Origin of the sequence: Clostridiisalibacter paucivorans DSM 22131, assembly GCF_000620125.1 — a bacterium.
GTDB lineage: Bacteria > Bacillota > Clostridia > Tissierellales > Clostridiisalibacteraceae > Clostridiisalibacter > Clostridiisalibacter paucivorans.
Map to the genome: position 1 here is coordinate 57672 of NZ_JHVL01000006.1, position 46714 is coordinate 104385.

The 46714-nt window shown below is 30.1% G+C and carries 57 protein-coding genes and 1 pseudogene (1 of these 58 running past the window's edge); 53 read left to right on the forward strand and 5 right to left on the reverse strand.

Annotated elements, in window-relative coordinates:
• From Q326_RS0104110 to Q326_RS0104175, 15 genes are all read left to right on the forward strand, one after another.
• Nucleotides 1-245: the 3' portion of a hypothetical protein gene (locus tag Q326_RS0104110; RefSeq protein WP_026894222.1), read on the forward strand. 100 nt of this gene lie to the left of the window's left edge; 245 of the gene's 345 nt are visible here — the last part of the coding sequence; its start codon lies beyond the left edge, outside the window; the stop codon is at nucleotides 243-245.
• Nucleotides 246-386: 141 nt separating this feature from the next.
• Entirely contained in the window at nucleotides 387-875 is a 489-nt protein-coding gene (locus Q326_RS0104115) for a PIN domain-containing protein (RefSeq protein WP_026894223.1), read from the forward strand.
• An 844-nt stretch (nucleotides 876-1719) separates the two neighbouring features.
• A complete protein-coding gene (locus Q326_RS0104120) occupies nucleotides 1720-2172 on the forward strand; it encodes a MarR family winged helix-turn-helix transcriptional regulator (RefSeq protein WP_026894224.1) in 453 nt (150 codons plus the stop codon).
• A 25-nt stretch (nucleotides 2173-2197) separates the two neighbouring features.
• On the forward strand, nucleotides 2198-2716 hold the full coding sequence (gene paiA, locus Q326_RS0104125; RefSeq protein WP_026894225.1) for a spermidine/spermine N(1)-acetyltransferase: 519 nt from the start codon (nucleotides 2198-2200) through the stop codon (nucleotides 2714-2716).
• A 40-nt stretch (nucleotides 2717-2756) separates the two neighbouring features.
• Complete coding sequence (locus Q326_RS0104130; RefSeq protein ID WP_026894226.1) at nucleotides 2757-3464, forward strand: B3/B4 domain-containing protein; 708 nt, start codon at nucleotides 2757-2759, stop codon at nucleotides 3462-3464.
• A gap of 143 nt (nucleotides 3465-3607) precedes the next feature.
• Entirely contained in the window at nucleotides 3608-4093 is a 486-nt protein-coding gene (locus tag Q326_RS0104135; protein ID WP_026894227.1) for a pyridoxamine 5'-phosphate oxidase family protein, read from the forward strand.
• 214 nt (nucleotides 4094-4307) lie between these two features.
• On the forward strand, nucleotides 4308-4997 hold the full coding sequence (locus Q326_RS0104140; protein ID WP_026894228.1) for a hypothetical protein: 690 nt from the start codon (nucleotides 4308-4310) through the stop codon (nucleotides 4995-4997).
• Nucleotides 4998-5012: 15 nt separating this feature from the next.
• The gene (locus Q326_RS16600) at nucleotides 5013-5597 is read left to right on the forward strand and encodes an antirestriction protein ArdA (RefSeq protein ID WP_245592055.1); all 585 of its coding nucleotides are present in this window, start codon (nucleotides 5013-5015) and stop codon (nucleotides 5595-5597) included.
• 113 nt (nucleotides 5598-5710) lie between these two features.
• Nucleotides 5711-7348 (forward strand): SWIM zinc finger family protein, encoded by a 1638-nt coding sequence (locus Q326_RS0104150; RefSeq protein WP_026894229.1) that lies wholly within the window; start codon nucleotides 5711-5713, stop codon nucleotides 7346-7348.
• Between the two features lie 104 nt (nucleotides 7349-7452).
• Nucleotides 7453-7929: a PIN domain-containing protein gene (locus tag Q326_RS0104155; protein ID WP_026894230.1), complete on the forward strand. Its 477-nt coding sequence runs from the start codon at nucleotides 7453-7455 to the stop codon at nucleotides 7927-7929.
• Nucleotides 7916-8137 carry a hypothetical protein gene (locus Q326_RS0104160; RefSeq protein ID WP_026894231.1) on the forward strand — a complete coding sequence of 74 codons (222 nt, stop codon included), beginning with the start codon at nucleotides 7916-7918 and terminating at the stop codon, nucleotides 8135-8137. The genes Q326_RS0104155 and Q326_RS0104160 overlap by 14 nt, the downstream gene beginning before the upstream one ends.
• A gap of 781 nt (nucleotides 8138-8918) precedes the next feature.
• Nucleotides 8919-10670 carry a ribosomal protection-like ABC-F family protein gene (abc-f, locus tag Q326_RS0104165; RefSeq protein ID WP_026894232.1) on the forward strand — a complete coding sequence of 584 codons (1752 nt, stop codon included), beginning with the start codon at nucleotides 8919-8921 and terminating at the stop codon, nucleotides 10668-10670.
• Between the two features lie 96 nt (nucleotides 10671-10766).
• On the forward strand, nucleotides 10767-10928 hold the full coding sequence (locus Q326_RS19175) for a nucleotidyltransferase domain-containing protein (protein ID WP_431188261.1): 162 nt from the start codon (nucleotides 10767-10769) through the stop codon (nucleotides 10926-10928).
• Entirely contained in the window at nucleotides 10906-11601 is a 696-nt protein-coding gene (locus tag Q326_RS16605; RefSeq protein ID WP_431188262.1) for a hypothetical protein, read from the forward strand. The genes Q326_RS19175 and Q326_RS16605 overlap by 23 nt, the downstream gene beginning before the upstream one ends.
• 157 nt (nucleotides 11602-11758) lie before the next feature.
• Entirely contained in the window at nucleotides 11759-12634 is an 876-nt protein-coding gene (locus Q326_RS0104175; RefSeq protein WP_026894233.1) for an AraC family transcriptional regulator, read from the forward strand.
• Nucleotides 12635-12943: 309 nt separating this feature from the next.
• On the opposite strand, the gene Q326_RS0104180 is transcribed toward Q326_RS0104175, so the two are convergent.
• Nucleotides 12944-13486, reverse strand: coding sequence for a hypothetical protein (locus tag Q326_RS0104180; protein WP_026894234.1), 543 nt, complete (start codon nucleotides 13484-13486; stop codon nucleotides 12944-12946).
• Complete coding sequence (locus tag Q326_RS0104185; protein ID WP_026894235.1) at nucleotides 13483-13698, reverse strand: helix-turn-helix domain-containing protein; 216 nt, start codon at nucleotides 13696-13698, stop codon at nucleotides 13483-13485. Before Q326_RS0104185 ends, Q326_RS0104180 begins: the two co-directional genes overlap by 4 nt.
• A gap of 158 nt (nucleotides 13699-13856) precedes the next feature.
• Here Q326_RS0104185 and Q326_RS0104190 point away from each other — a divergent pair, with 158 nt between their 5' ends.
• Both Q326_RS0104190 and Q326_RS16610 read left to right on the forward strand, forming a co-directional pair.
• A complete protein-coding gene (locus Q326_RS0104190) occupies nucleotides 13857-14645 on the forward strand; it encodes a ParA family protein (RefSeq protein ID WP_026894236.1) in 789 nt (262 codons plus the stop codon).
• A complete protein-coding gene (locus Q326_RS16610) occupies nucleotides 14632-15228 on the forward strand; it encodes a ParB N-terminal domain-containing protein (RefSeq protein ID WP_051531118.1) in 597 nt (198 codons plus the stop codon). The genes Q326_RS0104190 and Q326_RS16610 overlap by 14 nt, the downstream gene beginning before the upstream one ends.
• A 277-nt stretch (nucleotides 15229-15505) precedes the next feature.
• Here Q326_RS16610 and Q326_RS0104200 read toward each other — a convergent pair whose 3' ends face one another.
• Nucleotides 15506-15799, reverse strand: a complete 294-nt coding sequence (locus Q326_RS0104200; protein ID WP_026894237.1) for a hypothetical protein — start codon at nucleotides 15797-15799, stop codon at nucleotides 15506-15508.
• A 122-nt stretch (nucleotides 15800-15921) separates the two neighbouring features.
• Between Q326_RS0104200 and Q326_RS0104205 the strand changes: the two genes are divergently transcribed.
• The 11 genes from Q326_RS0104205 (at nucleotide 15922) to Q326_RS0104255 (ending at nucleotide 24331) form a co-directional block, all read left to right on the forward strand.
• Nucleotides 15922-16515, forward strand: a complete 594-nt coding sequence (locus tag Q326_RS0104205; RefSeq protein ID WP_026894238.1) for a hypothetical protein — start codon at nucleotides 15922-15924, stop codon at nucleotides 16513-16515.
• Between the two features lie 545 nt (nucleotides 16516-17060).
• On the forward strand, nucleotides 17061-17228 hold the full coding sequence (locus Q326_RS18450; protein WP_156936240.1) for a hypothetical protein: 168 nt from the start codon (nucleotides 17061-17063) through the stop codon (nucleotides 17226-17228).
• A 15-nt stretch (nucleotides 17229-17243) separates the two neighbouring features.
• A complete protein-coding gene (locus Q326_RS16615) occupies nucleotides 17244-18206 on the forward strand; it encodes a DUF3991 and toprim domain-containing protein (protein ID WP_051531119.1) in 963 nt (320 codons plus the stop codon).
• Nucleotides 18207-18278: 72 nt separating this feature from the next.
• On the forward strand, nucleotides 18279-18923 hold the full coding sequence (locus Q326_RS0104220; RefSeq protein WP_034601044.1) for a hypothetical protein: 645 nt from the start codon (nucleotides 18279-18281) through the stop codon (nucleotides 18921-18923).
• Nucleotides 18924-19108: 185 nt separating this feature from the next.
• Entirely contained in the window at nucleotides 19109-20038 is a 930-nt protein-coding gene (locus Q326_RS0104225; protein ID WP_026894240.1) for a hypothetical protein, read from the forward strand.
• 59 nt (nucleotides 20039-20097) lie between these two features.
• Nucleotides 20098-20442, forward strand: a complete 345-nt coding sequence (locus Q326_RS0104230) for a MobC family plasmid mobilization relaxosome protein (protein WP_245592056.1) — start codon at nucleotides 20098-20100, stop codon at nucleotides 20440-20442.
• Nucleotides 20391-21347 (forward strand): relaxase/mobilization nuclease domain-containing protein, encoded by a 957-nt coding sequence (locus Q326_RS0104235; protein ID WP_026894242.1) that lies wholly within the window; start codon nucleotides 20391-20393, stop codon nucleotides 21345-21347. Before Q326_RS0104230 ends, Q326_RS0104235 begins: the two co-directional genes overlap by 52 nt.
• A 19-nt stretch (nucleotides 21348-21366) precedes the next feature.
• Nucleotides 21367-21567: a hypothetical protein gene (locus tag Q326_RS0104240; RefSeq protein WP_026894243.1), complete on the forward strand. Its 201-nt coding sequence runs from the start codon at nucleotides 21367-21369 to the stop codon at nucleotides 21565-21567.
• An 8-nt stretch (nucleotides 21568-21575) separates the two neighbouring features.
• A complete protein-coding gene (locus tag Q326_RS0104245; RefSeq protein WP_026894244.1) occupies nucleotides 21576-23714 on the forward strand; it encodes a VirD4-like conjugal transfer protein, CD1115 family in 2139 nt (712 codons plus the stop codon).
• A 1-nt stretch (nucleotide 23715) separates the two neighbouring features.
• Nucleotides 23716-24066, forward strand: coding sequence for an Mbov_0395 family pilin-like conjugal transfer protein (locus Q326_RS0104250; protein WP_026894245.1), 351 nt, complete (start codon nucleotides 23716-23718; stop codon nucleotides 24064-24066).
• Nucleotides 24067-24100: 34 nt separating this feature from the next.
• Complete coding sequence (locus tag Q326_RS0104255; protein WP_026894246.1) at nucleotides 24101-24331, forward strand: DUF6133 family protein; 231 nt, start codon at nucleotides 24101-24103, stop codon at nucleotides 24329-24331.
• A gap of 6 nt (nucleotides 24332-24337) precedes the next feature.
• Here the strand turns inward: Q326_RS0104255 and Q326_RS0104260 are convergent, their stop codons facing one another.
• Nucleotides 24338-24574 carry a helix-turn-helix domain-containing protein gene (locus Q326_RS0104260; protein WP_026894247.1) on the reverse strand — a complete coding sequence of 79 codons (237 nt, stop codon included), beginning with the start codon at nucleotides 24572-24574 and terminating at the stop codon, nucleotides 24338-24340.
• 118 nt (nucleotides 24575-24692) lie between these two features.
• On the opposite strand from Q326_RS0104260, the gene Q326_RS0104265 reads away from it, so the two are divergent.
• The 25 genes from Q326_RS0104265 to Q326_RS16645 all read left to right on the forward strand — a co-directional run bounded on the left by Q326_RS0104265 (nucleotide 24693) and on the right by Q326_RS16645 (nucleotide 46424).
• A complete protein-coding gene (locus tag Q326_RS0104265; protein WP_026894248.1) occupies nucleotides 24693-25175 on the forward strand; it encodes a hypothetical protein in 483 nt (160 codons plus the stop codon).
• A 43-nt stretch (nucleotides 25176-25218) separates the two neighbouring features.
• Entirely contained in the window at nucleotides 25219-26064 is an 846-nt protein-coding gene (locus tag Q326_RS0104270) for a conjugal transfer protein TrbL family protein (RefSeq protein ID WP_250160301.1), read from the forward strand.
• Nucleotides 26065-26078: 14 nt separating this feature from the next.
• Entirely contained in the window at nucleotides 26079-26288 is a 210-nt protein-coding gene (locus tag Q326_RS0104275) for a hypothetical protein (protein ID WP_026894250.1), read from the forward strand.
• 318 nt (nucleotides 26289-26606) lie between these two features.
• The gene (locus Q326_RS0104280; RefSeq protein WP_026894251.1) at nucleotides 26607-26795 is read left to right on the forward strand and encodes a hypothetical protein; all 189 of its coding nucleotides are present in this window, start codon (nucleotides 26607-26609) and stop codon (nucleotides 26793-26795) included.
• Nucleotides 26796-26883: 88 nt separating this feature from the next.
• Nucleotides 26884-27207 carry a hypothetical protein gene (locus tag Q326_RS0104285; protein WP_026894252.1) on the forward strand — a complete coding sequence of 108 codons (324 nt, stop codon included), beginning with the start codon at nucleotides 26884-26886 and terminating at the stop codon, nucleotides 27205-27207.
• Between the two features lie 4 nt (nucleotides 27208-27211).
• Entirely contained in the window at nucleotides 27212-27640 is a 429-nt protein-coding gene (locus Q326_RS0104290; protein ID WP_026894253.1) for a prepilin peptidase, read from the forward strand.
• Between the two features lie 118 nt (nucleotides 27641-27758).
• A complete protein-coding gene (locus Q326_RS17855) occupies nucleotides 27759-27959 on the forward strand; it encodes a hypothetical protein (protein WP_026894254.1) in 201 nt (66 codons plus the stop codon).
• On the forward strand, nucleotides 27956-29509 hold the full coding sequence (locus Q326_RS0104300) for a hypothetical protein (RefSeq protein WP_156936241.1): 1554 nt from the start codon (nucleotides 27956-27958) through the stop codon (nucleotides 29507-29509). Before Q326_RS17855 ends, Q326_RS0104300 begins: the two co-directional genes overlap by 4 nt.
• 161 nt (nucleotides 29510-29670) lie before the next feature.
• Entirely contained in the window at nucleotides 29671-30510 is an 840-nt protein-coding gene (gene cpaB / locus Q326_RS0104305) for a Flp pilus assembly protein CpaB (protein WP_026894256.1), read from the forward strand.
• Complete coding sequence (locus Q326_RS16620) at nucleotides 30497-31321, forward strand: AAA family ATPase (protein ID WP_051531120.1); 825 nt, start codon at nucleotides 30497-30499, stop codon at nucleotides 31319-31321. Before cpaB ends, Q326_RS16620 begins: the two co-directional genes overlap by 14 nt.
• Entirely contained in the window at nucleotides 31318-32706 is a 1389-nt protein-coding gene (locus Q326_RS16625; protein ID WP_051531122.1) for a CpaF/VirB11 family protein, read from the forward strand. The genes Q326_RS16620 and Q326_RS16625 overlap by 4 nt, the downstream gene beginning before the upstream one ends.
• Nucleotides 32699-33628 carry a type II secretion system F family protein gene (locus tag Q326_RS0104320; RefSeq protein WP_026894257.1) on the forward strand — a complete coding sequence of 310 codons (930 nt, stop codon included), beginning with the start codon at nucleotides 32699-32701 and terminating at the stop codon, nucleotides 33626-33628. The genes Q326_RS16625 and Q326_RS0104320 overlap by 8 nt, the downstream gene beginning before the upstream one ends.
• Before the next feature lie 15 nt (nucleotides 33629-33643).
• Nucleotides 33644-34516 (forward strand): hypothetical protein, encoded by an 873-nt coding sequence (locus Q326_RS0104325; protein ID WP_026894258.1) that lies wholly within the window; start codon nucleotides 33644-33646, stop codon nucleotides 34514-34516.
• Nucleotides 34517-34529: 13 nt separating this feature from the next.
• Nucleotides 34530-34922, forward strand: coding sequence for a DUF4320 family protein (locus tag Q326_RS0104330; protein WP_026894259.1), 393 nt, complete (start codon nucleotides 34530-34532; stop codon nucleotides 34920-34922).
• Nucleotides 34919-35440, forward strand: a complete 522-nt coding sequence (locus Q326_RS0104335; protein ID WP_034601054.1) for a hypothetical protein — start codon at nucleotides 34919-34921, stop codon at nucleotides 35438-35440. The genes Q326_RS0104330 and Q326_RS0104335 overlap by 4 nt, the downstream gene beginning before the upstream one ends.
• A gap of 136 nt (nucleotides 35441-35576) precedes the next feature.
• Entirely contained in the window at nucleotides 35577-36158 is a 582-nt protein-coding gene (locus Q326_RS0104340) for a DUF6550 family protein (protein ID WP_026894261.1), read from the forward strand.
• A 99-nt stretch (nucleotides 36159-36257) separates the two neighbouring features.
• A complete protein-coding gene (locus Q326_RS18975; protein ID WP_250160302.1) occupies nucleotides 36258-36431 on the forward strand; it encodes a GNAT family protein in 174 nt (57 codons plus the stop codon).
• A 17-nt stretch (nucleotides 36432-36448) separates the two neighbouring features.
• Nucleotides 36449-36691 carry a GNAT family N-acetyltransferase gene (locus tag Q326_RS18980; RefSeq protein ID WP_250160304.1) on the forward strand — a complete coding sequence of 81 codons (243 nt, stop codon included), beginning with the start codon at nucleotides 36449-36451 and terminating at the stop codon, nucleotides 36689-36691.
• Between the two features lie 84 nt (nucleotides 36692-36775).
• Nucleotides 36776-38791, forward strand: a complete 2016-nt coding sequence (locus tag Q326_RS16635; RefSeq protein ID WP_051531123.1) for a DUF8195 domain-containing protein — start codon at nucleotides 36776-36778, stop codon at nucleotides 38789-38791.
• A gap of 11 nt (nucleotides 38792-38802) precedes the next feature.
• Complete coding sequence (locus tag Q326_RS0104355; RefSeq protein WP_026894262.1) at nucleotides 38803-40038, forward strand: C40 family peptidase; 1236 nt, start codon at nucleotides 38803-38805, stop codon at nucleotides 40036-40038.
• Between the two features lie 21 nt (nucleotides 40039-40059).
• A complete protein-coding gene (locus Q326_RS0104360) occupies nucleotides 40060-40743 on the forward strand; it encodes a TraC-like domain-containing protein (protein ID WP_026894263.1) in 684 nt (227 codons plus the stop codon).
• Between the two features lie 152 nt (nucleotides 40744-40895).
• Entirely contained in the window at nucleotides 40896-42227 is a 1332-nt protein-coding gene (locus tag Q326_RS18160) for an ABC-three component system protein (protein ID WP_084489529.1), read from the forward strand.
• The gene (locus tag Q326_RS0104370) at nucleotides 42202-42681 is read left to right on the forward strand and encodes a hypothetical protein (RefSeq protein ID WP_169733573.1); all 480 of its coding nucleotides are present in this window, start codon (nucleotides 42202-42204) and stop codon (nucleotides 42679-42681) included. Before Q326_RS18160 ends, Q326_RS0104370 begins: the two co-directional genes overlap by 26 nt.
• Nucleotides 42671-44578 (forward strand): hypothetical protein, encoded by a 1908-nt coding sequence (locus Q326_RS0104375; protein WP_026894265.1) that lies wholly within the window; start codon nucleotides 42671-42673, stop codon nucleotides 44576-44578. Before Q326_RS0104370 ends, Q326_RS0104375 begins: the two co-directional genes overlap by 11 nt.
• A 115-nt stretch (nucleotides 44579-44693) precedes the next feature.
• Nucleotides 44694-46424, forward strand: a complete 1731-nt coding sequence (locus Q326_RS16645; RefSeq protein WP_245592057.1) for a VirB4 family type IV secretion system protein — start codon at nucleotides 44694-44696, stop codon at nucleotides 46422-46424.
• Nucleotides 46425-46428: 4 nt separating this feature from the next.
• Here the strand turns inward: Q326_RS16645 and Q326_RS16650 are convergent.
• Nucleotides 46429-46714, reverse strand: a pseudogene (locus Q326_RS16650) (hypothetical protein); the annotation flags it as partial.

The window sequence follows — 46714 nt, forward strand, 5'->3', positions numbered from 1 at the left end:
CCTTCGCAGACAAGGGATATATTATCTACAACGGTTACAATCAAAAGTTATCAAACAAACTATCAGAAAATCTTGGTATGGAGATGCCTGAAATAAAAGAGCAAAAGATAATTAAACTATATATGCCCTTAACTGTTACAATCTATGATATTGAAAATGATTATGGCTATAGAGAAACCTTAAATGAAACTTTGGAATTAGGAAACTATGCAATAGTTGATTATATTCACGAGGTCTTGGTCTAATATCTGAATAAAATAATTTAAAGAATTTTTTATTGTTAGAAACATTAAGGTTTAATAGGGTATAATAATGTTATAGGCAAAGAATGGAGGGATTGTTATGGAACATGTTCAGAATGCACATTTAGAAAGTGAAGATTCAGAATGATTGTCATTTCAGATACTACCCCATTAATTTATTTAATGAAAATTGAATCCTTAAATATATTAGAGAAAATGTACAAGGAAATTATTATCCCAAAGGCAGTTGATGATGAATTAATTATTAATATGGACTATCAAAGTGAGATAGATATTATTCAAAACTGCAGATTTCTTCAAACAAAAATAGTAAAAGAAGATTTATCGGTGGCTCTTTTGCAAAAACAATTGAAATTAGATCTAGGTGAAAGCGAAGCAATAGTTTTAGCAAATAATATTGATGCAGACTTGATTATTATAGATGAGAGAAAAGCAAGAAGAATAGCAAAAGATATAGGTCTAAATGTAACTGGTAATTTAGGAATATTAGTTGAAGCAAAGCAGCGTGGATTAGTCAAGGAATTAAAACCTTTATTAGATAAACTTATAAAAAATGATATTAGAATTGGTAAAAAGTTATACCAGGATATTCTAGAGCTAGTAAATGAATAGTCTCCATTATTTTACAAGAAAAATAATTGAATAAATTGTAATAAACAAAGTCTTCAAGATATTAATTTATTTTGAAGGTTTTGTTGTTTGTAATTTGGTAATATAACTTGCCACCAAGGGGATAGCAGATATTTACAATATCTTTATTGACCTCTCAAGGCACGTTGAGAGTATAATTCTGATGACGTATTGTGGTTCAGAAGAGAAATGATAGAGATTGACCACAACATATAGTGGGTTGAGGGTGAAAATTGGGTCAAAAATCGGTGGAAAAACACCGTTTTTTGACCCTTTAAAATAGGCCATTTGACAGATGACATTGAGGAATTAGAGAATTGATAAGATAAAAGCGACAAATAGGGTTGTAAAGGGTAATTTAATAACCCAATTTATAAAGAATGTATATTATTTAATTGTGATGTATAGCACCAATGTCTATTCACAATGAGGCTAACTAAAAGTAAAGTGACCTAAGAATGAAGTTAAGTTTAAAAAAATATATACATTAATATGTAATTTTTAATAGATGAATATGTTGGCTTACCTTATTGAATTATAATCTAAGTCTGTAAAATATAACAAGAGACTCTATGTAAGATGTAACTATGTTATTTTGATAATTTTTTCTTCAAACATTTTCATAATCTAGTTATATAATTTATGAAAAACACTCCATAAGTGCTATAATACTACCTTATATTTTCTATAATTTTTAGAATATATAATATTTATTCTATTTCTTCTAACAGCTTAAATTTTGTTGCAAGTGCAACAAGGTTGTGGTAAAATTTATTTATAAATTTTTATTGTATTTGCAACAAAATATATTTTAAAGGGGTTTATTATGACAGAAATTCTTCGTGAGATAGGAATGATAGCAAGGGCATTAGATTCTATAAGTAATATAGAATTTAAAGAATATGACCTTACAAAAGGGCAGTATTTGTACCTTGTGAGAATATATGAAAATCCAGGAATAATTCAAGAAAAATTATCTGATATGATAAAAGTAGATAGAACAACAGTATCCCGTGCCTTAAAGAAATTGGAGGTTAATGGATTTATTGAAAAGAAGGCAGATAAGACTAATAAAAAAATCAATAAACTTTTTCCAACAGAGAAGGGTGAAAATACTTATCATTTTATTAAAAGAGAACATGACTATTCCAATACTGTAGCATTAGAAGGATTTTCAGAAGAGGAAATGGAAATAATCTCTAACCTTCTTCAAAGAGTAAGAAAAAACATAGAAAAAGATTGGGATTTTGTGAAAAAAGGAAACAAAAGAAATTATTGATTATACAAAGGGGTGATTTAATTAAATGACTATAAATATAAAAAAGTGTAATGTTGAAGATTTGCCTAAACTTCTAGAAATTAGTTATGAAACATTTAATGAGACATTTAAGAAGCAGAATTCTCCAGAAAATATAAAAGCTTATCTAGAAAGGGCATTTAACTTGAAACAATTAGAAAAAGAATTATCCAATATTTCTTCACAATTCTTTTTCGTATATTTAAATAATGAAGTCGCTGGATATTTAAAAATCAATATAAATGATGCTCAATCTGAAGAAATGTCTGATGAATCTCTTGAAATTGAAAGAATCTATATAAAAAGAAAATTTCAAAAACACGGTTTAGGCATGTATTTATTAAATAAAGCTATAGAAATTGCGATGGAATTTAACAAAAAGAAAATCTGGTTAGGTGTGTGGGAAAAAAATGAAAATGCTATTGCTTTTTATGAAAAAATGGGCTTTGTCCAAACTGGATCCCACTCTTTTTATATGGGCAATGAAGAACAGGTAGACTTTATAATGACTAAGATACTCATATAATTTAATGGAGTTACTATTTACTTTAAGGAGGTATATTTAAATGACTAAATTTGTTGTTGAAGAGGACTTTTGGGGTTTATTTCCTAATGCAAGAATTGGTGTTGTTGTTTGCCATAACATAAATAACTTTATAATAGATGAGGATAAATATAAGGAAATGATACTTATCTCAGAAAAACAGGCCTTAAAATATTTAAATAATGAAATATTCAGCAGTAATGAGGTTATAAAGGTATGGAGAGAGGCCTTTCAAAAATTTAAGACAAAGAAAGGAGCACGATCATCAATTGAAGCACTGTTAAAGCGAGTGCATAAGGGGAACCATTTAGGGACTATTAATCCCCTAGTTGATATTTACAACTCTATTTCATTAAAATATGGATTGCCTTGTGGTGGGGAAGATATTGATACATTTGTTGGAAATATAAGATTAACTAAGGCAGTTGGAAATGAAAGTTTTGTTACATTAGGAGCAGAGGAAAATTCACCACCCTATGAAGGGGAAGTAATATATAAGGATGATGAAGGTGCAATTTGTAGATGCTGGAATTGGAGAGAAGCAGTGAGGACAATGCTTACTGAAAATACAAGAAATGCTTTTCTGTGCATTGAATTGGTTGATGAAAGTAGATTAGCAGAGTTTGAGAGTGCTTTAAAGGAATTGTCGGAGGCAGTACAAGATAATTTGGGTGGGATATGCGAAATTTCAATTTTAGATATTAACAATAAAGAAGTTTTAATAAGATAATTTTGAAAAAGAATTTTATTTAAGATTTTTATATCTATATATTAGCTTTTATTATAATACTAAATTATATTTACCAGAAATCTAAAAGGATTAGATTCGCCTTGTTTTAGGAAGGGACTATATTATAAAAAGGAGGAGGAACTATGTTTAGAAAAATGAGAAGGAATAAACAGTTATTATCTATAGATGATATTGTAGCCGTAATGGAGAGATGTACCAACGGTGTATTAGCATGTATGGGTGATAATGATTATCCTTATGCAGTTCCGCTTAGTTATGTTTACTTTGACAACAAGATTTACTTTCATTCAGCAAAAGTTGGTCATAAAGTAGATGCTATTATAAAAAATCCGAAGGTGTCTTTTTCAGTAATTGATGAAGATACAATCGTAAGTGGAGAGTACACGACCTATTTTCGTAGTGTCATTGCATTTGGAAAAGCAAGAGTTGTTGAGGGCGATGAATGGGTCAAGGGTTTTGAAGCTTTGGTTGAAAAATATTCAGGAGATCAGCCCAAAAAAGCAAAACAAAAAGAAATAAGTGGATGTACACAGTCTCATGTTATTGCAATTGATATTGAACATATAACTGGGAAGGAAGCTATTGAATACATCAGAGCAAAGCAGTAGAAAAATATATATAATGGAAACCATATCAACAGATTAGATATTATATTATCTTTATAGATAAAGAACCATGTTCAACATAAAAATTTTAGTTTATTTATTTTATATAACTCCAAAACTTAATGTAGAAAATAAGAGATGCGAAGTCTTTGGTCAATTAATGATCGATAGGCTTCGTTTTATTATGCCTAAAAACAGAAAGAAAGGATTGAGAATAATGTCAAAATTATTTATGTATGGAACATCCTTGGAAGGAATAGAGCAACTTATGGTTATGGTTCCAAATTTCCAGCCAAGAAGAAGTGCTATAGTCATCAATAATTATTTTAACTGCCAAGGAGGTGATGAAAATTGGAAGCTTAGTGTGATTAATGTTGATGATAGTTGCAGGAAATGTGGATACAATAATTCAAATTCCAAAGTTAATGTGGATAAGAAAAGATATAAAGACTTTGTAATGGATTGTTTTGGAAGGATAAACAATAATTCCTTAAGAGAAAGATTAAAGGGGATTAGTAGGAATTTTAAGGGAGAAGTATTTCTAAATTATCATCATAAGGAAAGGTTCTATAATTTTCTGCAAGACCAGGATCTAGATACCAATCATATACAATCGAGATTTATTGCCATTCTATTTTTACTTACTGCTAATGAAGGTCTATGGAAGGTTTCAAAACATTTAATAAAATTAAATGGATTTGATTTAAAAGAAATATGTCTTAGGGAAATAGATACTGATGGCTATGCCCTATACCAAACTGCAAAGACTCTATCAACTGGGAAGGAATATATAAGAATCAATGAGTTAGCAGATAAGGATTTAATAGATGACTATATATTTAAAGCAATAATTAACTCTGCCTTAATCAATAGATATGGGACAGAGTTATTTTTAATTAATAAATAGAATGGAGGGAAAAATTTGAACATAACTATTAAAAAATCAAGGGATACTGATAAAAGAAAAACCATATGGCTTCCAATGGAAGAAGATAAGCTGGAAGAAGTTTGTAATGAATTAGGAGTAGAAATGGCTACAGAGCCAAATTGCTATATAGAAAGCAGCATAGATAAAAGATTTTCAAATATGCTAATAGATAAAAATGTAAATATAGATGAGCTAAATTATCTAATGAAAAGATTTGATGGTCTTAGCCCCAGGGAGATAGAAAAATTCTATGCAGTGTCCTTTGCAGAAGAAACAAAGACAATGGCAGATTTAATAAACCTAAGTTTTAATTTACATTGCTATAGTCTAATAAATAATTTCAGTGACTTTAATAAGCTAGGCAAGGATCTATACTTAACTGAAAAAATGGCAGTGGCAACTAAAGAATTAGAGGAATTAGATGGACAATCCTATGCAATGGGTGTAATAAAAAATAATAAAAGTGCTAAAGTAACTCCTTACGGTGTCTTATATAAAAACTCAAATGATTCAATACAAGTATATATCGAGAAACAATTTCCACCATATGGCTGGAAAGAATCTATGGTTATTATTTGAATTAATTGTAAAGGGTTTTTAAAAGGATAGCATTTCTGAGATAGTTATATTATTATAGAATATAGCAGTACTAATGAAAAGGGAATATATTTTAGTATAGAGGAGCTGAGATAATGTGGAAACATTTATTTCAAGATCACATATTAGGAAGAGGATTAGATTATTTTATTCGTAATCTTGTTGAAAATGTATATGTTAAAGACAATATAATAGAGGCTACTGCATATGGAACTGAAGAATATAAAGTTGAGATTGTGAAAAAGAATGATGAAATAATAGAATTAAGTTGCAACTGTCCATATGCAGATGGTGGAAATAATTGCAAGCATATGGCTGCAGTATTATTTTATTTGGAGGATAAAGAGAGAGCCTTAAAAATAGAAGATATAGAAACAAGCATCACTAAATTAGTAAAAGAAGCAGACTCTGTTCTAGTTGAAGATTTTTTGAACGATATTCTGAAAAATGATGAAAAATTATTAAATAGGTTTAAAAGTAGATTGCAATGTGATATTTCACCGGCAGATATGAAGCGTTATAAAAATCAAGTAAATAGTATTTTTAGGAGATATGCAGGACATCATGATTTTGTTGATTATAAAAATGCCTGGGGTTTCATATCAGAACTTGAAGAGATTCTAGATAATGATATACAAGCAATGGTAGATAATAATCAACTGGAAGAGGCCTTTGAACTTACTAATTATATATTTATTAAAGTAGGAAACCAAGATATGGATGATTCAGATGGGGGAACTGGACGTGTGGCCAACAGGTGTTTAGAGATATGGCAAGAAATATTAGATAAGAGTAGTATTGAGCTTAAAAGAAAGATATACAATTGGTTCACTGGGCATTTGAATGGTTCAGTTATAGATTACATGGAGGATTATATAGAAAAAATTATATTTGATGACTTTAAAGAAGATGAATTTATGGAAGAGAAAATTAATTTTCTGGACAATAAGATAAGAGAATATAAAAAACAGGAAAATTCATTGTTTAATAGTTATGGACTTGGTGAAATGATACTACGACGTATAAATATTATGGAGGAAATGGAGGTAAGCCAAAATATAATTGAAGATTACTGGAAGGAAAATTTGGAAATTAATGAAGTGAGAAAACATTATATTGATATTTGCATAAATAGAAAAGACTATGATATGGCAATTAAATTACTTAGGGAAGGTAAAGATAAGGAAAAAGATTGGCCAGGAATTGTAACCAATTATAGCTTGAAGCTAAAGGACTTATATAAACAAATTGGAGAACAGAAACTTTATGAAGAAGAACTATGGTCATTAGTATTAAACTATAAAGCAGGAGATGTGGAATTATATAAAGAATTAAAATCATTTTATACAGATAAAGAATGGATGGAAAAGAGGGAAATAGTTTTTAGTAAATTATCCCCTTATAGAGGAATTGATAAACTATATGAACTTGAGGAATTATATGATAGATTAATTAATATAATTATAAATTCTAATGGCTTGTATATGCTAATAGAGTATGAAAAAGTTTTAAAAGATATTTATCCAAAAGAACTTCTTGATAAATATGAAAATACAGTAAAAGCTATGGCAACGAATACTTCTGGCAGGGCACACTATAGAGAGATAGTATCTATTTTAAGACGAATGAAGAAATATCCAGAAGGTAAAGAAAAGGTATCTGAAATTGTAAGTGATTGGAGATTAAGATATAGGAACAGACCTGCAATGATGGATGAACTAAGTAAATTATAGTATACGAAGATTCTTTTATTCTGGATAGGCTATACTAAATAGGAGAGATTTTCTCCGAATATGATATAATAAGTATAAGAGGCATATAGGTAGGGGGAATATAGATGAAAATATATTTTGATATGAACATATACAATAGGGTGTTTGATGATCAAACACAGATGAGAATAAGATTTGAGTCTATGGCAATAGATATTTTATTTGAACTAGTTGAAAAGAAAAAATATGAATTAATTTGGTCCTTTATTTTGGAATATGAAAATAGTAGAAACCCATTTATAGAAAGGAAACTCAATATTATATCTATTTCTACCCTGTGCAATGAAGTAATAAAGCCCAATAATAAGATTAAAAAAATGGCTAAAAAAATAGTTATGAAATCAAATACAAAAGATAAAGATGCATTACATCTTGCTTCAGCTGTACATGGAGGATGTAAATATTTTATAACCTGTGACGATAAATTTATAAAAACAATAGAAAGAAATAGAGATAACTTGAAGTATATGATTAAAGATATTAAACTATATAATCCTATAGATTTTCTTAGGAAGGAGATAGATATTGATGTTATTGAATGAGAAAAGCAAATTCACAGATAAAGAAATAATAGAAAAGGGTTCTAGGGCATTAATAAAGGAACTGGGGTACTCTGGGTTTTTAAGATTTATACGCCATTCTGAAGGAATAAGTAAAGAAGATTATTTGAAGTTAGAAGGTGAAATATTTGATGATCTATCTTTAGATGAAATATTTGATAATGCTAAGAAACACTGGGAGGGTAGATAGTAATTAATACTAAAATCTTTTATTTTCATAGAAAAGTTTTAGGAAAATATAAATAATAAGTTATGTAAATTATAAAAAACAAAGCTTTCGAATTAATTATTATTCGAGGGTTTTGTTTTTTATGAATTCAATGGAAAAAGGATATTATGTACTCTTAAATATCAGGTATTAAAATGGTGTAGGTAAACAATAGAATCAATAATTATAAAAATATATAAATTTTGAAATATATCTTTCCACCAAGGGACTACTATTTCTCCACGACATCTTTATTGTACTCTCAAGGCATGTGGAGACAGTTGTACGACTATCTCGTCGCAACCCTTGATTTTACTAGTGTTTCAGCAGAGTTTATAACTTATTGTATTAATCTTTATATTGTTTTTTAAATACATAAGCATAAATAATTTAATATTTAAAAGAGATTGAGTAAGCGACAATTTTATCTTCACATTGAATTTGAAATAAATTTATGATAATATTTAGTTGTATTAAAAAATCTAAAGTTTATAATATGGAGGTAAAGATGAATATAATGTTTTTAACTAATAAGTAATTGAATAAAAAATCTTGAACTCGTGTATAAGGGAGTAGTGTGCACTTTTTTAAGAGATGATAGTTAAAAACATAAACAGGCAATCTAAATTAATTATAAATTTATATATTTAGTGACATAGATTAAGGTAACTGCAATAAAGCACCTGTGTGTTTTAATTGCAGTTTTTTGTTTTTCTATCAACTCTTAGGCATATACAATTAAAATAACTAAGGGGATGATATTATGAATTTCTATTTTGAAAATTTATATAAAAGTTATGATGGGAAGAAAATATTTGAAAATATAAGTGGAAGAATCGATAGTGAAGATAGGATTGGTCTTATTGGCACTAATGGTATTGGTAAAACAACACTTGCTAAGATAATATCCGGTAGAGAAACTAGTGAGAAAGGAAAAGTTGAAATTTCTTCTTCATTAAAAATTCTTTATATAGATCAAGAACCTAAATTTGATGCGAACATTTCAGCTTATGATGAGTTATTTAAGTTCTCTCTTTCAAATGATAGTAATACTAGGAAACCAGAGTTTATTATACAGAAAGCATTAAATACAATTGGTTTAGCAAAAGAATTATGGTATCAAAAAGCAAAATATTTAAGTGGTGGAGAAAAAACTAAACTTATGCTTTGTAAGATAATGATAAGTAATTTTGATTTATTGATATTAGATGAGCCTACTAATCATCTAGATTTAGTAAGTTGTCAATGGCTTGAAGAATATCTTATCCAATTAAATAAAACTATATTAGTTATATCACATGATCGTTTCTTTCTAGATAAAGTTACAAATAAAATCTGGGAGTTAACATCGGAAAGTTTAAAAGTATACAAAGGTAATTACAGTGAGTATAAAATTCAGAAGGAAAATGAAATTAAAAGTATCATGAAGGAGTATGAGAAGCAACAATCTAAAATACAAAGCTTAGGGAAAGTTATAAGTGAGAGAAAAAACTGGTTTACTAGTGCCCATAGTTCAGCAGGACAAAATGATTTTTATAGAGCAAAATCAAAAAAACATGCTAGTGTCATAAAAGCTAAGGAAAGAGAACTTGAAAAATTAGAAACTAATAAAATCGATAAGCCTAAAAAAATTGTATCACCTGCATTTGAAGTTATAAATAAAAATATATTAGAAGCAAAACTACCTCCTATTTTGGTTAGGGTAGAGAATCTTTATAAAAAATATGGGAAAAGGACGATATTTGAAAAAATATCTTTTAATGTTATGAGAGAAGATAAAATAGCATTAATAGGTGACAATGGTGTTGGAAAAACTACATTGCTAAAAATCATTAAAGACCTAGATGGTGAATATGAGGGAAAAGTTGTGATAAATCCCTCAGTAAGAATAGGATATTTTTCTCAGGAACTCGGTAATTTAAATAGTAAAAACAATATTATTGATGAGATTTTGCTAATTGGTTCAAGACCTGACGAGGCAAGAATGCTTTTAGCAGTATTATTTTTTAAGGGAGATGATATACAGAAAACAATTAATGACCTGAGTATGGGAGAAAAATGTAGAGTTGCTTTTGCTAAGTTGATATTATCAGGAGCTAATTTGCTTATACTTGATGAGCCAACAAATTATATGGATATTATCTCTAAAGAAAAGATAGAAGAAGCATTAGAAGACTTTCAAGGGAGCATAATCTTTGTTTCCCACGATAGATACTTCATCAAAAAGATTGCTAATAGAATAATTGAAATTGAAAATAAAAAAATAAAGTTCTATGACGGAGATTATTGTTATTATCTATCCAAAAAACAAGAAGAATTTGTACAAGATAAGATAGGAAGGGATTATAATCAAATAAGCAATAATATTAGACGTTTGGAATGTGAATTATCATTTATAAGTGGAAAACTTGCTGAACCTTTAGATGAAGAGAAAAAGGAGCAGTTAAATGAAAAATTTATGAAGATAGCAAAAGAACTTAATGCGAATAAGGCAATTATAGAAAAAGTTAAATAGATCATTAAATGATAATATTTGATTATTATATAAATCAAATTACTTATAGTTGAAATAAAAATATAAAAGTTACTGTTACAGAGAAGGGTATAAGTTATGGAAATAGAAAAGATATTTAATAAAATTGTCTATCTGTTAAAAGATGTTAAAGGCATTGAAGGAATTGTACTAGGAGGTTCGAGATCAAGAGGAACTCATCACGAAGCTTCTGATATTGACATCGGTATATATTATGATGTCAATATCAGAAGCATTTGATGTAACTGAAGTTAGTAAGATTGCTACTAGAATTGATGATGAGCATAGAGCGAATTTAGTTACACCTTTAGGTGAATGGGGTGATTGGATTAATGGAGGTGGATGGCTTGTAGTTCAAGGTTGTCATGTAGATCTAATATTTCGAGATATAAAAAGAGTAGCACAGGTGATTGAAGATTGTTTATTAGGAAAGATATCTACTCATTATCATGCAGGTCATCCACATGCTTATTTAAATGTAATGTATATGGGAGAGATAGCTACTTGTAAAATCTTATTTGATCATCGTAAGCAAATATATGAACTTAAAGATAAAACTAAACCATATCCAAAAGCTTTGAAAGATTCTATAATTAGATATTTTATGTTTGAAGCATCTTTCTCTCTAATGTTTGCCAAGGATAATGTTGATAAAGATGATGTTTCATATGTTGCTGGTCATTGTTTTCGAAGCATTTCATGCTTAAATCAAGTTCTTTTTGCTAAAAATGAAGAGTACTGTATAAACGAGAAAAAGGCTGTTCGGATGATAGATAGCTTTAATATCAAACCGAAGGATTATAAAAAAAAGATAGATGATATTATTACATTGATTTCTTCGGATAAAGATAATACAAAAAAAGGATTAGATATGATTCAAGAACTTATTGATGAAATTGACATTAATAAATAAAAAGCTTGAATTGTATAAGGACTCTTAGCATAATGAATATTTTAGGGTTTTATTAATTATATTTATTAAAATAGACCAACCCTACATAATTGGGCAAGAAATGTCGGATGGATAGTTTCAGTTTCTGCTATTCTATTGATAAGAGGAGGTCATAGAAATGGATTCACTTAAAAGAATGAATGAGGCGCTTAGTTATATTGAAGAAAATCTCGACAATGAAATTGACTTAAAAGAAGTTGCAAGATTAGCTTTGTGCTCAGAATATCATTTTCAAAGGATGTTTTCTTTCCTTGCTGGTGTTACTTTGTCAGAATATATTAGGCATAGACGCCTTACTCTTGCGGCGTTTGAGCTTAATAATAGTGAGATAAGAGTTATTGATGTTGCTGTGAAATATGGATATAGCTCAGCAGACTCTTTCACAAGAGCTTTTCATAACTTGCATGGGGTAACACCGTCAGAAGCTAAGAACAATGGAAAGTTACTAAAAGCATATCCACCAATGACCTTCCAATTATCAATAAAAGGAGGAAGTGAATTGAATTATCGAATTGTAGAAAAAGAAACATTTAGTATAGTTGGTATTAAGAAAAGAGTGCCTATTGTTTTCAATGGAGTAAATCCAGAGATTTCTAAAATGTGGAAAAGTTTAGATAGGGAAATAATCAGTAAACTTAAGGAATTATCTAATGTAGAACCTATAGGATTAATTAGTGCATCTACAAACTTTTCGGAAGGTAGAATGGAAGAAAAGGGAGAACTTGATCATTATATAGGTGTGGCAACAAATAATAAATGCCCAAGTGATCTGGTTGAACTTAGAGTTGAACCTTCAACATGGGCTGTATTCGAAGTAGTAGGTCCGTTTCCAGAGACACTTCAAAATATTTGGGGACGTATTTATTCTGAATGGTTTCCTTCTTCAAATTATGAAATAGTAGAAGGTCCAGAAATTTTATGGAATGAGAATAAAGATGTAACTTCACCAAAATTTAAAAGTGAAATATGGATACCGGTTATTAAAAGGAAATAGTAACTTTAATCAAACTTATTTTAAGCCTCTATATAAAAACCCCCCTATATCTTAAGGGGGCTTAGGAGGCGATGACTATTATTTTTGCGATTCAGTATCACTTTACTACCAAAACACGTTTGGAGACAGTTGCACAATTATGTCGTCTCAAGTATTGGTTTTGCTAGCATTTCACAGTTTTGTTATTTCTATTTTTTTTAGGAAAAATAGCTAAAAATAGAATAATAGATATAAAAAATGACAGAACCAATTATTGTGTGCTGTCATTTTTTATGTTTGTTATTTTTTAAAGATATAGATGTTGTAAGGTTATGAACCATACGTAAAATAAATAAGATCATCTAGTTCATCTATTGTAGTTTTCAAATTTTTTAGATTAATAACTAAATTATTTGGTATTGAAGGATTCATTTTCTTATCCTCAGGATATCTGAAGTTAAAGGAGTTTTTATCCAAGTTATTTAAAAATAGAATTACCTCACTAATAAAATCTAAATCTTTATTTTTTAAATTTCGACTAAGAAATTTCTTAGATTGTGTCCAAATTTTCAATAAATTATGTGATGATTTTCTTATAAAGTCTTGATAGTCATCTTTACTTAAATTTTGATAGCATATGTTCTTCAGTGCTAATTCTAAATATTGTCGATAATTAAATACAATAGGAAATAAATATAAATCTGGTGCCATAAGCTCTACTAATTCATCAGCAGCTGATTTATAAGAATCTATATAACCAAAGTTAATAGTTGATTTTCCATAAATATTTTGCCACCCGAATTGAGCAGAATAATTAATAGAGTTATTTTGACATATAAAATTTGATACGTTCTTATTAGATTTATTTTTCATATCTTTTCTCCATCCTTATCAACAAAATACCCTTCAAACTCACATCCCAAAGCTTCAGCGATTTCCTCTAATTCTCTTGTAGAAAAGTTATCCCTTTTAAATTTATTAGCTAAATTCTGATTAGAAGTTCCTATTCTACGGCTTAGTTCAGCAATAGTAACATTTTTTCTCTTTAATAAAATACGGATTTTTTCACCCATCATAAGCTTCATTTTTATCACCTGCCTAAAAATATAATACACTATAGAGTTAATTAAATCAATTTGAATTAGAAAACTTAATTTTTAAATTTGATGAAACGTTGTCATTATTAACTTTAAAATGCATAATAAAATTATATAGTGAATATTAGAAAGGAGAGAAAAAAATCATGAGTAAAATTATAGCTATAGCATCACAAAAAGGAGGGGTTGGAAAATCTACAACTTGTAGGAACTTAGCAACCATTTTAGCAAAGAAGGGATATAAAGTTTTAGCAGTGGACTATGATAATCAGGCAAGCATGACAGATTGTTTTGGAATTGAAAAACCAGAGAAATTGGATAAAACACTTTACCATTTAATGATGGATGTTATTACTGAAAATGATTTACCAGCAAAAGAGGATTACATCATAGAAAAGGAAGGAGTAGATATTATTCCCAGTAGCATTGAACTATCAGCTGTGGAGATTAACCTTGTCAGTACCATGAGTAGGGAATATGTTCTTAAAACAATTATCGATGAGCTTAAAGAAGACTATGACTACATACTTCTTGATTGTATGCCATCCCTTGGATTAATAACATTAAATGTACTGGCAACTTGTAATAGTGTCTTAATTCCTGCAACACCTGAATATTTATCTGCTAAGGGGTTAGAGCTGGTTTTAAAAACCATTGTGAAGCTGAAGAAGAGAATAAACCCTCAAGTAACATTTGAAGGGATATTACTGACTATGTTTGAAGAAAGGACAAACCTTTCAAAGAGTATTCTTGAAATGATTGAAGAATCCTATGGTGAGAATATTAAAATATTCAAGACAAGAATACCTAAATCAGTAAAGGTTGGAGAAGCAAACTTACAAAGTATGAGTATAGTGGATTATATGCCAGATCATAAAGCATCCATAGCCTATGAAAACTTTGCAAAGGAGCTGATTAACAATGGCAGAAAATAAAAAGAAAAAAACAGAAACCTTTGCTTCCATATTTGGTGACGAATCAGAAGACATTATAGAAAGCAAAAATAAAGATAAAGATGGAACAACTACGCTAAATATCAATGACCTTATACCCTTTGAAAATCATCCCTTTAAATTATATGAAGGTGCTAGACTTGATGATATGGTGGATAGCATAAAAAACTACGGTATCATCGTCCCTATTGTAGTCAGGAAAAAAGATAATCAATACCAAATTTTAAGTGGCCATAATAGAGTTAATTCGGCAAAAATAGTAGGGCTTTCAGAAGTTCCTGCAATTATAAAAGAAAATCTAACAGAAGAAGAAGCTACCTTAATTGTCACAGAAACCAATCTTATGCAACGTTCCTTTACTGATTTAACACATTCGGAAAGAGCAACTGTAATAGCTACAAGATATAATGCAATGAAGAGCCAAGGGGTTAGGACAGATCTTTTAAATAAAATTGAACAGCTATCAAAAGTTAGGAATTTAGCTGCTGATGAAACTTCTCGCCCAATGGGCGAAAAGTTAAATTCAGATAAAAATCTAGCAAAAGAATATGGAATATCCCCCTAGAAATATTTTAAGATACCTTAGAAACAGAAATATTCCTGATATAATAACTTTAACGCCATTAAATTTAAGATATTGATTACTTATTTCTAAACATTTAATTTTTAGTGATTTTCGTATAGAATAGTAAAAATTACTATTTTTTATTTATTTTATATCTTTCTACATTTTATAACAAATTTTTTATTATTTGTATGATAATATAGTAAATGCAAGTACAAGTTTTAATAACTAGGAGGTAATTCTTATGAAAAGTGATAAATTTAGAAATAAAATAATTTTAACGTTTATTTCTCCAGATAAAATGATTAAGAATTAAAGCTAAACATGCTAAAAGGTAGCTGTATAACTCTTTATTTATACCATGAAAAATGATGATAACTCCACTATTAATCAATACAAAGATAAACAAACCAAGTGTTTTTTTAGTTAAATTATCGTTAAATTCTTTTAATATAATAGGAATACTAGAAAGTACTATAAACACATAAACAGCAACTTCAAGAGAACTATATATAAAGATTATGATGCTGATTAATGTAGCTATTATGTATGGTTTGATAAATTTATTCAAAACGACACCTCCTAACTAATTTAAATAAAATAGAATATTAACTATTATTTTCCATAATGTTATTTTTATTATATATTGTAAATAAGGAGGAAGCAAGTTATAAATGAAAGGGAGATGAATAAATGAAAAAAAAATTACTTAGCTTATTATTAATTTCTTGTTTGCTAGTTAGTTCTATGCCACTCGCTGTTTTTGCGGAAAATAGTAATGTATTTAAAGAATCAATATCTATTATTATTGACGGAGAAAAATATAATTTTGAAAGAACAATAAATAATGAAATTGTTACAGCTGTTCTAAAAACGATGGAGGGAAAAATAGTAGAGAGTGCAACAGCAAATCATCAAACACAAGAAATAGCTATTACTAATGGTAATACTATGAGTTTTGATGCTGCTTTTGATTCTATTTCAGCTAAGTCTTCAATTGATTGGGGAAAGTGGTCTACAAATGAAGAAGTAACAACAATAAAAGGTAAAACTGCTGCAGGAATTTTAGTTATATTAGCAGTGTTGTCCCCTTGGGTAAGTGCAACAAAATGCTTAACTATAGCATCAGCACTTGTTAGTATGGGAGCGGATGAGTTAAAAGTAAAAGTTAAAATTCGCTATGGTACAGATGATGAATACCAGTACTATGAAAGAGTAACATATTTTTATGGAGATGGTGACTATCTAGGCAGCTTCTCTGACTCTGGGAAGAAATTTTTAGATTAGTAGTTTGAATTATGCTTCCTCCTTTTTATAACTAAAGAGTCAACTCGTTATATACAGTTGACTCTTTAAAGTTTTATGTACATGAACACCCCCTCAGAGCTGTTTTAATGGGGTTTTATTTTTTTTATACCTACTTGTCCTATTAAATTCAATTAGTCATAAAAGAATTGGCGAGAGTAGTAAATTAATTATATAATTTAGACACTTTATAGAAAATTTCAAAACCCGCTGTATTCTATAAAAAAATACTTAAATGTTAAATAAAGTCTAGGAAAAACCCTTTTACATGGGCTTTTTCCTAGATTTTAAACAATAATATTTTAAGGAATGGTATATTTATGTATATTATAATTGGGTTTGTAATCGGAATATTTATTTCATTATTTATTGTAATAACTATTCCAGTAATATGGGAGATTATGCAGTGATTATATATTAAATTTATATTGATATTGTTTTAATTATTGGTAGTACAATATGTATAGTTGAAACAATAAAAAAATATTGGAATAAGTGGTTTTGTAGGAAATGTTGGCGAGACCCCGATGAGAGAATATGTTAATGAATTTGGAACGAAAAGTTTTTTACTAAACTATAAAGAGTTAAATTTTTCATCAGAAGAGAGAGAGAAGATAGGTGTTTTAAAAAGAATATTAGAAACATTGGATGGTGATATTGAAACCATAGATTTTGGTGAGGAAGATGATTATTAAAGGAAGGTGAGTATCATGGCTAGAAAATTACGCAAATTTAGTGATGAACAAATTAATCAGGCAAATGATATAAACATCATTTCTTATGCACAAAGTATAGGATACGAAGTTAAAAAAATATCTCCAAGGTCTTATAAAATTCCTGGCTATGGTGGGCTTTGTATAGATGGGAACGGACATAAGTGGAATTGTTTTTCAAGGGGAATAGGGGGTGGAGCTATACAGTTCGTTATGGAAATGGAAGGAAAGACATGGGTAGAAGCAATTAAGCAGCTATTAGGAATATCTCAGGATGAACTTCCATATATTCCACCACCACTTAGGGATATTGAAATAAAAGGAGAATTAGAGCTTCCTAAAAAGAATGATACCTACAAGCATATATTTGCCTATTTAATCAAGACTAGAAAATTAGATGCTGATATAGTCAATCAATTTGTAAAGAGTAAAAAAATCTATGAAGACACCCATCATAATTGTGTATTTGTTGGGTATGAGGAAGAAAACAATCCTAAATTTGCAAGTGTGAGGGGGACTAATACCAGGAAGAAATTTCGTAGAGACATAGAGAATTCAGATAAAGGGTATCCATTTTGCCAAGAAGGCAGAAGTGATACCCTTTGTATATTTGAAAGTGCAATTGATCTTATGAGTTATTTAACACTTTTAAAGTTTTATGGCATAGCAAAATTCCATCACCACATGCTTTCCATGGGAGGAACATCCTATATTCCAATTGAAAAATATTTAGAGAAAAATCCTAATATAACAAGCCTTATATTATGCCTTGACTCTGATGATGAAGGCAACTTTTTTTCACAAAAGATTAGAGAAAAGTTTGGTGAGGAATATAAAGTTGCAAGGCATATTCCTAATGGGAAAGATTTTAATGATGAGTTAGTAGATTTTACTAAAAAGGCTGGAATTATTGAAAAAACAAGGGAAGTGACAGCTATTGAGGAAGAAAATATGGTATAATTTGTGTTAAGGTTGAAGAAGGTTTTTTATAAAAGCTTTATATAAAGCATAAGTATGGGAGATTGAGAAGTTATGGAGATACAAGATTTTAATATTATAAGAGCTATAGATAGTATAAAAGAAAAGAGAAAAGTATTTCATTCAGAAGCTGATTTTCAATTTGCATTAGCATGGGAAATTAAAAAATTATATACAGAAGTAGATGTTAGATTGGAATATGCATATAATATTCATGATAAAATTTACCATATTGATATTTTAGTGATGCTTGAAGGTAAATTTATACCTATTGAGCTAAAATATAAAACTTTGAAGAAATCGTTGATTATAGGTGATGAGGAATTTACATTGAGGAATCATGGTGCACAAGATTTAGGAAAGTATGATTTTATTAAAGATATTGTTAGACTGGAGACACTACTGTCAGATGAAAATAAATTTGTTGAAGGATATGCAGTAATGCTTACTAATGATCCAAGTTATTGGAATGGTAGTATTAGAAAGAATACGTGTTGTGCAGCTTTTGATATAGGAAATGATAAAAAGATAAGTGGCGTTTTAAAATGGGCAGAACGTACAAGTACAGGAACGATGAAAAATCGTGAGGAAGCTTTAGATTTATTAAGTGAATATAAGATGAAATGGTATGAGTATAGTTATTTTGATGAAAAGAGAAACGGAACATTTAAGTATCTTGCAGTTAAAGTATTAAAATAATTTTTTATTCAATATCCAAGAATACCTCAATAGATCCTTTAGGATTTAAGAGGGCAAGCTTCCACTTTGTTTAACAAAGTGTTTTAAGATGGGGAGGGATCCCCCAGCCCTCTAATGAGTTGAAATAAAAGAGTATTTTAGCTGAAATAGTTGAATTGATAATCAAAAGATTGGGAGGTAAAAGTATGCGTAGTTATAGGGGGAAAATTTATGCTGATGATCTTGTAGAAACAATTCAAAAATTCAAGAATGATATTTCAGATATAGATAAAAAATTATGTGATGATATTCTTGTGAATAAAGGATTATTTATAATGGCTAATTCATTATTTGAGGAGTCTATAAGAGAATTGATGAATATTGTATTGACTTCATTTCCAGAAAAATTGAATTTAAAGTCAATTACAATATCTAAAAAACAAATTTGTGAAATTGCAGATAGAGGATATAAAGTAATTCTAGAAAAAGAGCTTTACTCGATTTTTCGAGAAGGCGTTGTATCACAATTGAATTATTTAATTGAAATTATTTGTGGGATAAAAGTTAAAGATATTGATTCTAATATTAAGCAAATTATCGAAAAGTGTTATGAGATTTCTCTCTATAGAAATGCATTAGTACATAATGGTGGAAAAGTAAGCAAAGATTTGTATGGTAAAGCTAAATATTATAAACCTATAAATCAAAATGATATTAATTTTAATACAACTATGATTAAGAATTTTATTTTTGATTACGAATCATTTTTTAATTTTATAGAAAAAGAGGTTTGTAAAAAATTTAGTTACTATAAAGAGACTACTAGAATACAGAAACTTAAAGAATTATGGTATAGATGTTTTAATAGTCCCTTATTGATATTTGAGAATTATTGGGAAATAGATATAGAGCATGATTTAATTACTGGTTTAAAAAAATGTGAAAAAGAAGTAAGTTTAAGTAGTGGCGAGACTGTATATTTATCTATTTGGAGGCATCAATACGATGATAGCTTTAATACAAAAGAATTTTTGCTTTGCAGTATTGACTATTCTATTATTTGTGATATGTATAATGTGTTTACTGATGTTAAATTTTATTATATGTCCCAAGAAGCAGAAAGACTCAATCGTTAAATAATATTTACTTCAAATTGTATAAATAAAAAAGATGATATATAAATTAACGAGAAAAGTTGTTTTTACTTGGAGGTGATACCATCAACAAAACCAAATTCATCGGTTTCCGTCTCACCGAAGCCGAATACCAAAAAATCGAAAAGAAAGCCCAAAAATCAAAAATGAATATTAGTCAATATGTATCCCTGTCAGCTCTTGGCAGGGATATTGTTGTTATTGAGGATTTAAAAGAATTAACACATCAATTATCAAAGGTAGGAAACAATGTCAATCAAGTAACCATGCTTGCCCATCAAGGAAAAATAAAAGCAGTTGATCTATCGTCTGTCAAAAAGGTGGTGGAAGATATATGGCAGTTGTTGAATTCATTAACGGAAAAAACAAGACGTACGGGGCGATGAAAAGAGTACTTGCATACATTACAAATCCTGCTAAAACAGAGCCATATCTCATAGATGGGTATAATTGTGATATTAACAATGCCTATAATCAATTTGTTTTAACCAAAAGAAATTACAACAAAGAAACTGGCAGACAATATATCCACCTTACTCAAAGCTTTGCACCCTATGATAAAGTGACTCCTGAAGAAGTAAAAAAAATAGCAGATGAACTATTGCAAATGGAATTTTTTAAGGGATTTGAAATAGCCTATGCAGTTCATACAGATAGGGATCATTTGCATACCCATTTTGTTGTGAATTCAGTGAATGCACAGACAGGGCGTAAATGGAAACAAAGTGCAAAGCAGCTTCAAGACCTAAAGGATTATTCAGATGAGCTATGTAGAAAGAGAGGTTTAATTATTACCCATGGCAAAAAAGGTAATTACAAGAATAGGGGTGAATATCGAAGTAGAGATAGAGGTCAAAGCTGGAAATATGAATTATATTTAGCAGTTAAAAAGATGAAATGGTATTCTAAAAATAAAGAAGACTTTATCAAAAACATGGAGAAATTAGGATATAAGGTTGATTGGAGGGATGATAGAAAGTATATTACCTTTACCACACCAACTGGCAAGAAATGCAGGAATAGAAAATTGTACCCACCTGAAAAATTTACAAAAGAAGCTCTATTAAAAGCATTTGATCTAAATAAGCAAAGAGCAAAGGATAGAGAATTAAAAAATCGTATGGAGCTAGTACTATCTTTGGTATATGTGATTCAGTCAAATCCAGATTATGATGCAGTTAAAAACTATCCATTAACAGCACTAGAAGGAGAAGCGTTAAAAGATGAAATGGCCGAACTTAAAAAAGGAAAGGGGTTAGATTGGGATAAGGAAAAAGGTAGAGAATTCTAAAATAAAAGGGGCTGAGAATATGATCTTTAGTGAAACAGAATTAAAACTGATTTATACAAATCTTATAGGATATGTTGGTCTAAATCCTAATATAGACTATAAAGGTGAAAAAGCTATTGGAGCTGTATTAGATAAAATTGAGAGACTTGTGCCTGAAATTAAAAGGCATGAAAGCTATGAAAAGTTAAAGCTTGTAGAAGATGATGGACTGGAACTGTGAGGTGAAATATGAAGTATAAAAAACAAAAATTAGTTATATCAGCATTAATATTTCTTGTAGGTTTATGGATGAATATATACTTTTCCACCAACCTACATTTTTTATTGACCAAAAAGATGGAGGTATTATCTTTTATTCCAATAAAGGATTGCATAAAGAGTATGGCAACGAGTAAAGGACACTTGTTGCTCTTTTTATGTTTACAGGGATTTAATCTTTTGTTTTCAGTTTTTTACTACATTGCAAATCACAAGCCTTATCAATCAGATTTAATACAGGTTACGCCACAAATATCAACACCAGTGGCAGCAGGACAAAAGCAATTTGGATCAGCTAAATGGCTGACAGATAAGGAAAAGGATGTTGCCTTTGAAAGTTTTATTTTAAATGGAAATGATGATGGATTTCATCCATTATTAAATGCAAATAAAGAAGAATTAGAAAAAATCAATCAAGAGGAAAGGATGAATTCAAATGAAAAAGAACAAGAAAAAAATTCAACAATGGAAGAACCAAAAGAAAAACAGACCACCAATGAAAGTAAACATGAACTTGAAGATGGCAAGAAACAAGATTATCAGAAAAAACATAAATTACCCAAAATAAAGAGTGGAGGTATTGTTATTGGCTGTAAGCAAACAGGCAGTAATGAAAAAATCTATTACATTGATGAAGATACCCATACTTTATGTATAGGAGCTACCCGTTCAGGAAAAACAAGAACCGTTGTTTTACAATCTATTGGGACAATAGGACTTGCTGAAGAAAGTATGATTTTAAGTGATCCTAAGGGAGAGCTTTATACATACACCTATCCATTTCTAAAAAATATGGGCTATAAGGTTATATGTGTAGACTTTAAAAATCCATTGAAAAGTGATAGATATAATTTTCTTCAGCCTGTTATTGATGCAGTTGATAAAAATGATATTCCTAAGGCAGTAGAAGCTACTTGGGATTTAACTGCTGCCCTTGTTCCTGAAAACAGTCATAATGAAAAGATTTGGACAAATGGTGAGTCCAGCATCATTGCCAGTGCTATCATGGCAGTTGTTTATGACAATAGAAATGGCAATGACAGAAGGTTTCAAAATATGAGCAATGTATATTTCTTTATTAGTGAAATGTGCAAAACCATTGATGGAACTATGCCACTTTTAAAATATATGAAAAACATCCCCACAAGCCATCCAGCAAGGGCATTGATTTCAATTAGTGAAGTTGCACCAAGCAAAACCAGAGGAAGTTTTTATACATCAGCCCTAACAACTCTAAGACTTTTCACCAATCCTTTGATTCATTCTATGACAGAAAAAAGCGATTTTGATCCTAATGATATAGGAGAGAAGAAGCAAGCTATTTTTATTATATTACCTGATGAAAAAAGCACCTATTACAGTTTGGCTAGCTTATTTGTCAATCAAAGCTATATGGAGCTTGTAAAGAATGCAGATGAAAGAGGTGGTAGATTAAAAAGACGTGTAAATTTTATCCTTGAGGAATTTGGTAACTTTGTAAAAATCCCCGACTTTGCTAATAAGCTAACGGTTGGTGGAGGTAGGGGGATTCGATTTAGTTTATTTTTACAGAGCTTTATGCAATTAGATGAAAAGTATGGAAAAGAAACAGCAGGTACTATCAAATCCAATTGTGAAACATGGATTTATCTTCAGGCAGATGATTTAAACACCCTTGAAGAAATATCAAAGAAACTAGGAAATTACACAGTATCAACCTATTCTCTTAGTTCATCCCACGGAAAATACTCTACCCCTTCAAGTTCCCATAGTATCAATCTAACCCATAGAGCATTATTAACTGTTGATGAAGTAAGACTTCTAAAGCGACCTTATAGTTTAATCACTTCCAGAAACCATCCTGGGATTATGTATTCCCCTGATTTATCCAAATGGTTTTTTAACAGGCTTTTTGGACTTGGAAATAAAGAACATAATCGAAAAATTCGTGAGTATCGAGAAAAGATAAGAAAGCAGCGTCAGTCTAAAAATGAAATAGATACCTGGAATATTTGGGAGTATTTCATAGAAGAAGGCAAAATGAATAAACAAAATCAATATGCTCAAAGATCATCTAAGAAAATGCAATCAAGGAGTCTTTATGAAGAAAACAGGAAGGGAGGAGTGTGAAATGAAGATTAAGGAAGATTTAAAAAGGCTTAAAAACAGCACAAAAACCATGCTTATAACCTTATCTATACTGATTATAAATTCCCCACCAGCATTAGCGGCAAATGATGTTAGAGACAGTCAAATTGTTAAAGGAACTGAGAAACTAATAAAGGACCTTACAACATGGTTAATGGTATTGGCTCCAATACTCGGGGGGTTATTGATTATCTATTTCTTTATTAGAAGAAGTGCAGCAGATGAAATGGACCAGAAAAAGTGGAACAATCGTATCACAACTGCTATTGTTTCGGTAATTGGTGCAGTTTTAGCATCAGCAACCCTTAATTTAATCATAGGTTATTATGTGTAATTTAAAAAATTAAAATTATGGAGGTATAAAGAATATGAAAAGATTAATGAATAAGGTACAAGGAAAAATGATGGAATTAGGTATTGCAGGAAGAAACGTAATGACTAGCAATAGTGGAGAAGGATTTGTAGATAGTGCAGTGAAGATTTTGATTTCAGTTGTAATAGGAGCACTATTATTAGCAGGACTTTACAAGCTTTTTGGTGATACTATTTTACCAACCTTGACAGAAAGAATTAAAGATATGTTTGATTATGCTGGCTAATAGAAATTACTTATGCTTTACCTTTGATTTTGGGTAAGGTTTTTTTACGTCTGTTCTATTCAGTAAATAATCAACGCTTGTGTTATAATAATCTGCAAGAATCATTATTTGGTCGATAGAAATATTAGCGGTACCATTTTCATAGTGTGAATATGTTCTTTGAGCAACACCTAATAATTTAGCAATTTGAGTTTGAGTTAAATCATGATCTTCTCTTAAATCTCTAATTCTATTATATTTCAATTTAAACACCTCGTAGAAATTATATAATAGCCAGATGGTGGCTATTGACTTTTAGCCATTATTTGGCTAAACTATTATTTGCATGGGTTATTAATTTTATTCAAAGGGGTGTTATAGGATGATTAATGAAGAACATTTAAATCCATATCAAAGTAAAGAGTTAATAGGTGTTTTAGAGGAAATAAAAGAGAAAAATGAAGGTGTTAAAAAACTTAAAGAGAAGATTGGGGTAATATCAGAAAAGACAGGAGAAATATTAAATGAATTGCCTGAAGATAGCAAAAAAGTTATTCAGGAATATGAAGATTTAAATAATCAAATGTATGGCCATGATATTAATTTAGCATTTATGTGTGGAATGAAATTTTTAGATGGTTTGGAGGAAGAATTAAGGGGGATACCGTCAATATATCAAAGTAATAAAGATGAAATTATTTCTAGGTACTTTGACTGTAAAGAACTACAATCAAAGGTTTTAGATATAGTAGCAGAACTAAAGAAATTAGATGAAATAACAAATACTCAATATCTTATATTAGAAGAGTATGCAAACATTAGCTTAAATACAATTCTCATGATGCTAAATATAATTGATACTTAAAAATTTATAAAGCCTTAGGGCTTTTTTTTATGGAAGATTGGAGGTGTATGAACTGGAATTTGTCATCATGCTATTAATCAGTGCTATTTTAACTGGCTGTCTAGAGTATGTAAATAACTTGCTTGATGGACTTGTGCCTATAGCACTTCATGCAGAAAAATATATGGATACACTTCTTGGAACAAACGGTATTAGTGGAATATTTGATATATTCTTTGCCTTTGGTGTTTCCCTTATTATATTGAAGTTTTTAAAGAAGGGATTTGAAAGGTACATCTTATGGACAGAGGGAGATGCTGATACAGAACCGATTCTACTATTAACAGGATTTTTTAAAGCACTAGCAATAGCCATATGTTTTCCTACTATGTATGGTTGGCTTGCAGAAATAATATCTGATTTAAGCAATAAGCTTATTAATATTATTTCAGGAGATATGGAAACGGATTTTAGTACAATCATTACTGGAATAACAAGTGCAGGCATATTTACAGGTATCGTATCATTAATTTTCTTTATCTGTTTTTTTATGCTCTATGTGCAGTTTCTAACAAGAGGTCTTGAAATATTGATACTTAGGATAGGTCTACCCCTTGCTTGTGTTGGATTAATGGACAATGACAACGGTGTATTTCGTTCTTATATACAGAAATTTTTTCAAAGCACCCTAGCGGTGCTAGTTCAGATAGTATTAGCGAAACTAGGTGTTGCCCTTATGCTCAATACCCATATATTTTGGGGACTTGCAGCTCTATTATTAGCACTTAGAACACCAAAGTTTATACAAGAGTTCCTCATTATTTCAGGTGGTCAGGGTGGTGGTATAATGAATAAAATCTATTCTACTGCAAGGATCTATCAAATGGGTAAATCTGTGTTTACAAAGTAAAGGGTGATGAAGGAATGGATATTTTAAAAGATTTAGAATTAGCCTTTATTACTCTCATTCGTCTTGGGGCTATTTTAAGAGTAGTCTATTGCTTTATCTCTATGGGAGCTGATGAAGAGCAAAGCAAGACATACAAAAAGCGTATAAAAAATACCATTATATTTTACATAATGGCAGAATGTATTTGGATAATAAAAGATTTAGTTTTAGATTATTATATGTAAATTATCAAAGGACGAAAGCTAGATATTTATATGACTAAATGGTAGAATGATAGCAGGGAAAATTAAAAAGTCGCCATGATCTTACGGTGCGCCAACACCGTAAAACTCATGAAGGTGGTAAAGCACCTACACGAAGAGTGAAAACTCCCATAGCGACTCTATAATAGTATAACTGGTTTTATTCATTTATTCAACCAAGTATTTGTAACAGAACTACCAGTTGGTTTTGAAATTATAGTGTACGTGTAGGTTAACCTTGCGCGTACACTTTTTGATTTTCCCTCCAAAAACTATTTGCTGTAAATGGAGGGAAAATAATTGTCTAAAGAAAGAGAGGACATGATAGAAGAGGAGAGTAATGAAAAGACAATAATAAAAAAGTATAAAGATTATTGGGCTGTGTATGATGAACATGGTGAGATGATATGTGTTACTGTCTATAAAAAAGGAGCTAAGGAAGTCAAAAGAAGATTTGATTTTTTACTTAGCAAATTGGATAAAAACTAAAACTTTCATAAATAATTTAAATTAAAAATGCTGAAAACCATTCTATAAAGTATAGGGTGGTTTTCATTGCTTTTAAGGAGGCAGAAAGATGCGTGAAAGAGTCAAACAACCCCTTTATATACCCCAGGGATTAAAAACAAGGGTAGAGATTTTTGATGGATATGCTAAAGAAGAATTAATTAAAACATTCATAATAACATTGGTTGCAGGAGGAATAGACTTAATCCTTTATTTGGCTATAGGAAACACAGTATTTAGTGTAGTTTTCATACTTGTTGTTATTGCAGGAAGTGTGATGATGCTAACCAAAGACAATACCAATATTTCAGTAGTAGACCAAGTGGGCTTTATGATTAAATTTGCAAAATCTCAAAAGAAATATAAATACAAATATTTAGATGAATGGAAGTGAAATAGTGGATTTGATAATCATTAAAGGCTGTTTATTTACAGGACTATTTATAATAGCAGGCTATGTCGATATAAAAACAAGAACCATTCCAGATTGGATTCATGTATTAATCATTCTTACAGGACTTATTAAAATAAATCCACTAGAATCACTGCTAGGATTGAGTATTGTACCATTACCGTTTTTTATAATGGCATGTCTGAAAGAAAATAGCATAGGGGGTGGGGATGTTAAATTAGTTGGAGCTTGTGGATTTTTTCTTGGTGTTAAAGGAGGCATAGCTGGGAGTATTATTGGACTTGTAATTGCAGTAGTTGTGGAAGGAGTTTATTACTTGATAAAGAACAAGGATAGAAGTATGGGATTTGCTTTGGCTCCGTACATTGGAATGGGGTATATGCTAGTTTACATAGTCGAAAGTACTATGCTATAATTAACCTAGAAGTTTTAAGAAATATTGACTATGCCGATAAATGCTTATAAAATAGAGAAAAAATTTTATTGTAAAAAATTATTCAAATAAATGTCTAATTAACTTGGAGGTGGTGAGGGTGAAAATAAAATATAATATTACCATTTCTCCTCGCACAAAAAAAAATGAATATTGTGTTGAAATAGATAGATATCCATATTTGGAAGAACTGTGGCAGGAATTAGACTCTAAAGGTTATATTGATAAACTTAAAAATATACCTCAGCTTGGGAATATAAAAATTCCAAAGCGATTAAAAAAAGTCGTTATGATTATGTGATGTTGCAATTATACTTACATCAGTTTGTGCGACAAAATATTAATATTCAGTTGAAATATACATATAACAATAAAATTACAAAAAAAGATCTTCAGGTTGAAAAGATTGCAATACTTGAAGATAAAAATCCAACAATAGCAGATGCTATGCAAATTCTAATTTTATCATATAATATAGGGCATTTTTATAATACTTTTTCAGCATCTAGAGCTGTTGTTTTAGCGGCATTTGAAAATAAACAATTAAGGAACAATATACTATCTTATTTTAAAAACCCTAAAATTAAAGATATTGTAACATCGATTTTTGAACAGAGAAATTATCAACAATTTCACCTTGTGAATAGTTTGATTATATTACAAAGTTGTGATCAAGGAAAATCATCGGTAAAATTTGCACAGGTGCTTATATGTAGATATATGGAAAATTATAGCGATATTGATGAAAAATTATGTTATATTTATAAAATCTTTAAAAGAATACGTTCTTTTTCTTATTTTATCTATGATTTACCAATATCAAAGAATCCTCTTTATCTTGATGTTAGAGATAAAGGAGCTTTAAGAAATATTCTAAGTGAAATGTTAAATCAGTATAATAACCATCAAACAATTAATGATTTATTTAAGTCAATAGCTAAAATTTTAGATGATACAATTTATAATGAGAACAGTCTTGGTATAGCGTTATATCAAGTGTCTCAGGATATGAAAAAGAAAATTAACTTAAAAGATTGGATGCAAGAAAATTATAAAACAATGATTGATGATAAGGATAGTATCTTTAATTGTAACTATCCTCAGCATTTTAATTTTGATAAAAGTAATATTTTAAAAATTACTTTTGATGTAAAAGATGAAATCAATATTTTTGGGTTATTTAATGAGTTAGCTAAAATGAATTTTGTGAAAGTAGGATACTATGATAGGAATGGTAGTTCTAAAAAAACAATTTTAGTGTCTATTAAAAATAACTGTACAAAACAGACTCAAGTTGCATTTCGAATATTAAAAAAAATTTTAACTCATATGCAAAAATGCAATGAAATTGAAACTACAGATTCACGATATATTTTAGTAGTGAAGTATTTTTTGTATTATTTGTTAGGGGAGTCGCTGATACAAATTAATCAAACTATAGATGATGTAATATGTATGTTTGTTTGTAGAGGTAAAAAAGCAAGAATTAAAATATTAGATAAGTTATTGGAAAATCAATATGGTACAGTTGATGAGAGGCATGAGGCGAAATTTATTCGAAATATTTTAAGCAAAGAATCAAAAAATGATACAGCTATAGTGATTTGTTCAAGCATCGTTGCTTATGATAAGATACAAATAGGTAAGAAACAGTATGAATTAGATGGATTAATTATATTTCCGTTTAGATCTAATAATCAAATAGTTTTTTTAGAATCCAAAAACACGAAAGAAAAGCCTAAATTTGCAAAAAAATGTTTGGTGAAAAAATTCAAGAATATGCCAATAGAAGTTAATATAAAAGATATCATTACTGATCATCATGATTGTTACTACAGACATAGTATTTAGCTGAAAAACATTACAGCAAAATACTTGACTGAAGTGATAGCATTTGTTTTTCTAATTAACCGTATTATTAACCTTAAAATTTTATAAAAATAGGTATTAATCCCTTGCCCTAACCAGCAGGGGATTTTTTTATACAAAAATTTAAAGGAGGAACTTCAAAAATGAAAAACATAATAAGAAACAGAACCGTCTTAGGGGTAGCATGTATTGTGCTATCCCTTATTATTTGCTTTGGCTTGACACCACTTTTTAATGATGCAGTGGGAGCAAAGACCAATATAGTGAGAGTATCAAAGGATATCGCTAAAGGAGAATTAATTACATCTAATCGAGTGGAAACAGTGGAAATTGGAGGATTCAATCTACCTGATTCAGTTCTTAAAAATTCAGAAAACATTATAGGTAAATATGCAAAGGCAGATTTATACAAAGGAGATTATATTTTAAATACAAAAGTGTCAGATTTACCTATTGCTAACTATGAGTACTTATATGATTTCAATGGAAGTGAAAGAGCCATATCAGTAAGCATTAAAAGCTTTGCAGCAGGACTTTCAGGAAAGTTAGAACCTGGAGATATTATATCTATTATGGTATCTGAATATGGAGAATTAAAAGAAACCATAAGCCCTAAGGAGCTTCAATATGTACCAGTTCTAGCAGTAACAGCAGGTACAGGAATGGATACAGATGAGTATGCAAACAAGGAAGATGACAGTATTGAGAAGGACAAAAAACTTCCATCAACCATTACCCTTAGGGTATCTCCTGAACAAGCAAAATTACTTGCAGACCTTGAGGTAAAGGGGAAAATCCATGTTGTATTTGTTTATAGGGGAAGTAAAGAAAACTCAGAAAAATTTTTAGAAGAACAAGCTAAAATATTAGAAAATAAAGAACAAATCGCACAAGGAAATGAAGGTGAAAATAAGGAGGTTTCAACTGATATAGAAAGTACTGAAAATACAGTAGGAAAGGATGATAGTGATGCAGAAGAATAAAATTATTGCAGTATGGGGCAATCCCAATAGTGGTAAAACAATCCTTGCCACAAAGCTTGCGAAGGAACTATCAAAGAAAAAGAAGAATGTCATCCTTGTTTTCTGTGATAATATAATACCTACAGTCAGTACAATCCTGCCATTAACAGATACAAAAGATCAATCTTTGGGAGAGCTTCTTTCTTCAATTCAGATTACTCAAGAAAGTATATTAAAAAAATGCATTACCTTAGAAAAAAATGATTATATAAGCGTACTAGGATATTTGCATGGTGAAAATGAAAGAACATATGCAAAGTACAGTAAAGAAAGGGTGGTAGACTTACTTATACTATTAAAGCATTTGGCAGATTACATTATTATTGATTGCAGCAGTTTAGTATCCTACGACATATTGTCAAGGACAGCCCTTGAATTGTCTGATCAGGTGATTCGACTTATAACTCCTGATTTAAAGGCAATTAGCTTTTATGATTCTTCCTTGCCACAACTAGCAGAAAGAAAGTACAATCTTCAAAACCATATGAAGATCCTTTCAAATGTCAAACATACTATGGCTAAAGATAGTGTGGCAAATAAGTGTGGCGGTGTAGCTTTAGAAATTCCTTTTACAGAAGAAATAGAAAAGCAATATTTAGAAGGGGGATTATTTGAGAGTTTGTCAGATAAAAAAAGCCAAGATTATGTAAAAGTAATCAATGAGATTATAAGGAACATAGAAGGGGAAGGAGAAGAACCTAAGAAGGTGAAACAAAAAAGGAAATTTAAAAATCCACTAAAAAGTATTAACTGGATGAGAGGTGCTAAATGATGGATAATATTTTACTAGATTCACCACAAAACATTAGAGAGTTTTCAGATATCCTTCATGAAGTTCAAGAATATATTTCAGGAAAATACGCTTTGCTTATATCAAGTGATAGTGAAAGGCAGAAGGAACAAATACAATCCTATATTACGAAATATCTAATGGATTATTCTTTAGCTGTTGAGGACTTAACCATGGATGAATTAGTGGAAAAATTATATTCAGAAATGGCAGAGTATTCGTTTTTGACAAAATATCTCTTTAGAAACGATATAGAGGAAATCAATATTAATTCATGGGAGGATATAAAAGTAACCTATTCTAATGGTGAAATACTGCCAATAAAAGAGCATTTTAATTCACCTACACATGCTGTTGATGTGATTAGAAGATTACTTCATAAAAGTGGAATGATATTAGACCATTCCCAGCCCATTGTAGTTGGGCATTTATCAGAAAAGATTCGTATTACAGTATTAGGACAAGGTGTTATTGATAATAATATCGGAGTTGCTGTTTCTATCAGGATAGTTAATCCTAAAAAGCTGGTAAAAGAAGATTTTATAAAAAATCATACTGCCAATGAGGAAATGCTTGATTTTCTCAGCCTAACCCATAGGTATGGTGAAAGCATGTGCTTAACAGGAGCTACATCAAGTGGAAAAACAACCCTTATGAGCTGGATTTTATCAACCCTTCCTGATAATAAAAGGATTTATACTATCGAAAACGGGACAAGGGAGTTTAATCTTTTAAAGAAAAATGAAAAGGGGGAAATCATCAACAATATTATTCATACAGTTACAAGACATAGTGACGATCCGAAGCAGAATATTACCATGGTAAAGCTCCTTGAAACGGGATTAACAGTCAATCCAGATTATATATGTGTAGCAGAAATGAAGTCAGAAGAGGCATTTTTTGCCCAAGAGGCAGCGAGGACTGGCCATGGCGTGACTACCACTATTCATGCCAGTTCATGCATTGCCACCTATTATCGTATGGTAACATTATGCAAGCAACGCTATGATATGGATGAAAGAACCCTATATAACCTTGTAACAGAAGCATTTCCTATAGTGGCATTTTGCAAGAAATTAGAGGACAATTCCCGCCATATTATGGAAATAACAGAGTGCGAAATAAAGGATGATGGCACAAGAAATATAAGAACCCTTTATAAATTCAATATAACAGATAATCGTATAGTTGATGGAAAGGTAAAGATAATAGGGAAATATGAGAAAGTAAATCATATATCAAAATCTTTACAAAAGAGGCTACTTGAAAATGGCATGCCTAAAAATATCCTTCAAAAATTTGCAGGTGGATGTGAGAAAAAACATGCTACTAAAGGATACAATCTAGGGGGTGGATTAAATGAATAGCATGATTTTAATGGCTTTTTTAGGATTAATAACAGGATCATTTATATTAATTCAAACATCCCCTTTTGAAATGATAAGAGATATAGCAAAGCTATTTGACAAAAAAGAGCAGTCAATAAAAAGCAAAGTTAAAAATGCCACTTCAACTAAAAAGAAAAAAGGGATACGAAAATTAATGGAAGAAACAAAGGATATATTAAAAGCTACCAATAAAGAAGACCGTTTTACAATGATTTGTACCATATCCTTTGCTCTATTGGTAATAGGGGTATTTGTGGCAGTATTAATGAACAACATGTTTTTAATTCCAGTACTATCAATAGGTTTTGCATTATTGCCCTTTTGGTATGTAAAATTTACAGCTGGTAAATGGAAAAAGGAATTAAATAGTGAATTGGAAACTGCTTTATCTGTAATTACCACATCTTATATCCGTAGTGAAAGCATTATTACTGCCATTGATGAAAATATTAATTATATTAATCCACCTGTACATGATGTATTTAAAGCCTTTCTAACACAAACCAAGTTAATTAATTCTAATATAAAAATAGCCCTTGAAGGATTGAAATATAAGATAGATAGTGCTGTTTTTCATGAATGGATAGATGGGGTAATTGATTGCCAAGAGGATAAAAATCTTAAAAGTACATTAACTCCCATTGTATCAAAGTTATCCGATATGAGGATTGTATCAGCAGAGTTAGATTATCTACTGTATGAGCCAATAAAAGAGTTTATCACCATGGCAATTCTATTAGTTGGGAATATACCTTTGATGTATTTTTTAAACAAGGATTGGTTCAATACACTGATGTTTACTACTATTGGTAAATTTGTACTTGCCATTTGTGCTGTTGTAATTTTCATATCCCTTGCAGCGGTTATTAGATTATCAAAGCCTGTGGAGTTTAAAAGATAGAAGGGAGGGAATGGGATGAATACAATTCTAATACTATTTGCCGGTACTTTTTCTATAGGAGCATATTTGGTATGTGCAGATTTATTAAAATTACCAAGAAGAAAAGCCACAAAGGTTATTCTTGCAATAGATAAAAGGGAAAAGAAAAAGTCAAAGAATTTTGATGTGTTCATTAATGAATTATCCATGAAGGTATCGAAATTCATTAAAATAACAGATTACAACAAAAGGAGAATTGCATCAACATTAAAATCAGCAAATATAAAATTATCACCAGAAACATATATAGCAAGAGCATGGGTAAAAGCAGGGCTAACATTATTGTTTATAGTTCCTGCTTTTATTATTTTTCCAATTATATTTCCTGTTATCCTATTTCTTGCAATAGCTGTTTACTTTAAAGAAATAAGAAGTGCAGAGGAAGCTGTAAGGAAAAGAAGAGAGGATATAGAATTTGAACTGCCAAGATTTGCTTCTACATTAACTCAAGAATTAAAGGCAAGTAGAAACGTATTGACCATACTTGAAACATATAAGCAAAATGCAGGAAAAAGCTTTAAAAATGAACTGGAAATAACCGTTGCAGACATGAAATCAGGGAGTTATGAATCTGCCCTTACAAGGCTAGAAACAAGACTTGGAAGTTCTCAGCTTTCAGATGTGGTAAGAGGTTTAATCGGTGTCATTCGTGGAGATGATGGTGTAGTTTATTTTCAAATGTTATCCCATGATTTAAAGCAGTTAGAGCTTCAAAGATTGAAAACTATTGCCATGAAAAGACCAAGTAAAATCCGTAAATATTCCTTTGCCATGCTATTTTGTTTCTTGATGATGTATTTGTCCGTCATGCTTGTAGAAATTGTTAAAACCCTTGGGAAAATGTTCTAGGAGGTGAGAAAAAATGAAAAAGATATTAGCGTCAAACCGTGGAGAAGGCTATATAGATGCAGCTGTGATAGTCATTGTGGCAATGCTTGTTATAGCAATGGGTGTCAAAGTATATCCTGTATTTATTGTTAAAAATGAATTAAATACCTTTGTAGGAGAGCTAGCAAGAGTTGCCGAGATAGAAGGAGGAGTAGGACGTGAAACAAGGGCTAAAGAAAAGGAACTAAAAGTGAATATGGGAATTGCTCCAGATGTAAAGTGGTCGAGAACAGGAAAAATTCAGCTCAATGAAGAATTTAACGTAGTTGCTAGTCATACAGTGAACATAGGTTTTTTTGAATTTGGATCATTTCCTATTACCCTTAAAGCAAAAGCAACTGGTAGATCGGAGGTATATTACAAATGATAAGCAGGTTAAAAAATAAAGATGGAAGTGCAATCATAACTGCTTGTGTAGTTGTAGTATGTCTATTGCTTTTATTCACTGTTATAAGCGAATATTTAAGACTTCAAATTATTGCTAAAGGGGTCCGTGATACTGTTCAGTCATCGGTTATATCCTTAGCAACACAAAATTATGATGAGGTCTATAACGGACTGAGGGAAGGATATTCAGGAGGGTATGAGTTAGATAGAAATGATCGTTGGAAAAGTAAAGTAGATGAAGGAGCTGTTTTATCCGATATTAGTAATGTATTAGGATTAAGAAATGGAGAAAAATATGCTGGATCGCAGCTTGAATACAGGATAACCAATCTTGATATTAATATTTTAAACACACCTTTAGCTCCAAGTGGAAATTCTAAAAAGTTTGAATCAGAAGTTTGGTTAAATCTTCAAGTGCCTTTATCCTTTGGATGGGATAAATTGCCGCCACTTAAAATACGAATGAAAGTCAATGCAGGATATACCCCTAAATTTTAAAATGAACGATTCCTAGACAAAAAAATTTTAGAGTGGTACTATGTGTATATAGAATATGTATAAATTATCCAGATTGTTAAAAATTAATGGACATAATATGTATGATAAAAGCAGTAATCAAAGGAGGTCAACAGATATGAAAAAAATGAATATGAAAACTAAAAGAGTAATGTTGATATCAACTTTTTTAGTCATAGGAATTGCTCTTGTTGGAGCAATTTATATAAAAACTAACACTAAAAATATGAATGAAGATATATTGATAAGGGAAAAAGAAAATGATAATACGGTTGTTGATACTATAGAAGAACCAGAAAAAGATGAAGAAAAAATAGAAGTTCCTGAAATTAGAGAAGAGGAAGTTATTAAAGATATAGATAATAAAGTAGAAAAAGAAGTTATAGAAGAGCCCCTACCAAAGGAACCTGAAAAACCTAAAAGTACCCCACCTGAAAAGAAGCCTCAAACAAAAGATGATGTTGAAGATATAACAAAAGAACCTGAATATGACGAAGAAGAAGTAATCTATATCCCTCAAGAAAAGGATGAGCCTAAGACTGAAAAAAATCCTGCACCTAAAGATAATGAAGAAGACAATCTAGTGCCTGAATCTGAAAATCCATTTCTCCAAGACAATATTCCTAATAATGGTGATGGAGGAGAGATGAAAGGCGAAGACTTAGGAGATGGAGAATGGGGGACTGGAGACAAATTTTAGTTTTTTTAAAAATGGTTGAAATATTTAGCAGTAATCAATATAATGAATAAAGAAAATAGCAGAAATATACCAAGCAAGAACTAAACGAGGAGATAAATAATGATAAAAAAATTAGAAATGTCTGAAATAGATAGTATAATGAAAATTTGGTTACAAACAAATATTAAAGCACATGATTTTATTCCAAAAAGTTATTGGATGGAAAATTATGATTTTGTGAAAAAGTTTTACCTCAAGCAGATGTCTTTGTCTATAAAGATAGTGGAGAAATAAAAGGGTTTGTAGGGGTTATAGATCAATCATATATTGCAGGATTATTTGTTTCCAATCAATATCAGTCTACAGGAATAGGAAGTAAATTGATTGAAAAATGCAAGCAGTATTATAAGACTTTAAGATTAGATGTTTATGCTAAAAATTTAAAAGCCATAGAGTTTTATAAGAAGCATGAATTTGAAATAGAACAGGAAAAAGAAAATGAAGATACTAAAGAAACAGAGTATTTAATGATATGGGAATCGAAAAATAAATAAAACTTTATAAATAATAAAAATTTATGATAGAAGGCAGTTTCTTAATTGAAGCTGTCTTTTTTGTATGTAAAGGAGCGTGAAGGATTGAAAATATTTAAGAAAACAATATGGATAATTGTTATATTTACTTTTATATTCAATTCACTTTCAGTATTTGCAGAAGATAATGCAGATAGTGGCTCAGGTAATACAGGAGGTGCAGCAAAGGGCAAGGGTTTTTATCGTGGAAGTGAATATATGTACAAGGTTTCAGTATATGTCGGTTTATCTGATAAAGCTGATAAAAATAGTAACTTATTAAGGGATTGGAAGATGATAGGCAACAGTCCATTATATATAAAACCTTCAAGTTTTACATTGTCTAAAAATGCAATGGGAAGCTCTGGTAATAAAGTAGATTTTATAAATGGCAAATCATTATCTCCTATAAAAATATCTCAATATGTAACGGATAATCCTCCACCAATTCCGATAACTAACGGTGGAAATATTACTTCGGTAAAATCATACTTCGGGGATACTAGAACTTTACTTGGTTTAATAGATGGTTTTGCAAAACAAAAAGGAACAAGTAGAGAAGGCTTAGTATCCAATATGTCCTTTACAATAAAAGGAGAAACGAAAAAATTTTCACCAAATGAGATATTGCCTATAAAAAAGGACGGAATATATCAGAATAAAGTTTCTTGGCTCATCATTTATGAACCTGTTATTATTTCCTATCTGAAAGATAGAAAAACCGTATTGGCTTTTACAGCAACGGAATATGCATTGGCTCAAAAACAAGGGTACTTTAATTTTAAGTTCGGTAGTACAGGGCAGTATATACCAGGAATGACACATTCAGACTTGCCTAATTCCATAGTATTGGAAGAGAGTTGGTTTGGATATCCAGTAATATCTCCATTACCTGATGATGTTTATTGGAGTGAAGATAGAATCATATCAGGTGGTGGATGGGGAATGAGAATGTTAAAACCAAATGATATGGATGTAGTAGAAAATGATACAACCTATGATTATGAATATAGAGTAGATACGGATGTAATAACGTCTGTAAGGATTTATGCAAGGGATGATATCACTCCTGATAATAGACATGAAAGTGAAGACGATTATGAGAGTCCCAAAAAAAATACAGCCACAGTAACTATGACTGCCAACGGTTATACTAAAAGTACCGAAGTGGTCATACCTGGTGGTGGATCTGAATTAGTTTGGATAAAATGGCATACCCCTTCTACTCCTCAAGATGTAATAATTGATGTTAGAGTAACAGGAAATCCATCAGCTAAAATAGATGGAAAAAGTAGAATTGCTAAGATAACAGGAAAAGTTGTAGATTTAGGATTGAATCCACCACCAAATCCTACAGCTAATGATACTAATAAGGAATTTACATTTCCTAATATTCCAGTAAAAGCAGAAAAAACTACAGCCAATTGGGGTGTATATAGTTGTAGTTGGGTACCGAATTGGGTATGGTATCCAAAATGGGAGTGGGAAAGTAATTGGGTGAAAAAGACCTATCGTTATCGCCATAGTGGAGGTTGTAAATCAGATGGAAGCTGTCCAGGACATAGAAGAACAAAATGGGTTGACAAAGGAAAGTGGGTGGATAATGGACGATGGGTAGATGAAGGAAATTGGAAATATGATTTTACAAATTACAAAGCAACACTTTCAGCGGATATGAACCTCTATCCTGATAGTAAATCGCCTACAGCAAAGAATAAGACAATAAAATCAGGCTATGGCGTCAATGTAGATGTTTCAACCAATATCCATTCTAATGCACCAAGTAGTCATATTACCTATGCCCAAAATGTTATCACCTATTTTCCAGAGTTCAATTATAAAAGTTACTGGCGGTTATTAGATATGACAAGCTATGGAGACTTTGAATTTAAGCAAAATAAATATTCAACCTATAATAATAGGGTGCATTTTACGCCTATTTGGTATCCTGATGGCTCCTATAAAGTATATGGGGAAGTAATAGATATGTGGACACCAGAAGGAATGTTAAGGGTCAATCTTGATGATGATGTAAATATTGATGGGAACTTATTTGAAGATTGGCATATAGGTCCGAAATAGGGGGGATTTCTATGGCAGTTAATCCAGCATTTTTAAAAACAGTTGCAAAAATTGCAGTAACAGCAGTTAGGGATGAAAGAACAAGACAGGTTATACTAGTAGCCTGTCTTGTTCCATTTATAATAATTTTACTTGTACTAAGTTCTCCCTTTGCAATATTCTTTTCCGTAACAGGAGATGGAGGAAATGCAGATGCTATTTCAATACACCAAACAATGGATTCTTTAAAAAATCAATTTGAAGAAAAAATAAGAGAAGAAAAGGAAGATGATACAGTAGATGAATTTTATACTGTAATCATGGGAAGTGAAGATAATACTATCATAGATAATTCAGCAGATGTCTTAATAGCTTATTCTGTAAAATACAATGTAACAAATAAAGATGCAGAGCAAATGGCAGTATTAACAGATAATCAGATTAGTAAATTAGAAAATGTATTTTGGGATATGAACCAAATCACCTCAAAGATAGAAACCGTCAAAGAAAAAAAGACTTATACCACAACAAATAAGAAGGGTAAAAAGATCACTAAGACAAAAACCATTACCAAAAAGATAAAAACAATCTATATTGATTGCTTATCAGCTGAAGAAATTGCATCAATCTATAATTTTGATAAAACACAATTAAGAGTAATAGAAGAGATGAAGAAAAGTGGTATTGTTGCATTTGTAGGTAACAACATCAGTATGACTACTTTAAATAAAGAGCAAATAGCAGAAATAAAAGAGCTTTTGCCTGAAGATTTGTCCATAGAAAGAGAACATATCGTAGAAACAGCATGCAGTATTCTTGGAAAAGTCAATTACTTTTGGGGAGGAAAAAGTAAAGCTATAGGATGGGACAATAGATGGGGAAAATTAATGACAGTTACTTCAAAGGGAAGTCCTACTACGGGAAGCAAAAGACCATTTGGGCTTGATTGTTCAGGCTATGTAACATGGGTATTTGTTAATATGGGTATCCCTGCTGAGAGTATAAATGAAACCATAGGTCAAGGAACAACACAACAATGGAATTTATCCAATAATATATCTGAAAACTTAGTATTGCCTGGTGACTTAGCATTCTTGGCAGTGCCAGGAACAAGAAAGGTGAATCATATAGGCATTGTTGTAGGAAAAGACAAAAAAGGAAGTATTCTAGTGGCTCACTGTGCTTCAGGAGCTAATAACGTAGTCGTAAAAACAGCAGAAAGTGTAGGTTTTATGTACTATAGACGACCAGCAGTACTAATGGAATAACTAGAAGTGAGGAGGAGTTAGATGGATCAGCTTATACCAATTATAGCTATTGTAATTTGTATTATTGCAGGTGCAGTAGCACTTTTCTTTATAAAAAGAAATAAGAATAAAGAGCAAACAGAATTAAGTAATGCACAGATTACAGCCAATGAATTTATAAATGTGAAAGATATAAAAGACCGTTTCCTTTATACAAGGGACGGTCAAATTATTATGTATATAAAGATTAATCCCATAAGCATAGATTTATTTTCAGATATAGAAAAGGAACAAATATGTAGCTCATTAACAGCAGAATTATCAAGCATACGAAAGCCTTTTAAATTTCTTGCAGTATCAAGACCAGTAGATATTTCACCACTAATCAACGAATATACCCAGCTATTATCTGAAACCAATAATCAAAAGCAAAAAGAACTTTTAAGAAATGAAATGATGGTCATGAGTAACTATGCCATATCAGGGGATGTAGTGGAAAGACAATTTTATATAATGATTTGGGATAAGTACCATGAGCATGTAGAAAAGGATATTTTAAAAGAATGTAGAGAATTTGTAAGTAAATTTGAAAGTGGCAATATAAGATGTGAAATTTTAAAAGAACAGGAAATTGTAAGACTGTGTAATTTGGTGAATAATCCTGCTTATGTAGGGCTTGAGGATGGGGAGTTTGGAAAGACTATAGCAGCAATATACAGGAACTAACGAACTAACTAAAAATTGCTTATAATATTGGAAATCCATGGTATTATATAGTATTATATAAATATAATTGATTGTAAACTGGAATGAGATATAAAATTAAGTTATATATCTATTTAGGCAATTTTTAGAAAAAAAGTAAGAAGGGTGACTGTATGAGTAGAGGGAATTTAATTAAGGAATTGCAAAACAAATATAGAGAAGGAAATATTGTTCCTTTTTTAGGTGCGGGATTATCCATTCCATTTAATATACCTGATTGGAATGAATTAATAAAAGAATGTGCAGTGGATATGGGTATAGAAAATGTTTCAGAAATGCCTTCTTTAGTGGATATGCTGAACTTTAATCTTAAAAATTATGATTATTGGGAAGCCGTTAGATTGATAAAGAAATATTTGAATCGAAGTGAAGAAGATATTCAAGAATTTATAGTAAATAAAATTAATGATAGCATACCTGATGAATTAATTAACATTGATAATAACTATGAAGACTTGGGTAAATATGGATTCAACTTGTATTTTACAACAAATTATGACCATATTATGTCTAAGTATTTAAATTCTAACTTTATGCCAGTTAATTTGAAGGATGTACAATCAAATATTCAGTCATTAATTAATAATTCTAAGACAAAGCGGATTTTTCATCTACATGGCAATATTAGTGATAGCAGTAGCATTGTTATTAGTCATGAAAAATATAAAGAATTATATGATGACAACGTATATAAATCACTATTTTCTGTCTTTTCAGGAGTTAAAACATTCTTGTTCATTGGATTTTCTTTTAATGATGTATTTATACAAAATATTATCAAAGATAATAATGAATATTTTAAATCAAAGCATTACATTATTTTGCCAAAACCTACGAATGAAAACATTCGTCATTTAAAGCAAAATTATAACATTGAGACTATACCTTATAATCCAGAAGATTCATCACATTGCGAGGAAATACGCAAAATACTAATTGATATTTGTAGCAATACTACTAATAATATTGGTGTAGAAGAAATACATGAAGAAGACCTTATCCTTGATAAGTTACCAAATAAGGAAGAGAAGTCGCTATTAGAAAAAAACATATTTTGCCAGAAACTTAGAATAGAAGATATTGATGAATTAAAAGTGGATTATAGTAAAGAATGTTTTTTTACTGCTGAACAATATTTTCGATGGCTAAAAAAATCTGGGATAAAAGGTAATAGCACGTTTGCAGATCATTTCCTTGCGTTAACATACATGAAATATAGAGAGTTATTAATTTCATTATATTCTGATGAAAAAAATAGTGATAACTTTTTTAAAGCGGTTCATAAAGCAATGATTAAATTAGAGTTTTCAAAATTGAACAATCGTATTAATTATGAAAATATGCCAAATGAAATCAACAAGCAAGGATTTATTCATATATTGGCAGATGATCTTGAATCTGAAAAAGAAGTATGGTGGGGTGAAAAAAGACTTGGACAAGAGTAAATTACCAATTGATCTTAAATATTTATTTGAAAATAAATATATAGAATGCATGCAAACGCTTCTTATATTATTTTTATTAAAAAGACGTAGAAAAGGAATAGAAATTGAAGAGCTACTTTATTACTTTACTTTGCTCTGTATGACTACAATTAAAGCTAATAACGAATTTTTTATTGATGAAACTTATATTCAAAATAATTATTTGACACTAGAAAAAGTTGTTAGAGATAATATTCTTATATTATCTAATCACAATTACATTAATGTAAAAATAAAATCTACTAAAAAAAAGAATAAAATGTATATAAAAATTTCAGATGATGGGAAAGAGGTTGTTAAAAATTTGGAAAATAACTTCTTTGAAAAGGAGAAAGAGAAAATTAAGTATTTGACAGAAAAAGAAAAATTTAGTGTTGAAAATCAAAGAAAGGTATTGAGGGCAAATGAAAACTAGATTAAGATTATTGAGATTGATAATTTCAGGAGAGAGGTATAAAAGAACGTTAAATATTGATAAATCGTTAATTATTATAAAAGGAGATGGGTTTTCAGGTAAATCGTTAGTTTTAAATTTAATAGCATATTGTTTAGGTGGTAAAACTAAAATAATTGATTTATCTGTTCAGAAAGAATTAAATGATTATTGTGATGAGGTATTTTTAGAGCTAAAAGCTGGAGATTCTATATATACGATTAATAGAAATTTGAAGCATGATAAAAATACAATAAATATATATCTATGTGGATATGATGAACATAAGGAATATTCTCCTTGGAGGAAAAAAGATGACGAAGCTAATGATTTTTTTGCTGAACAATTCCAAATACCTTTACATACTATTCTAAGAAAAAAATCAGGGAGTAAGGACTTAAATCAAGAAAAAATTTCTTTCAGAGATTATATGAGGTATATTTTTATACATCAAGGTGAATTAGGGACTAACCAGTTTTTGAAAAATAATAATACCTTTATTTCAGGTAAGAACAAAGAAGTATTTAAGATAATAAATGATTTGGTTATACCAGATTTAGAAAATATAAATAAAGAAATTCAAATTAAGCAGAATGAACTTAATAAACTTGAGAAAGTCAATATAGGGTTAGATGATTATTTATACAATAGAGAAGCTACGCAATTAATAGAATTGACATCTAATCGAGATAATTATTCAAGAAAAATAGATGAATTGATACAAAAGAAAAAACAACTAATTAAGCAAAACAATAAGGATGAATCAAGAGTTTTTAGTAGTTTGAAAAATGATATAAAAGAAATTGATGAAGTATCTTTTGAAGTGAATAAAAAAATTAAAATACTTGATTTATCAATTCAGAATAAGGAGATATTGTTACAGGATTATTTTAATGAAAAAGAAAAATTGGATGCTACATTAGAGGCAATGAAAAAAATTAAAATATCTGAACAAAGTGAAAGATGTCCTTTATGCCAGACTATTGTAAAAGTAAATCATCAAAGTTGTGAAACAAATGAAGACATTGAAAAAGCATTGAATCAAATAGAAAATAAGATAGAAACATTACAAAATTTAGTTAGCGTTGATATGAAAAAAACGGAACAATATAAAGTGGAATTGAATAAAGTAAATGAAAAACGAAAAATTTATATTGTAGCACTTAATGAATATAAAAAGAATATGAAAGTACCTTATCTTCCAGAAATAGAATCTATTAATTCATTAATTAGGGATATAACAGAGGAAAGAAATAAAATTAATTCATTGATTGATATTCATAATGAAATGGATAAAAATGCTGGTGGTATGTTAAAGTTAAAAGGTAGATTAGAAACTTTAAATAAAAAGAAAAAAGAATTTAAAAAATTACAAGAAAGAGAAGAAAATGTATTTAATAGTCTAAATAAAAAATATAGAAAATTAATGTTTAGGTTTAATTTTACAAGCATACAAAAGGATAGTTGTTACATAGACAAAGAAACGTATTTACCATATTACAGCGGGATAAGTGTATTAAAGCATACTAGTGGATGTCTGTTATTATGTATGCAAATTGCTTACTTAGGAGCACTTTTAGAATTAAATAATGAAGAAGAAAATAATTGTCATCCAGGATTACTTATGTTAGATACTGTAAGCAATAATATTGGAACTAATAAAGAATCAGAGGATAGTATTGACCCAGCAACATATCAAGAGATATTTAAATATCTAGTAGAGCTATCAAAAAACAATCAAATCTTCATTGTTGACAATACCCCTCCTAATATAGAGGTTCCTAAGAAAGAATTTGTGTTTAGAAGAGTGAGTGAAAAAGAACCACTATCCGGTTTGATAGATGAATCAAAGAATGAAATTCAAATAACAAAAGAATAAGTTGCATCTATTACAATAAAGGAGCAAAGGAATAATAAACTAATATATAGTATAGTGATTCAACCACAGCCCACCCACTGTGGTTTTTCTATGCCCAAAAGGAGGAAAAACGAAAATGAAAAAACAACAAGAACAAAAAATCAATAATTCCCTACTCAATATCATTACCCCAATGGGACTCGAAATAAAAAGAAATAGCCTTGTCATTGGTGAAAATACAGGTAGGATTTATGGGATAGTCAAATACCCTCAAAAAGTAGACTATGGATGGCTATCTAAAATAACCAATATCCCTGGAACTGTTGTGAGTATAACTTTTATACCTATTGATAATGGAGACTTTATATCAGGGCTATCAAGAAGTGTCATTCAACATAGAAGTGCAGCAGAAACAGCAAAAGATCCATTATCTCAACAAAGAGCTGAAAGAGCAGCTGTTGATGGTGAAAAAATCATGCTTCAAATTGACCAACATGGGGAAACGGTGGGAACAGTTATTATTACAATTATGGCAATGGCAAGAGATGAAAGAACATTTAACAAAATATGTAGAAAAACTGAAAGTATTATCGCCACTAGTAAATGCAAAACAAGAATTATGGCTAATCTACAAGAGCAATCATTTAAGAGTGTATCACCTTACTATACTATTAATGAATCTATAGAAGAAGTACTAAAAAGAATTATTCCAATGAGTAGTTTTATAGGCGGATTTCCTTTTTCATCAAGTGGATATAACGATGGAACAGGATATTATTTTGGAAGAGATAATGGTGGGGGACTGGTAATTCTTGATCCATGGAAGAGAGGAAATGATAGAACCAATTCTAACTTTACTATAATGGGAGTGGCAGGGGTAGGCAAGAGTACAGCTATAAAGCATATTGCTTTATCGGAGTATATGAAAGGAACTAAAATCATCTTCATAGATCCAGAAAGAGAGTATCGAGAACTCTGCCAATCATTAAACGGTGATTGGATTAATGCAGGTGGAGGAAGTAATGGTAGAATTAATCCACTTCAAATAAGACCAACTCCAGTTGATGATGACGATAAATATTATAAAGATGATGGAAATGGCATGGGGGACATGGCCATATATATTAAGAATTTAGATATATTTTTTAGTCTTTATATTCCATCTTTAACAGATAAACAAAAGGCAATATTAAAAGGAGTAGTAATAGAGCTTTATAATAACTTTGGAATCAATTGGGATACAGATATGAATACATTATCAAGAGATGACTTTCCAATATTTACAAACCTATATAAATTGATACAACAGAAGGCAGAAGAAAAAAGGAGAACAATAAAAAATAATGAAGTGAATGAATATAATGAATTAGCGTTGCTATTGCAAGATATTGCTCTTGGTAGTGACGCTTTTTTATGGAATGGGAAAAGCACTATAAACACAAATACAAGGTGTATCTGCTTAGATACCCATGATTTGCAAAATACAAGCGATAATATTAAAAGAACTCAATATTTTAATTTGCTAACATGGTGTTGGCAGCAAATGAGTGCGGACAGAAATGAGCCTGTATTGTTAATTTGTGATGAAGCCTATCTAATGATTGATCCTAATGTACCACAGTCTTTAGTTTTTCTTAGAAATGTAGAGAAACGAGCGAGAAAATATGAAGCAGGAGTAGCTATTGTTTCACATTCTGTTGTTGATTTTTTAGATCCTAAAATAAAAATGTACGGACAGGCTCTTCTAGATATTCCATGTTTTAAAATTCTTATGGGATGCGATGGGAAAAATCTAATTGAAACCAAGGAGCTGTATAATCTTACAGATGCAGAAGAAGAGCTGTTAGCGACGGTGTTTGTCAAGTAAGTTGTCATAGAACTTTTTTCTTAAGCTTCTCGTTTTTGTATAAATCATCGGTTGGATTAAGGCTTACTATTTCAACCTTATCCCAATTTCTTATACCTTTAGACCATCTATTAGGATTTTTTGATTTAGCATTTTTATAGACTTCTTTTCTATTTGCAAGTATTTCATCATCTAAACCATAATGTCTATCATGTGGAGTTACATACTTTATACCACTATGAAGGGATTCTTTATTATAAAAGTTTACAAATTCAAACACCCAGCTCCTAGCTTGCTCAATAGACTCAAAG

Excerpts from the sequence above, each read along its gene's own strand:
- Q326_RS0104375 (WP_026894265.1), top strand. The coding sequence starts at position 42,671 with ATGAAAACTAGATTAAGATTATTGAGATTGATAATTTCAGGAGAGAGG.
- Q326_RS0104360 (WP_026894263.1), top strand. The coding sequence starts at position 40,060 with ATGGATCAGCTTATACCAATTATAGCTATTGTAATTTGTATTATTGCA.
- Q326_RS0104225 (WP_026894240.1), top strand. The coding sequence starts at position 19,109 with ATGCGTAGTTATAGGGGGAAAATTTATGCTGATGATCTTGTAGAAACA.
- Q326_RS16645 (WP_245592057.1), top strand. The coding sequence starts at position 44,694 with ATGAAAAAACAACAAGAACAAAAAATCAATAATTCCCTACTCAATATC.
- Q326_RS0104330 (WP_026894259.1), top strand. The coding sequence starts at position 34,530 with ATGAAAAAGATATTAGCGTCAAACCGTGGAGAAGGCTATATAGATGCA.
- Q326_RS0104255 (WP_026894246.1), top strand. The coding sequence starts at position 24,101 with ATGAAAAGATTAATGAATAAGGTACAAGGAAAAATGATGGAATTAGGT.
- Q326_RS0104130 (WP_026894226.1), top strand. The coding sequence starts at position 2,757 with ATGACTAAATTTGTTGTTGAAGAGGACTTTTGGGGTTTATTTCCTAAT.
- abc-f (WP_026894232.1), top strand. The coding sequence starts at position 8,919 with ATGAATTTCTATTTTGAAAATTTATATAAAAGTTATGATGGGAAGAAA.
- Q326_RS0104235 (WP_026894242.1), top strand. The coding sequence starts at position 20,391 with ATGGCAGTTGTTGAATTCATTAACGGAAAAAACAAGACGTACGGGGCG.
- Q326_RS0104250 (WP_026894245.1), top strand. The coding sequence starts at position 23,716 with ATGAAGATTAAGGAAGATTTAAAAAGGCTTAAAAACAGCACAAAAACC.
- Q326_RS18160 (WP_084489529.1), top strand. The coding sequence starts at position 40,896 with ATGAGTAGAGGGAATTTAATTAAGGAATTGCAAAACAAATATAGAGAA.
- Q326_RS0104355 (WP_026894262.1), top strand. The coding sequence starts at position 38,803 with ATGGCAGTTAATCCAGCATTTTTAAAAACAGTTGCAAAAATTGCAGTA.
- Q326_RS0104155 (WP_026894230.1), top strand. The coding sequence starts at position 7,453 with ATGAAAATATATTTTGATATGAACATATACAATAGGGTGTTTGATGAT.
- Q326_RS19175 (WP_431188261.1), top strand. The coding sequence starts at position 10,767 with ATGGAAATAGAAAAGATATTTAATAAAATTGTCTATCTGTTAAAAGAT.
- Q326_RS0104175 (WP_026894233.1), top strand. The coding sequence starts at position 11,759 with ATGGATTCACTTAAAAGAATGAATGAGGCGCTTAGTTATATTGAAGAA.
- Q326_RS16625 (WP_051531122.1), top strand. The coding sequence starts at position 31,318 with ATGATGGATAATATTTTACTAGATTCACCACAAAACATTAGAGAGTTT.
- Q326_RS0104190 (WP_026894236.1), top strand. The coding sequence starts at position 13,857 with ATGAGTAAAATTATAGCTATAGCATCACAAAAAGGAGGGGTTGGAAAA.
- Q326_RS0104265 (WP_026894248.1), top strand. The coding sequence starts at position 24,693 with ATGATTAATGAAGAACATTTAAATCCATATCAAAGTAAAGAGTTAATA.
- Q326_RS0104340 (WP_026894261.1), top strand. The coding sequence starts at position 35,577 with ATGAAAAAAATGAATATGAAAACTAAAAGAGTAATGTTGATATCAACT.
- Q326_RS0104335 (WP_034601054.1), top strand. The coding sequence starts at position 34,919 with ATGATAAGCAGGTTAAAAAATAAAGATGGAAGTGCAATCATAACTGCT.
- Q326_RS0104120 (WP_026894224.1), top strand. The coding sequence starts at position 1,720 with ATGACAGAAATTCTTCGTGAGATAGGAATGATAGCAAGGGCATTAGAT.
- Q326_RS0104135 (WP_026894227.1), top strand. The coding sequence starts at position 3,608 with ATGTTTAGAAAAATGAGAAGGAATAAACAGTTATTATCTATAGATGAT.
- paiA (WP_026894225.1), top strand. The coding sequence starts at position 2,198 with ATGACTATAAATATAAAAAAGTGTAATGTTGAAGATTTGCCTAAACTT.
- Q326_RS0104185 (WP_026894235.1), bottom strand. The coding sequence starts at position 13,698 with ATGAAGCTTATGATGGGTGAAAAAATCCGTATTTTATTAAAGAGAAAA.
- Q326_RS0104240 (WP_026894243.1), top strand. The coding sequence starts at position 21,367 with ATGATCTTTAGTGAAACAGAATTAAAACTGATTTATACAAATCTTATA.
- Q326_RS0104160 (WP_026894231.1), top strand. The coding sequence starts at position 7,916 with ATGTTATTGAATGAGAAAAGCAAATTCACAGATAAAGAAATAATAGAA.
- Q326_RS0104285 (WP_026894252.1), top strand. The coding sequence starts at position 26,884 with ATGCGTGAAAGAGTCAAACAACCCCTTTATATACCCCAGGGATTAAAA.
- Q326_RS16620 (WP_051531120.1), top strand. The coding sequence starts at position 30,497 with ATGCAGAAGAATAAAATTATTGCAGTATGGGGCAATCCCAATAGTGGT.
- Q326_RS0104115 (WP_026894223.1), top strand. The coding sequence starts at position 387 with ATGATTGTCATTTCAGATACTACCCCATTAATTTATTTAATGAAAATT.
- Q326_RS18450 (WP_156936240.1), top strand. The coding sequence starts at position 17,061 with ATGAGAGAATATGTTAATGAATTTGGAACGAAAAGTTTTTTACTAAAC.
- Q326_RS0104320 (WP_026894257.1), top strand. The coding sequence starts at position 32,699 with ATGAATAGCATGATTTTAATGGCTTTTTTAGGATTAATAACAGGATCA.
- Q326_RS0104245 (WP_026894244.1), top strand. The coding sequence starts at position 21,576 with ATGAAGTATAAAAAACAAAAATTAGTTATATCAGCATTAATATTTCTT.
- cpaB (WP_026894256.1), top strand. The coding sequence starts at position 29,671 with ATGAAAAACATAATAAGAAACAGAACCGTCTTAGGGGTAGCATGTATT.
- Q326_RS0104205 (WP_026894238.1), top strand. The coding sequence starts at position 15,922 with ATGAAAAAAAAATTACTTAGCTTATTATTAATTTCTTGTTTGCTAGTT.
- Q326_RS16615 (WP_051531119.1), top strand. The coding sequence starts at position 17,244 with ATGGCTAGAAAATTACGCAAATTTAGTGATGAACAAATTAATCAGGCA.
- Q326_RS0104325 (WP_026894258.1), top strand. The coding sequence starts at position 33,644 with ATGAATACAATTCTAATACTATTTGCCGGTACTTTTTCTATAGGAGCA.
- Q326_RS0104180 (WP_026894234.1), bottom strand. The coding sequence starts at position 13,486 with ATGAAAAATAAATCTAATAAGAACGTATCAAATTTTATATGTCAAAAT.
- Q326_RS0104275 (WP_026894250.1), top strand. The coding sequence starts at position 26,079 with ATGGATATTTTAAAAGATTTAGAATTAGCCTTTATTACTCTCATTCGT.
- Q326_RS18975 (WP_250160302.1), top strand. The coding sequence starts at position 36,258 with ATGATAAAAAAATTAGAAATGTCTGAAATAGATAGTATAATGAAAATT.
- Q326_RS0104150 (WP_026894229.1), top strand. The coding sequence starts at position 5,711 with ATGTGGAAACATTTATTTCAAGATCACATATTAGGAAGAGGATTAGAT.
- Q326_RS0104140 (WP_026894228.1), top strand. The coding sequence starts at position 4,308 with ATGTCAAAATTATTTATGTATGGAACATCCTTGGAAGGAATAGAGCAA.
- Q326_RS16610 (WP_051531118.1), top strand. The coding sequence starts at position 14,632 with ATGGCAGAAAATAAAAAGAAAAAAACAGAAACCTTTGCTTCCATATTT.
- Q326_RS16605 (WP_431188262.1), top strand. The coding sequence starts at position 10,906 with ATGTCAATATCAGAAGCATTTGATGTAACTGAAGTTAGTAAGATTGCT.
- Q326_RS0104220 (WP_034601044.1), top strand. The coding sequence starts at position 18,279 with ATGGAGATACAAGATTTTAATATTATAAGAGCTATAGATAGTATAAAA.